This is a genomic window from Oceanobacillus sp. CAU 1775 (genome assembly GCF_054482815.1).
The window spans coordinates 57672-115342 of sequence record NZ_JBTLRO010000005.1 but is presented as its reverse complement, the minus strand read 5'-3'; the positions used below and the strand labels follow the sequence as shown (position 1 = coordinate 115342).

Annotated in this window: 66 protein-coding genes, 1 pseudogene and 1 riboswitch (2 of these 68 cut by a window edge); of the genes and pseudogenes, 57 read left to right on the top strand and 10 right to left on the bottom strand. The window is 36.6% G+C overall.

Annotation, left to right across the window (positions count from 1 at the left end):
* The 6 genes from menD to ytkD all read left to right on the top strand — a co-directional run.
* Positions 1–728, top strand: partial view of a 2-succinyl-5-enolpyruvyl-6-hydroxy-3-cyclohexene-1-carboxylic-acid synthase gene (gene menD, locus ACXYMZ_RS10170; RefSeq protein WP_458948292.1) — the end only. 1018 nt of this gene lie to the left of the window's left edge; 728 of the gene's 1746 nt are visible here — the last part of the coding sequence; its start codon lies off the left edge, out of view; the stop codon is at positions 726–728.
* Positions 729–732: 4 nt separating this feature from the next.
* The gene (menH, locus tag ACXYMZ_RS10165; RefSeq protein WP_458948291.1) at positions 733–1539 is read left to right on the top strand and encodes a 2-succinyl-6-hydroxy-2,4-cyclohexadiene-1-carboxylate synthase; all 807 of its coding nucleotides are present in this window, start codon (positions 733–735) and stop codon (positions 1537–1539) included.
* 63 nt (positions 1540–1602) lie between these two features.
* Positions 1603–2421: a 1,4-dihydroxy-2-naphthoyl-CoA synthase gene (menB, locus tag ACXYMZ_RS10160; protein WP_458948290.1), complete on the top strand. Its 819-nt coding sequence runs from the start codon at positions 1603–1605 to the stop codon at positions 2419–2421.
* Between the two features lie 65 nt (positions 2422–2486).
* A complete protein-coding gene (locus ACXYMZ_RS10155; RefSeq protein WP_458948289.1) occupies positions 2487–3923 on the top strand; it encodes an o-succinylbenzoate--CoA ligase in 1437 nt (478 codons plus the stop codon).
* A 72-nt stretch (positions 3924–3995) separates the two neighbouring features.
* Positions 3996–4301 (top strand): hydrolase, encoded by a 306-nt coding sequence (locus ACXYMZ_RS10150; protein ID WP_458948288.1) that lies wholly within the window; start codon positions 3996–3998, stop codon positions 4299–4301.
* Between the two features lie 170 nt (positions 4302–4471).
* Positions 4472–4948: an RNA deprotection pyrophosphohydrolase gene (gene ytkD, locus ACXYMZ_RS10145; protein ID WP_458948287.1), complete on the top strand. Its 477-nt coding sequence runs from the start codon at positions 4472–4474 to the stop codon at positions 4946–4948.
* 40 nt (positions 4949–4988) lie between these two features.
* Here the strand turns inward: ytkD and ACXYMZ_RS10140 are convergent, their stop codons facing one another.
* From ACXYMZ_RS10140 to ACXYMZ_RS10130, 3 genes are read right to left on the bottom strand one after another with little or no spacing between them, the layout of a single operon-like run.
* A complete protein-coding gene (locus ACXYMZ_RS10140; RefSeq protein WP_458948286.1) occupies positions 4989–5801 on the bottom strand; it encodes an ABC transporter permease in 813 nt (270 codons plus the stop codon).
* A complete protein-coding gene (locus ACXYMZ_RS10135) occupies positions 5798–6589 on the bottom strand; it encodes an ABC transporter ATP-binding protein (protein WP_458948285.1) in 792 nt (263 codons plus the stop codon). The genes ACXYMZ_RS10140 and ACXYMZ_RS10135 overlap by 4 nt, the downstream gene beginning before the upstream one ends.
* Positions 6590–6601: 12 nt before the next feature.
* A complete protein-coding gene (locus tag ACXYMZ_RS10130; RefSeq protein ID WP_458948284.1) occupies positions 6602–7585 on the bottom strand; it encodes an ABC transporter substrate-binding protein in 984 nt (327 codons plus the stop codon).
* A 578-nt stretch (positions 7586–8163) separates the two neighbouring features.
* On the opposite strand from ACXYMZ_RS10130, the gene ACXYMZ_RS10125 reads away from it, so the two are divergent.
* Complete coding sequence (locus ACXYMZ_RS10125; protein WP_458948283.1) at positions 8164–8325, top strand: hypothetical protein; 162 nt, start codon at positions 8164–8166, stop codon at positions 8323–8325.
* Between the two features lie 153 nt (positions 8326–8478).
* Here ACXYMZ_RS10125 and pckA read toward each other — a convergent pair whose 3' ends face one another.
* Entirely contained in the window at positions 8479–10068 is a 1590-nt protein-coding gene (pckA, locus tag ACXYMZ_RS10120; protein WP_458948282.1) for a phosphoenolpyruvate carboxykinase (ATP), read from the bottom strand.
* Positions 10069–10296: 228 nt separating this feature from the next.
* Positions 10297–10403, top strand: a riboswitch (SAM riboswitch).
* Positions 10404–10534: 131 nt separating this feature from the next.
* On the opposite strand from pckA, the gene metK reads away from it, so the two are divergent.
* From metK to ACXYMZ_RS10095, 5 genes are all read left to right on the top strand, one after another.
* The gene (gene metK / locus ACXYMZ_RS10115) at positions 10535–11737 is read left to right on the top strand and encodes a methionine adenosyltransferase (RefSeq protein WP_458948281.1); all 1203 of its coding nucleotides are present in this window, start codon (positions 10535–10537) and stop codon (positions 11735–11737) included.
* A gap of 274 nt (positions 11738–12011) precedes the next feature.
* Positions 12012–12299: a nucleotidyltransferase family protein gene (locus ACXYMZ_RS10110; RefSeq protein WP_458948280.1), complete on the top strand. Its 288-nt coding sequence runs from the start codon at positions 12012–12014 to the stop codon at positions 12297–12299.
* A gap of 245 nt (positions 12300–12544) precedes the next feature.
* Complete coding sequence (locus ACXYMZ_RS10105; protein WP_458948279.1) at positions 12545–13078, top strand: sigma-70 family RNA polymerase sigma factor; 534 nt, start codon at positions 12545–12547, stop codon at positions 13076–13078.
* A gap of 1 nt (position 13079) precedes the next feature.
* A complete protein-coding gene (locus tag ACXYMZ_RS10100; RefSeq protein WP_458948278.1) occupies positions 13080–13487 on the top strand; it encodes a PadR family transcriptional regulator in 408 nt (135 codons plus the stop codon).
* Positions 13488–13491: 4 nt separating this feature from the next.
* Positions 13492–14781 carry an FtsW/RodA/SpoVE family cell cycle protein gene (locus tag ACXYMZ_RS10095; protein ID WP_458948277.1) on the top strand — a complete coding sequence of 430 codons (1290 nt, stop codon included), beginning with the start codon at positions 13492–13494 and terminating at the stop codon, positions 14779–14781.
* A gap of 214 nt (positions 14782–14995) precedes the next feature.
* Here the strand turns inward: ACXYMZ_RS10095 and ACXYMZ_RS10090 are convergent, their stop codons facing one another.
* From ACXYMZ_RS10090 to ACXYMZ_RS10080, 3 genes are all read right to left on the bottom strand, one after another.
* The gene (locus ACXYMZ_RS10090) at positions 14996–15895 is read right to left on the bottom strand and encodes a DNA-3-methyladenine glycosylase family protein (RefSeq protein WP_458948276.1); all 900 of its coding nucleotides are present in this window, start codon (positions 15893–15895) and stop codon (positions 14996–14998) included.
* 79 nt (positions 15896–15974) lie between these two features.
* A complete protein-coding gene (locus tag ACXYMZ_RS10085; RefSeq protein WP_458948275.1) occupies positions 15975–16256 on the bottom strand; it encodes a DUF3219 family protein in 282 nt (93 codons plus the stop codon).
* Between the two features lie 174 nt (positions 16257–16430).
* Positions 16431–16952, bottom strand: coding sequence for a gamma carbonic anhydrase (locus tag ACXYMZ_RS10080; protein WP_458948274.1), 522 nt, complete (start codon positions 16950–16952; stop codon positions 16431–16433).
* A 96-nt stretch (positions 16953–17048) separates the two neighbouring features.
* Here ACXYMZ_RS10080 and ACXYMZ_RS10075 point away from each other — a divergent pair, with 96 nt between their 5' ends.
* Positions 17049–18116, top strand: coding sequence for a tetraprenyl-beta-curcumene synthase family protein (locus tag ACXYMZ_RS10075; RefSeq protein WP_458948273.1), 1068 nt, complete (start codon positions 17049–17051; stop codon positions 18114–18116).
* A gap of 4 nt (positions 18117–18120) precedes the next feature.
* Positions 18121–18549: a DUF1801 domain-containing protein gene (locus ACXYMZ_RS10070; protein ID WP_458948272.1), complete on the top strand. Its 429-nt coding sequence runs from the start codon at positions 18121–18123 to the stop codon at positions 18547–18549.
* 59 nt (positions 18550–18608) lie between these two features.
* On the opposite strand, the gene ACXYMZ_RS10065 is transcribed toward ACXYMZ_RS10070, so the two are convergent.
* Positions 18609–19169 (bottom strand): tRNA (mnm(5)s(2)U34)-methyltransferase, encoded by a 561-nt coding sequence (locus ACXYMZ_RS10065; RefSeq protein WP_458948271.1) that lies wholly within the window; start codon positions 19167–19169, stop codon positions 18609–18611.
* Between the two features lie 133 nt (positions 19170–19302).
* Between ACXYMZ_RS10065 and phnX the strand changes: the two genes are divergently transcribed.
* The 9 genes from phnX (at position 19303) to ACXYMZ_RS10020 (ending at position 26887) form a co-directional block, all read left to right on the top strand.
* Positions 19303–20091, top strand: coding sequence for a phosphonoacetaldehyde hydrolase (phnX, locus tag ACXYMZ_RS10060; protein ID WP_458948270.1), 789 nt, complete (start codon positions 19303–19305; stop codon positions 20089–20091).
* A gap of 175 nt (positions 20092–20266) precedes the next feature.
* On the top strand, positions 20267–21232 hold the full coding sequence (locus ACXYMZ_RS10055) for an alpha/beta fold hydrolase (RefSeq protein ID WP_458948269.1): 966 nt from the start codon (positions 20267–20269) through the stop codon (positions 21230–21232).
* Between the two features lie 157 nt (positions 21233–21389).
* Positions 21390–23369 (top strand): putative bifunctional diguanylate cyclase/phosphodiesterase, encoded by a 1980-nt coding sequence (locus tag ACXYMZ_RS10050; protein ID WP_458948268.1) that lies wholly within the window; start codon positions 21390–21392, stop codon positions 23367–23369.
* An 84-nt stretch (positions 23370–23453) separates the two neighbouring features.
* Positions 23454–23570 carry an RAxF-45 family protein gene (locus tag ACXYMZ_RS10045; RefSeq protein ID WP_458948267.1) on the top strand — a complete coding sequence of 39 codons (117 nt, stop codon included), beginning with the start codon at positions 23454–23456 and terminating at the stop codon, positions 23568–23570.
* A 162-nt stretch (positions 23571–23732) separates the two neighbouring features.
* Positions 23733–25613, top strand: coding sequence for a ribosomal protection-like ABC-F family protein (abc-f, locus tag ACXYMZ_RS10040; protein WP_458948266.1), 1881 nt, complete (start codon positions 23733–23735; stop codon positions 25611–25613).
* A gap of 210 nt (positions 25614–25823) precedes the next feature.
* The gene (locus ACXYMZ_RS10035; RefSeq protein ID WP_458948265.1) at positions 25824–26174 is read left to right on the top strand and encodes a hypothetical protein; all 351 of its coding nucleotides are present in this window, start codon (positions 25824–25826) and stop codon (positions 26172–26174) included.
* A gap of 112 nt (positions 26175–26286) precedes the next feature.
* Positions 26287–26454 carry a hypothetical protein gene (locus ACXYMZ_RS10030; protein ID WP_458948264.1) on the top strand — a complete coding sequence of 56 codons (168 nt, stop codon included), beginning with the start codon at positions 26287–26289 and terminating at the stop codon, positions 26452–26454.
* A 22-nt stretch (positions 26455–26476) separates the two neighbouring features.
* The gene (locus tag ACXYMZ_RS10025; RefSeq protein ID WP_458948263.1) at positions 26477–26611 is read left to right on the top strand and encodes a hypothetical protein; all 135 of its coding nucleotides are present in this window, start codon (positions 26477–26479) and stop codon (positions 26609–26611) included.
* A 186-nt stretch (positions 26612–26797) separates the two neighbouring features.
* Positions 26798–26887, top strand: coding sequence for a putative holin-like toxin (locus ACXYMZ_RS10020; protein WP_458948262.1), 90 nt, complete (start codon positions 26798–26800; stop codon positions 26885–26887).
* A 461-nt stretch (positions 26888–27348) separates the two neighbouring features.
* Here ACXYMZ_RS10020 and ACXYMZ_RS10015 read toward each other — a convergent pair whose 3' ends face one another.
* Complete coding sequence (locus ACXYMZ_RS10015) at positions 27349–28224, bottom strand: LysR family transcriptional regulator (RefSeq protein ID WP_458948261.1); 876 nt, start codon at positions 28222–28224, stop codon at positions 27349–27351.
* A gap of 173 nt (positions 28225–28397) precedes the next feature.
* Between ACXYMZ_RS10015 and hpaB the strand changes: the two genes are divergently transcribed.
* The 21 genes from hpaB to paaX all read left to right on the top strand — a co-directional run bounded on the left by hpaB (position 28398) and on the right by paaX (position 47140).
* Positions 28398–29861: a 4-hydroxyphenylacetate 3-monooxygenase, oxygenase component gene (gene hpaB / locus ACXYMZ_RS10010; RefSeq protein ID WP_458948260.1), complete on the top strand. Its 1464-nt coding sequence runs from the start codon at positions 28398–28400 to the stop codon at positions 29859–29861.
* Positions 29862–29905: 44 nt separating this feature from the next.
* The gene (gene hpaD / locus ACXYMZ_RS10005; protein WP_458948259.1) at positions 29906–30889 is read left to right on the top strand and encodes a 3,4-dihydroxyphenylacetate 2,3-dioxygenase; all 984 of its coding nucleotides are present in this window, start codon (positions 29906–29908) and stop codon (positions 30887–30889) included.
* 51 nt (positions 30890–30940) lie between these two features.
* Entirely contained in the window at positions 30941–31408 is a 468-nt protein-coding gene (locus ACXYMZ_RS10000; RefSeq protein WP_458948258.1) for a flavin reductase family protein, read from the top strand.
* Between the two features lie 124 nt (positions 31409–31532).
* Positions 31533–32318, top strand: coding sequence for a fumarylacetoacetate hydrolase family protein (locus ACXYMZ_RS09995; protein ID WP_458948257.1), 786 nt, complete (start codon positions 31533–31535; stop codon positions 32316–32318).
* On the top strand, positions 32315–33082 hold the full coding sequence (locus ACXYMZ_RS09990) for a fumarylacetoacetate hydrolase family protein (protein ID WP_458948256.1): 768 nt from the start codon (positions 32315–32317) through the stop codon (positions 33080–33082). The genes ACXYMZ_RS09995 and ACXYMZ_RS09990 overlap by 4 nt, the downstream gene beginning before the upstream one ends.
* A 12-nt stretch (positions 33083–33094) precedes the next feature.
* Positions 33095–33490, top strand: a complete 396-nt coding sequence (locus ACXYMZ_RS09985) for a 5-carboxymethyl-2-hydroxymuconate Delta-isomerase (protein ID WP_458948255.1) — start codon at positions 33095–33097, stop codon at positions 33488–33490.
* 32 nt (positions 33491–33522) lie between these two features.
* Positions 33523–34452 (top strand): 2,4-dihydroxyhept-2-ene-1,7-dioic acid aldolase, encoded by a 930-nt coding sequence (gene hpaI, locus ACXYMZ_RS09980; protein WP_458948490.1) that lies wholly within the window; start codon positions 33523–33525, stop codon positions 34450–34452.
* Positions 34442–35962: a 5-carboxymethyl-2-hydroxymuconate semialdehyde dehydrogenase gene (hpaE, locus tag ACXYMZ_RS09975; protein WP_458948254.1), complete on the top strand. Its 1521-nt coding sequence runs from the start codon at positions 34442–34444 to the stop codon at positions 35960–35962. Before hpaI ends, hpaE begins: the two co-directional genes overlap by 11 nt.
* A 197-nt stretch (positions 35963–36159) precedes the next feature.
* Complete coding sequence (gene paaA, locus ACXYMZ_RS09970; protein WP_458948253.1) at positions 36160–37137, top strand: 1,2-phenylacetyl-CoA epoxidase subunit PaaA; 978 nt, start codon at positions 36160–36162, stop codon at positions 37135–37137.
* A 12-nt stretch (positions 37138–37149) separates the two neighbouring features.
* Positions 37150–37512: a 1,2-phenylacetyl-CoA epoxidase subunit PaaB gene (paaB, locus tag ACXYMZ_RS09965; protein ID WP_458948252.1), complete on the top strand. Its 363-nt coding sequence runs from the start codon at positions 37150–37152 to the stop codon at positions 37510–37512.
* Positions 37513–37534: 22 nt separating this feature from the next.
* Positions 37535–38335 carry a 1,2-phenylacetyl-CoA epoxidase subunit PaaC gene (gene paaC / locus ACXYMZ_RS09960; protein ID WP_458948489.1) on the top strand — a complete coding sequence of 267 codons (801 nt, stop codon included), beginning with the start codon at positions 37535–37537 and terminating at the stop codon, positions 38333–38335.
* Positions 38336–38369: 34 nt separating this feature from the next.
* Complete coding sequence (gene paaD, locus ACXYMZ_RS09955) at positions 38370–38864, top strand: 1,2-phenylacetyl-CoA epoxidase subunit PaaD (protein ID WP_458948251.1); 495 nt, start codon at positions 38370–38372, stop codon at positions 38862–38864.
* 34 nt (positions 38865–38898) lie between these two features.
* On the top strand, positions 38899–39216 hold the full coding sequence (locus tag ACXYMZ_RS09950) for an EthD family reductase (protein ID WP_458948250.1): 318 nt from the start codon (positions 38899–38901) through the stop codon (positions 39214–39216).
* Entirely contained in the window at positions 39200–39970 is a 771-nt protein-coding gene (locus tag ACXYMZ_RS09945; RefSeq protein WP_458948249.1) for an enoyl-CoA hydratase/isomerase family protein, read from the top strand. The genes ACXYMZ_RS09950 and ACXYMZ_RS09945 overlap by 17 nt, the downstream gene beginning before the upstream one ends.
* 13 nt (positions 39971–39983) lie before the next feature.
* Positions 39984–40757: an enoyl-CoA hydratase-related protein gene (locus tag ACXYMZ_RS09940; RefSeq protein WP_458948248.1), complete on the top strand. Its 774-nt coding sequence runs from the start codon at positions 39984–39986 to the stop codon at positions 40755–40757.
* Between the two features lie 20 nt (positions 40758–40777).
* Complete coding sequence (locus ACXYMZ_RS09935) at positions 40778–42298, top strand: aldehyde dehydrogenase family protein (RefSeq protein WP_458948247.1); 1521 nt, start codon at positions 40778–40780, stop codon at positions 42296–42298.
* Between the two features lie 57 nt (positions 42299–42355).
* Positions 42356–42778 carry a PaaI family thioesterase gene (locus ACXYMZ_RS09930; protein ID WP_458948246.1) on the top strand — a complete coding sequence of 141 codons (423 nt, stop codon included), beginning with the start codon at positions 42356–42358 and terminating at the stop codon, positions 42776–42778.
* A 330-nt stretch (positions 42779–43108) separates the two neighbouring features.
* Entirely contained in the window at positions 43109–43987 is an 879-nt protein-coding gene (locus tag ACXYMZ_RS09925) for a 3-hydroxyacyl-CoA dehydrogenase (protein WP_458948245.1), read from the top strand.
* 33 nt (positions 43988–44020) lie between these two features.
* Positions 44021–45220 (top strand): acetyl-CoA C-acyltransferase, encoded by a 1200-nt coding sequence (locus tag ACXYMZ_RS09920; RefSeq protein WP_458948244.1) that lies wholly within the window; start codon positions 44021–44023, stop codon positions 45218–45220.
* A 54-nt stretch (positions 45221–45274) separates the two neighbouring features.
* Positions 45275–46051, top strand: coding sequence for an enoyl-CoA hydratase-related protein (locus tag ACXYMZ_RS09915; protein WP_458948243.1), 777 nt, complete (start codon positions 45275–45277; stop codon positions 46049–46051).
* A gap of 183 nt (positions 46052–46234) precedes the next feature.
* Positions 46235–47140, top strand: a complete 906-nt coding sequence (paaX, locus tag ACXYMZ_RS09910) for a phenylacetic acid degradation operon negative regulatory protein PaaX (protein ID WP_458948242.1) — start codon at positions 46235–46237, stop codon at positions 47138–47140.
* 118 nt (positions 47141–47258) lie between these two features.
* Here the strand turns inward: paaX and ACXYMZ_RS09905 are convergent, their stop codons facing one another.
* Positions 47259–47786, bottom strand: a complete 528-nt coding sequence (locus tag ACXYMZ_RS09905) for a gamma carbonic anhydrase family protein (RefSeq protein ID WP_458948241.1) — start codon at positions 47784–47786, stop codon at positions 47259–47261.
* A 71-nt stretch (positions 47787–47857) separates the two neighbouring features.
* Here ACXYMZ_RS09905 and ACXYMZ_RS09900 point away from each other — a divergent pair, with 71 nt between their 5' ends.
* The 13 genes and pseudogenes from ACXYMZ_RS09900 to ACXYMZ_RS09840 all read left to right on the top strand — a co-directional run.
* Positions 47858–48805 (top strand): NAD(P)H-dependent flavin oxidoreductase, encoded by a 948-nt coding sequence (locus ACXYMZ_RS09900; RefSeq protein ID WP_458948240.1) that lies wholly within the window; start codon positions 47858–47860, stop codon positions 48803–48805.
* A gap of 226 nt (positions 48806–49031) precedes the next feature.
* On the top strand, positions 49032–49490 hold the full coding sequence (locus tag ACXYMZ_RS09895; protein ID WP_458948239.1) for a hypothetical protein: 459 nt from the start codon (positions 49032–49034) through the stop codon (positions 49488–49490).
* 332 nt (positions 49491–49822) lie between these two features.
* The gene (locus ACXYMZ_RS09890; RefSeq protein ID WP_458948238.1) at positions 49823–50236 is read left to right on the top strand and encodes a hypothetical protein; all 414 of its coding nucleotides are present in this window, start codon (positions 49823–49825) and stop codon (positions 50234–50236) included.
* A gap of 129 nt (positions 50237–50365) precedes the next feature.
* A pseudogene (locus ACXYMZ_RS09885) lies at positions 50366–50578 on the top strand (cupin); the annotation flags it as partial.
* 169 nt (positions 50579–50747) lie between these two features.
* Entirely contained in the window at positions 50748–51254 is a 507-nt protein-coding gene (locus ACXYMZ_RS09880; RefSeq protein WP_458948237.1) for a DNA topology modulation protein, read from the top strand.
* A 226-nt stretch (positions 51255–51480) separates the two neighbouring features.
* A complete protein-coding gene (locus ACXYMZ_RS09875; RefSeq protein ID WP_458948236.1) occupies positions 51481–52104 on the top strand; it encodes an FMN-binding negative transcriptional regulator in 624 nt (207 codons plus the stop codon).
* Between the two features lie 134 nt (positions 52105–52238).
* Entirely contained in the window at positions 52239–52679 is a 441-nt protein-coding gene (locus tag ACXYMZ_RS09870) for a hypothetical protein (protein WP_458948235.1), read from the top strand.
* Between the two features lie 100 nt (positions 52680–52779).
* Positions 52780–53067, top strand: a complete 288-nt coding sequence (locus ACXYMZ_RS09865; protein WP_458948234.1) for a hypothetical protein — start codon at positions 52780–52782, stop codon at positions 53065–53067.
* Between the two features lie 333 nt (positions 53068–53400).
* The gene (locus tag ACXYMZ_RS09860; RefSeq protein WP_458948233.1) at positions 53401–54630 is read left to right on the top strand and encodes an MFS transporter; all 1230 of its coding nucleotides are present in this window, start codon (positions 53401–53403) and stop codon (positions 54628–54630) included.
* Positions 54631–54747: 117 nt separating this feature from the next.
* Positions 54748–55467, top strand: coding sequence for a GNAT family N-acetyltransferase (locus ACXYMZ_RS09855; RefSeq protein WP_458948232.1), 720 nt, complete (start codon positions 54748–54750; stop codon positions 55465–55467).
* Positions 55468–55622: 155 nt separating this feature from the next.
* Positions 55623–56150: a GNAT family N-acetyltransferase gene (locus tag ACXYMZ_RS09850; RefSeq protein WP_458948231.1), complete on the top strand. Its 528-nt coding sequence runs from the start codon at positions 55623–55625 to the stop codon at positions 56148–56150.
* A 144-nt stretch (positions 56151–56294) separates the two neighbouring features.
* Positions 56295–56750 carry a VOC family protein gene (locus ACXYMZ_RS09845; RefSeq protein WP_458948488.1) on the top strand — a complete coding sequence of 152 codons (456 nt, stop codon included), beginning with the start codon at positions 56295–56297 and terminating at the stop codon, positions 56748–56750.
* A gap of 366 nt (positions 56751–57116) precedes the next feature.
* On the top strand, positions 57117–57671 hold the 5' portion of the coding sequence (locus ACXYMZ_RS09840; RefSeq protein WP_458948230.1) for an NAD(P)/FAD-dependent oxidoreductase. 480 nt of this gene lie beyond the right edge of the window; only the first 555 of its 1035 coding nucleotides appear in the window; its start codon is at positions 57117–57119; its stop codon lies beyond the right edge, outside the window.

Genomic DNA, 57671 nt, shown 5'->3' with positions numbered 1-57671 from the left:
CAGACCCCGTACATTTCTGTGAAGCACTAGCAGAAAAACATACCACGGCTCTGCCAAGCGAATGGTTAAAGCAATGGCAAAACATGAATAAGATTGCGAGAAAACATTTGGAAGCGGATGTAGAGGAAAACATTACAGAGGGGGAGGCCATTCGTGGACTTTCCGCTGTAATTCCTAACGATAGTGTGATGTATGTCGGAAATAGTATGGCTATCCGTGATGTCGATACATTTTTCTTATCCAATGAAAAGAATATTGAAATCCTTGCAAATCGTGGGGCTAATGGAATCGATGGCATGGTATCAAGCGCAATTGGTGCGGCAACAGATAGAACACGTATTACCCTGGTTCTTGGTGACCTTTCGTTTTTCCATGATATGAATGGTCTCCATGCAGCAAAACATTATGAGTTGGATGTGACGATCTTACTTATTAATAATAATGGTGGGGGAATATTTTCATTTCTTTCGCAAGCAGGGGATAAAAAACATTTTGATGCTTTATTTGGCACACCGGTCAATTTGGATTTCGAGACGGTCGCAAAGCTCTATGAAGCTTCCTACTTTGAAGCAACAACAGAAGCTGAGTTAAAAGAAACCTTAAAACAAACCTATAATCAAAAAGGACTTTCTATCGTAGAAGTGAAAACAGATCGAGAAGAGAATGTTACTTGGCATCGTTCGAAATGGCAGGCAATTACGGAAGAATTACTAGAAGACGAGGGCTGATACTTTGTATTTTTCAACAAATGGAACCGATTATCGGTATCAAATCATTGGAGAAGGAACGCCAATAATTTTCTTGCACGGCTTTACTGGAACGAGTGCCACTTGGGAAAACTTTATAAATAACCCTACACCCGGCATGCAATTTATCGTAATCGATATGCCAGGTCATGGGAAAACTAGCGGGGACCGTCTGGTTACGATGGAGGATTTTTGCCATGATCTCCATCAATTTATAAAATATCTGAACCTGGAAAAAGTATATCTTGTTGGCTATTCCATGGGAGGAAGAGCGGCATTATCATACGCTACCAGTTATCCGGAATCACTGTATGGAGTAGTGTTAGAAAGTGCTTCGCCTGGTCTTTCGACGGAAGAAGAGCGAGCGCAAAGAGTAAAAGCAGACGAAAAGCTTATCGAAAAAATTAAGTCTCAAGGCATAGAAGCCTTTGTTGATTTTTGGGAGAACATTCCTTTATTCGATTCCCAGCTAAGTTTAGCCGAAACTGTTCAAGAAAAAATCCGCAAAGAGCGCCTTTCCCAAACCGAAGCAGGACTTATTCAGTCATTAAAAGGAATGGGCACAGGCGCACAAAACTCTAATTGGGATAAATTATTTTCTTTGCAGTTTCCAGTACTTCTAGTCGTAGGAAGTTTAGATGAAAAATTCGTTGCGATTAATGAACAAATGGCTGAGTGGATTCCGAATGTAACGACGGAGATATTTTTCGAAGCAGGCCATGCCGTTCATCTAGAGAAGCCGGAGCTTTTCAAGGAATGTATCCTTGGGTTTGCAAATTATCATACATCATGAGAAAATTAGCATATATCAAGAGATAAGCAAAAAAAATGTTGAATTTGATGAGGAGGAAATGATTTGGCAGTAAAATGGGTTGAAGCTAGAAAATATGAAGAAATCATTTATGAAAAATATAATGGAATAGCAAAAGTTACCATCAATCGTCCTGAAAAACGTAATGCGTTCACGCCACTTACGGTACAGGAAATGATTCATGCGTTCTCTGATGCACGTGATGATTCATCAATTGGTGTTATTATTTTAACTGGACAAGGTGAAAAAGCATTCTGTTCAGGTGGAGACCAATCAGTAAGAGGAAATGGTGGGTATGTAGGAGACGATAATATTCCACGTCTAAACGTACTTGATTTACAACGTTTAATCCGTACCATTCCGAAGCCAGTAATCGCAATGGTATCTGGTTACGCAATTGGTGGAGGCCATGTGCTACACGTCGTATGTGACTTAACAATTGCAGCTGATAACGCAAGATTCGGACAAACAGGTCCAAAAGTAGGAAGCTTTGATGCTGGTTATGGAGCAGGTTACTTAGCAAGAATGGTTGGACATAAACGTGCACGTGAAATTTGGTTCCTATGCCGTCAGTACACTGCAGCAGAAGCTTACGAAATGGGCATGGTAAACACAGTAGTACCATACGAAAGATTAGAAGAAGAAACGATTCAGTGGTGTAATGAAATTCTTGAAATGTCACCAACAGCACTTCGCTTTTTAAAAGCATCGTTCAACGCAGATACAGATGGGCTTGCAGGACTTCAGCAGTTAGGTGGAGACGCAACACTTCTTTATTACACAACACCTGAAGCACAAGAAGGTCGCGATGCATTTAAAGAGAAAAGAAAGCCTGATTTCAAGAAATTCCCACGCTTCCCGTAAAATAATTAAAAACCTTTGCTGAAAAGCAGAGGTTTTATTCAATTTTATAGAAAGGAGCATGATGTATGGCAGAGATTATTCCACACTGGCTAACAAAACAAGCAAATCTCTCCCCAAACCGATTAGCTTTTGAAAGTCACCATGAAAAAAATATAACTTTTAAAGAATTAGAAGAAAATAGTAAAAGTTATGCGAAGAAGCTTGCAACCTTAGGAGTAAAAAAAAGTACCCATATTGGAATATTATCTTCCAATCAACTAGAAATGATTTACGCGATTCATGCGTTAAGTTATCTCGGTGCAGTAGGTGTCCTTTTAAACACAAGGCTTACCGATGAAGAAATTAAATATCAACTGGAAGATGCGAATGTAACGCTTGTCATCACAGATGAACAAGAAGCAAGTCGTGAATTTCAGGATGTTGAGCAGTTTAGTTATGCTGATCTAAAACTAGTACCAGAAACTAGTGCTTCACTTTTAACAGAAATAAACTTAGATGATATTTTCACGATTATGTACACTTCAGGAACGACAGGATTTCCAAAAGGTGTTTTGCATACATATGGAAATCATTGGTGGAATGCTATCGGATCAGCGCTTAATTTAGGGATGCAACAAGAAGATAAATGGCTCATCACACTTCCTTTTTTTCATGTAAGTGGTCTAACTTCTTTAATAAAAAATGTAATCTATGGCATGCCGATTTATTTCATGAAAAAGTTTGACGTAACTGCGGTTCACGAAGCGATCATGACAAAGCAAATTACGATCGTTTCTGTTGTTACAGTAATGGTTCAGCGATTAATTGAGAAACTTGGTGAACAAAAATATCCGGAAACAATGCGCTGTTTTTTACTTGGCGGTGGACCAGCTCCAAAAACAATGCTTGAAACTGCAAAAGAAAAAAGTATTCCCGTTTTTCAAAGCTATGGCATGACGGAAACGACCTCCCAAATAGTTACATTAAGTCCAGAAGATGCTCTCAGGAAACTAGGTTCTGCTGGAAAACCATTACTGCCCGCACAGTTAAAAATTGAAAACCAAGCTGAAGATGGTGTTGGTGAAATTTTTGTAAAAGGTCCAACCGTTACAAAAGGCTATTACAACAACCAAGAAGCAAATCAAGCTACTTTTCATGAAGGTTGGTTAAAGACGGGAGATTTAGGTCGGGTAGATGCAGAAGGATTCTTATATGTGATGGATCGACGCACAGACCTTATTATTTCCGGAGGGGAAAATATTTATCCGTCAGAAATAGAAAACGTGCTAATGAAACTTCCAGAAGTTAAAGAAGCTGGAGTTGTCGGAGTTAAAGATGAAGCATGGGGACAAGTTCCTGTCGCTTATGTGGTTCTTGAAAAAGAAATTTCAGAAGAAGCTATCTTAACTTATGCAGAAACACAGCTTGCAAAATATAAATTACCAAAAAAAATTCATTTCATTGATGCTCTACCTCGCAATGCAGCGAATAAGGTAATGAGGAATCAATTATCCAGTAAGTAGAAATCAATCAGTTGTACTTTTTGTACATGCTTTCTCGTGAGATAGACAAAATATTTACGAGGAGGTTTTTGTATGAAAAAGAAATATTATATAGGGATTAACAATGGTGTGATTACGCAAGATAAAACAAATCAAAATGCCGGATATATTATTTATGCGGATGATCAAGAAATACAACAAGTAAGAAATGAACTGGAAAACATGCAAGACGCGAGTTTAAAGAGTTTTGTGCGTGCCCATATTCCAATCATGCCATATCACAATGATGCTTCAAACGATCAATATGATGCAGGCTTAAGTAACTTGTTTCAGTTGCTTTATGAATTGGGTGACACACAAACAAAAGAACACATCGAATCACTAAACATTTTTTCCTAATCAAGTTATAATTATTGGAAAGGGGACCCTATATGGAATTGATTTATATAGCGTCTTCTTTTCAATATAATTGATTTTTGGATGTTTAAATGAGAGAAGCAAAAGGAATAGAAGTGTTAGACAGTTTCCTTATAAATTGTTGAGAAAAATATAAAAGGTAGTGGATTTACTTGAAGATATTTAAAGATTTTTATAAAAATGAAGTCCAACTGTCTTTTGAAAATCATCCTTTTTCCAAAAGCCCTAAGCATGTTTGGGTGATTTGTCGGTATAAAGGCAGATGGCTCTTAACAAAACACAAGGAGCGGGGGTTAGAGTTCCCTGGAGGTAAAGTAGAGGAAGGGGAAACTGCAGAGCAAGCTGCGATTCGTGAAGTTCACGAGGAAACCGGTGGCATTGTTGAAGAAATTCATTATATTGGCCAATATTATGTAGATGGGAAAAGGGATTATGTTATCAAAAATATTTATTTTGCGAAGATCAATCGTCTGATTGAGCAAGAGACTTATTATGAAACAGATGGGCCTGAGCTTCTAGATAATATCCCGAAAGACGTCAAAGAGAATAAAGGTTATAGTTTTATTATGAAAGATGACATTTTAGGTCATGCTTTAGCATTTATAAAAGAAAATAATTTTCAAAACTAAGAAATCGCCTACTTATTGTATGGCGATTTCTTTTTAATAACTACCCCTTCGAACGATTCCCGATTAGCCAGCGTTCGATTCTTTCTACTGCTTTGTACATTATTGCTGCAAGGATAGCGATGATGACTAAACTTGCCATTACAAGTGTGAAATCGAAGACTTGGAAGCCATAGATGATTAAATAACCCAAACCTTGCTTTGACACTAGATATTCCCCAACGATAACCCCAACCCAAGATAAACCGACGTTCACTTTAAGTGTAGAAATCATCACAGGTAAGGAAGCAGGGAAAATGACTTCTTTATAGATTTGGAGTCTAGTCGCCCCGAAGCTCCTTAGCACATTTGTGTAATTCATATTTACTTCCTGAAAAGCACGATAGACAACCAATGTCGTTACAATGACAGAAATAATGAAACCCATTGTAATGATTGATAAATACCCTGGACCAAATGCAACAATCAAAATCGGCCCTAAAGCTACCTTAGGCATTGCGTTGAAGATTACAAGGTATGGATCCATAATGTTGGCAAACCTCGTTGAATACCATAGGGAAGTCGCAATAAGGACCCCTCCAACTGTACCTAGGATAAATCCTAATAATGTTTCAAATAACGTTACTGTAATATGTGGAAATAGTGTGCCATTCATTATTCGATTAAAAATTAATTCAACAATCCTTGATGGGGAGCTAAATAAGAGAGGGTCAATAAGATACAATCTACTAGCTATTTCCCAAGTTAAAAAGAAAACAACAGCGATAATAATTTGCCAAAAATACACAAGTTTCTTTTCGTTTTTTAATTTCTTTTGATGCGCCCGAAATAACTTATCGCCAGTTTGGTCATTCATTTCAAATCACCTAGTTCTACTGGTGATTTTACATTTTCTAAATCGCTCCATATTTCATCAAATAACCCTTGGAATTTCGGATGTTTTCTAGCGAGCATTGGCGAGTGATCTCTTAATTCGATTGGCACCTCGTAGATATGAGAAATTCTACCTGGATTTGCTTTCATCAAAATAATTCGATCACTCATTGCAATCGCTTCTCCGATATCATGGGTAACGAGAATCGTTGTTTTATGATAATTTTTAAGAATGTTTGCCACAAGCTCTTCAAGTTTCAATTTAGTTTGAAAATCAAGCGATGAAAAAGGTTCATCAAGCAAGAAGATTTCTGGGTCATTAATCAGCGTCCGCACAAGGGCAGCTCTTTGTCGCATCCCACCTGAAAGCGATTCAGGATATTGATCATGAACGTTTTCTAAATCTACTTCTTTCAGCATATCAATCGCTTTTTGGGTAATTTCCTTCGTCTCTCGATTTTGGATTTTCGGGCCTAAAAGTACATTTTCCAGGATTGTTTTCCAAGGATATAAATAATCTTGTTGGAGCATATAGCCGATTTCATCTTTTGTTTCTTTAAGGTTTTTTCCATTTAAATAAATATCGCCTGAAGTATTGGTGACAAGTTTTGCAATGATGGATAGAATGGTTGATTTCCCACAACCGCTTGGACCGAGTAAAGAAATAAATTCTCCAGGCTGTATAGAAAAAGAGATATTATCAAGTGCTTTCTTATAATTATCTGTTGAAAAGTAGTGATGGCTAACGTTCTCTAGTTTCAAAATACTCATCTGAAATCCTCCTTACTCGTTCATCACTTCTTTAGCGATTTCAGTATTTACCAAGTCTTCATATGGAGCATCAATTGGAAGTTCTCCAGCTTCATCCATAATACTTTTTAAATTATCCCAAGCACTTTCATGTAAAATTGGATCTAGTGAGAAAGAGCCTTGTTGTTTATAGCGGTCGACGGAAGCAGTGAGGACGTCAAGGTCCGTTTCTTCGAAGTAAGGAGAAATTAGTTCTGCGATTTCAGCTGCCGAACTTTCTTCCACCCATTGCTGTGCACGATAGATTGCTCGGGTAAACTTTTTCACATTGTCTTCGTTTTCCTCAAGATAACTTTGCTTCGTCATGAAAACGGTATAAGGTACTTCACCTGATTCTTCACCGTAGGAAGCAACAATATAGCCTTGACCTTCTTGTTCAAAAATACTTGCAGTTGGCTCAAAGAGTTGTACATACTTATAATCCCCAGATTGGAAAGCACCTGGAATGTTAGCAAAATCAATACTCTGGTTTAATTCTAGGTCTGTATGTGGGTCGATTCCGTGTTTTTTCAAAACGTATTCACCAACCATTTGTGGCATTCCTCCAACACGCTGACCAAGATATTTTTCACCTTTCATATTCTCAAAAGAAAAATCTGGATCGGGTTCTTTAGAAACAAGAAAAGTTCCATCTGTTCTAGTGAGCTGCGCAAAGTTTATTGCGTAATCTCTAGAGTCCTGTGCATAGACGTAGATCGATGTTTCAGATCCAACCAATGCAATATCTGCACCACCTGAGAGCAAGGCTGTCATTGTTGTGTCGCCACCCCAAGTTGTTTGCAGTTCAACTTCTAAACCTTCGTCTTCAAAGTAACCATTTTCAAGAGCAACATATTGAGGGGCATAAAACAGGGAGCGAGTAACTTCAGCGAGTTGTATTTTTACATTGCTTGTGTTACACGCTGAAAGGAATAAAACAATCATCCCAAGGAATAAAAAACACTTCATCATTTTCATATTGTCCGACCCTTTCGCATTAATCTTTATCGTCAAATACATTTTATGCCCAGACTTTATTTGTGTGCTATTTAATCTGGAGGATTGCAGCGCTGATACAAAAGGATGTGTCGCTTTCATCTGCCTCGATTTATTGCCCTCAAGGGTCTCGTCTAGAATCTAATCAAAGCTACTGAAGAACTATCTTTAAGAAAAAAGGGGTGACATTTTTCTGGAGAAATTAGTTAAATTTAACTGAAATGCTGAAGATGTCACACTTTCTGAAGTGGACACAGAAAATCCCGAAGTTCACAATTAACCTCAGTTATGATGTTGTTTAGATAGATAATTGTTAAAGCTAGCTTCCATTGTTGTGGGAGTTGGCTTTTTTTGATGGGTATTTGTGCGGTATTTTGCGGAATCCCGAAGTTGTCACAGAAAATCCCGAAGTGGACACAATTTTTCCCGAAGTGTTCACAAAATATCCCGAAGTGGACACAGAAAATCCTGAAGTTCACAATTACCCGCACGAAAATATATAGCTAGCTTCCATTTTGGTGTGAGTTGGCTTTTTTGATGGATTTTAGAGTGTATATTGGATGGATGCTGAAGTTGTCACAGAATATGTTGAAGTGGACACAATTTACGCTGAACTTGCAACACAATATGCTGAAGTCGTCACAGAATATGCTGAAGTTCACAATTCAGATTCGAGAACTTCCAAAAAGTCTTTTATTTTAGTCTTCAGCAGCCCGATTTAGCATTCGATGTACTGAGGCTAATCACAGCGAACATCACATTATCCTTTTGAGCACAAAAAAATCCCCATTCTCTAAAATCGAGAATGGGGTTCAGCAAGGTTCGCTGAGAATTTTCACTCATATATAAAATCCTTTTTGGGATGAGGAAACGAATTAATTTCCTTGGTAAACTGGTCCTGCTTGTTGAATAGACTCAGTTACATTATTGAATTTCTCAAAGTTCTTATGGAACTCACCAGCTAAAGCTTTTGCTGCTTCGTCATATGCTGTTTTGTCTTCCCAAGTATTCTTTGGAACTAAAACTTCATCGGGAACACCAGCAACATGTACTGGAATTTGTAAACCAAATACTTCATCAGTAATTGTTTCGATGTTGTTTAACTCACCTTCAAGTGCTGCATGAATCATTGCACGTGTGTAAGATAATTTCATACGGCTACCAACACCATATGAACCACCAGTCCAACCAGTATTTACTAAGAATACACTTGCATCATACTGATCAATTTTTTGACCAAGCATATCCGCATATTTCGCTGGTGCAAGTGGTAGGAATGGAGAACCGAAACATGCAGAGAATGTTGCTTGTGGTTCTGTAACACCACGCTCTGTACCTGCAAGTTTACTTGTGTAACCACTTAAGAAGTGATACATTGCTTGCTCTTTTGTTAACTTACTGATTGGCGGTAACGTACCAGATGCATCCGCCGTTAAGAAAATAATTGTGTTTGGATGACCAGCAACACTTGGTGAAACAATGTTATCAATGTTTTCTACTGGGTATGCTGCTCTTGTATTTTCAGTAAGTGATGTATCATCATAATCAGGTTCACTTGTTTTTTCATCAATAATTACGTTCTCTAATACAGATCCGAAACGAATCGCATTGAAAATTTGTGGTTCTTTTTCAGCAGATAAGTTTGAACATTTCGCATAGCAACCACCTTCAATGTTGAAGACGCCGTTTGGACTCCAACCATGCTCATCATCACCGATTAAACGACGGTAAGGATCTGCAGAAAGTGTTGTTTTACCTGTACCTGAAAGACCGAAGAATAATGCAACATCGCCTTCTTGGCCAACGTTTGCCGAACAGTGCATCGAAAGAACGTTTTGTTGTGGTAATAGATAGTTCATGATAGAGAAGATTGACTTTTTAATTTCTCCAGCATACTCCGTACCACCAATAAGTACAATTCGTTTTTTAAATGATATAATAATGAATGTTTCAGAGTTAGTTCCGTCAACTTCTGGATCTGCCTTGAAGTTTGGAGCAGAAACAACTGTAAATTCTGTCTGATGTGTTTCTAATTCTTCTTCAGTTGGTGCAATGAATAGCTGACGAGCAAAAAGATTATGCCAAGCAAATTCATTAAACACTTGGATTGGTAGCTGATAATTTTTATCTGCCCCAGCAAAACCTTTAAACTGATAAACTTCATCTTTATCCATTAAGTAGTCTGTGACTTTTTGATATAATTTATCGAATGTTGCTTCATCGATTGGTCGATTCACATTTCCCCAATCAACTGTATCTTCACTAATTTCATCTTTTACAATAAATTTATCTTCCGGGGAACGTCCAGTATATTTTCCTGTAGTTGCTGTAACTGCACCAGTTGAAGTTAATACGCCTTCTTTACGCTCTAATACGCGTTCTACTAGGTTTGCTACAGATAAATTCTCCTTCAGGTTTTTATGACTATTAAGTTTGTTTGCCAATGAATTGTCGACCATTTTCATTATCATTCTCCTGCCTTTAGAAGGTATTATTTAGTAAATATCACTTATTAATAAAAGTATTTTGTTAAATCTTTTATTAGTATAACACATTGGTGTGATTAATCCATACTAATACAAGCTTTTTTTTCAAAAAAACATACGAACCAATCACCATATAAAAGTGTAACAATAATAGTCTTTATTGACAATAAGCTTGCATTTGGTTACTCTTATCTAAGAGCGAACACTCTCTTATTCAGAGCAGGCGGAGGGACAGACCCGATGAAGCCCAGCAACCTCACGATTTCGTGAAAGGTGCTTACCTGGTGCAAGGAATAATCCTTGAACAATAAGAGCGAAAGGCCGGTTTTTCCTTTCCTCATGAATGTAGGAAGGGATTTTTTTGTTTTTTGCCTTGAATAGTCTTAAACTTTGAATATAAAAAAGGGTTTTCGTTACAAAATTTACAAAGGAGAGAACGAACCACATGACTGAAAATCGTCGTTTATTCACATCAGAGTCGGTAACCGAAGGACATCCAGATAAAATGTCCGATCAAATATCAGATGCCATCTTAGATGAAATTTTAAAGGAAGATCCTTATGCGCGAGTAGCTTGTGAAACAGTTGTAACGACAGGCATGGTTTTTGTTGCAGGAGAAATTTCAACAAAAACATATGTAGATATTCCTGCAATTGTCCGCAAAACAATTAAAGAAATTGGCTATGTACGAGCGAAATATGGCTTTGATTCAGAAACATGTGCAGTAATGACTGCAATTGATGAACAGTCCCCAGATATTGCTGGCGGGGTTGATCAAGCATTAGAAGCTAGACAAGGAAAAATGGAAGGTACAGACTTAGATGCAATTGGAGCAGGGGACCAAGGATTAATGTTTGGTTATGCTTGTGACGAAACGGAAGAATTAATGCCACTACCAATAAGTCTTGCACACAAACTTTCCAAACGTTTAGCGGATGTTCGAAAAGAAGAAATCATTGATTACTTACGACCAGATGGAAAAACACAAGTAACCATTGAATATGATGAGCAGGACCAGCCTGTCAGGATTGACACAATTGTTATATCTACACAGCATCATGAAGAAGTTTCCAACGAAACAATTGAAAAAGACATCATTGAGCATGTTATTAATAATGTCGTACCAACAGAACTTTTAGATGAGAGAACGAAATATTTTATTAATCCTTCTGGACGTTTTGTACTTGGAGGGCCTCAAGGTGATGTAGGACTTACAGGTCGAAAAATCATTGTCGACACTTATGGTGGTTATGCTCGCCATGGTGGGGGAGCTTTCAGTGGGAAAGACCCGACAAAAGTTGACCGATCAGCTTCTTATGCAGCACGCTACGTTGCAAAAAATATTGTCGCTGCAGGCTTAGCGAGAAAATGCGAAGTGCAATTAGCATATGCAATTGGTGTTGCTGAACCAGTTTCCATTGCAATCGATACATTTGGAACTGGAAAAGTTTCAGAGGATACACTTGTCCAAGCTGTCCGTGAACTTTTTGATTTACGTCCCGCAGGAATCATCCGCATGCTTGATTTAACAAAACCAATCTATAGAGACACAGCTGCTTATGGACATTTTGGCAGAACAGATGTTATCTTCCCTTGGGAGAAAGTAGATAAGGTTGAAGAGTTGAGAGCTTTGACGCAGGTAAATTAATATTTAATAAATAATACTCGAGTGATTAGTAGACGAATTCGTAAATGAGTTCGTCTATTTTTTATAGGAATGTTGAAGCTTTATTTGATGGTATTTGTGTATGCTGGAGTAGGTAACATCGGTCAAAGTTGGGTGTAAGAATCCAATAGATACTATTCAAAGGTAGGTAGCACTAACATATAAATAAAGTACAAAAAAACCTTACTAAGTACAGACAATATTTGTAGCATGTTATAATGTAATAAGAAATAATAATAAAGAGGGGGTATGTGCAATGATACATGATCTTCTTCAAGAAAAACGTGAGAATATTTTAAAAACAGCAGGTAATCACGGTATTAAAAATGTGCGGATTTTTGGCTCTGTTTCAAGACGTGAGGATGGACCTGAGAGTGATCTTGACTTACTAGTAGAATTTGAGGAGAATAGGAGTCTATTTGACTTAATTCGTTTCAAACAAGAAATGGAAGACTTACTTGAAATTAAAGTAGACGTTGTAACTGAAAACTCGATTCATTGGAGTATGAAAGAAGATGTTTTAAACGTGGCAATTCAGCTATGAAAAATGATAAACTCTATTTACTTATGTGAATAGTACAGTGATGTATACGATTGTGCACTAGCTTTATCTTGATCAACAGCCCTACGATGATGCTGATATGTAAGCTTCACTAATTTCAACTATTATTTATTATAATTCAACTTGATTACATAAAAACGGTTTGCAACTGCTAACCGTTTTTTGTTTAGATAAATTCAAAACTTTTTGTTAGGTTGTCTCGTCTAATATTTTGAGGGGGGAAGGCAGTGGGAGATTTTATATTAAATGCAGTCAATACAGAAGAAAAAGAAGAACTGTTTGATGAAATAATGAATGAGTATGGTCAACAGATATTACAGCTCGCCTATTCTTATGTAAATAATATTCAAATTGCAGAAGATCTTACGCAGGACATATTTGTTAAATGTTATAAGTCTCTTCATACATACAGGGGGAACTCTAAGTTAAAGACATGGTTATGGAGAATTGCAATCAATCATTGTAAAGATTACCTACGAAGCTGGTATAACAAAAATGTAATCATAACAGAGAATGAATTGAAACAGGCGGAGAATCAAAATGAAAGCGTGGAACAAACGGTCATTCAAATGGAAGAGGATCACAAACTTGTTGCTAGAATAATGAACTTACCAATAAAATATCGTGAAGTAATCTACTTGTTTTATTTTGAGGAGTTATCTATCAAAGAAGTTTCTGCCATGCTGGACGTGAAGGTAAATACGGTTAAGACACGACTAAAAAGGGCCAAAGAACTTCTTAAGAAAGGACTGGATGGTTAACATGGAGGAGCGTTTAAAAGGACTCAATAAATCAATCGGACAAAGTACATTTAAGCAATTAAAATTCACTGAAAAACATCGTGAAAAAATCTATGAAAAAATAAATAAATCGAATGAGAGTGAAGATCACATTGTGTTATCCATCCTACAACTTCTAAAAGATGCGAAAACCGGATACGAATTAATGAAGCTTTTACGTTCAAGAGGAATAAAAAAGTTTGAAGGAGAGGAAGGGCTGATCTATACCTTATTACATCGTTTAGAACAAAGTTATTTGATTCAAGCAGAGTGGGATGACCAACTAGGTGCGAAGTATTATCATTTAGATGCGAAAGGAAAGAAGCTCTTAAGTAAAGCAGAAAAATCTACAAATAAACATCTTCAAATTAAGGTATGGATTGAGGTGTAAAAAAATGGGAGAAAAGCAAGATTCATTCTTGGGAGAAGTCATTAAACACATTAAATCTAAGGAAGCTAAAAAGTATGTCAGAGCTGAGTTGGAATATCATTTAAAAGAAGCAAAAGAAATGTGGATAGCAAAAGGTCATAAAAATCTTGAATCGGAAAATAAAGCAGTAGAACAAATGGGGAGTCCAATTCATCTTGGTCAGAAACTAAATAAACTTCATCAACCAAGAGTTGATTGGTGGATGATGGTTTTAATTGTAATAACAATGGGTTTCAGTTTTATGCCGATTCTGTCTCTTTGGGGTATGGAGCATTACGACTTGTATTATAATCTTAGAAACAAAATAATGTTTGCTATTCTCGGTCTTGTAGTAGTTTTCGTAATGATGATGATTGATTATAAGAAAATGAAAAAGTTGGGATGGGTATTTTATGTCATTGGAATCCTTATACCTTTAATCTTGCTAGCAGGTATAGGTGGGCTGACTGTAAACGGAGAACCCATATTGCGAATTGGTCCATTATCATTAAGAAGCTTAATAGCCATTCCATTTCTTTTCTTGGCATGGGCTTCCTTTCTGAATGATAGTAAGTTGAAATTTTGGAAGCTTAATGTATTATTTTTAGTTCCTTTACTCCTATTCTTAGAAGTAGGTAATCTTCCTGTAGCTTTTATATATCTTTGTATGGGGTTCGCAATGCTTTGGTATAGTAATAAATTGAATATCAAGAAAGCATTGATAATGACAATTGTTCCAATCATCTTCGGAGGTTTATATTTTTGGTATACAGTAAAAGAATATCAGTTAAATGCATTTTCTGCGTTTTTAAAACCAGAAAATTTCGCTACTGATGGTGGTTATATGTACTTGAAACTGCGAGAGTTAATTTCTTCGGCTGGTTGGCTCGGTAGCTCTGGACAGGAAGAATTTATTCAATATGGATACGCTTCACAGACTGACTTTGTTCTTGTGAGTTTAATTCTTGAATATGGTTATTTATTTGCAATCTTACTAGTTCTCATACTATCTCTATTTGCTGCTAGAATGATAGTCATTGCGTATAGAATAAAGGATCAATTTGCTAAATTATTACTTGTTGGTGGAATAACGCTTTATGCCGTTCAGTTTGTATATAATGTCAGTATGATTTTAGGTTTTGTGCCAATTACATCAATGTCATTACCTTTCATCAGCTATGGCTTTATACCAACTTTATTCAACGCACTCATTATGGGAATAGTATTAAGTATATATCGTAGAAGAAGCTTTATAATGGATTATAGTAATATTTAAAGATAACTTTTTAATATACAGAGGCGATAAACTGAGAAGGTTTAACGCATCTGTATGTTAAAATAGTTAAGATTTTATTGAAGTTATTACAATTTGTAATAAGTCTAGATTTTCACTACTTTTTATCGCTTAAATCATCAAACCATAATATTACGATGATGATTGAACTCATTTAAACAATAATATAAACCCTACAATCGTTTCTCCTAATCATTCAATAAAGCGTCCTCCACAAATAAAAAGTCGCATAAGCTTCCCAACCACTCCAACGCTTAGCTAGCTCCATTAATTCTTCACTAGTCGGTTTTTCTTTAGTTCCTAAAATATTTCTAATCGCGTTAAGCAGTCCAACATCTGCAATTGGAAATGCGTCTGTGAATCGAACGGAGCGCATAAGTACATAGTTTGCTGTCCAAGGACCAATACCACGAATATTGGTTAGTATTTTTTCTGCAGTTTTTAAATCAGCAGCTTCGCTTAGCATTTCTTTTGTTAGCTTTTTTTCGGTAAGAAGTCTAGCAACTCCAATTATATATTCAGATTTTTTTATTGATAATTTTAGAGGTGTAAGATCTGTAACTTGAAGCTTGGCGATATCATTCGCACGAGGGAAAATCCAGTAATGACGCCCTTCAAAAATAATAGACTCTCCAAATGTTTCTACAAAGCGTTTTTTTAATGTATATGCAAAAGCTAGATTTATTTGTTGTCCGAGAATTGCCCAAACGATTGCTTCAAATAAATTCGGGACTCCAACTACACGTAGTCCGTAGTGTTCAATAATTGCATCTTGAAGTAATCTATCTTTTTCAGCCAGTTTATAAAAGGGTTTTAAATCACGGTCGAGATCAAATAGCTCTCTTATATAAAGGGAGACATCCTCGCCATTTAAAGAATGGTGAATATCTCCTAATAATTGAACGAATAGATTACCATCATAGTATTCGCTAATTTCTATTAAATAATGCTCATTAGAAATAGGAATGACCATTCGGACTCTGTCACTCTCAACCTCAAACATAGATTCATTAGTTGAACGTTTCATATAGTTTAAGTTTGCCTGAAAGCTAAATTCTTGTGGGACTGAGACTATCCATTCATTTTCTTGGTTCATAAAGAAACATACGACTCCTTCTACTTAAAGATAGTTTTTTATAATAATACCCCATCTATTAAAAAGCAGGCATCCAATCTCATTTTTTCTCGATTAACTCCAGATGATACTCACTTACCGAATTCGTCTCGTATAAATTCGTGAATGAGGTGTAATAGGTATGAATTGTTGCAGGAAACTCTAGCTGCCGCCCCAAAACCTGGACGATAAAATCATTTTCATAAAGCAATGTCGTGACATCGTGGTAAGTTTCATTTGTGACAGTGAAATCAAAGCTCAATTTCATTCGTTCTGCTGTCGTTTCTTCCTGGTAATTGTACACTTCGAAGCTTTGGCTGTTTATCAAGATTGTTTCTTTCATTATTATCATCCTCCTGCGTTCATGTTATCATAACCTGACATAAGCTTTGATGGGATTCGTGAATTTGTTAACTAGGTTCTTATAATCATACAAGAACGAGGCTAACTCCATAAAGAAACACCTTCGAACATTTTAAATCATTCCGAAAGTGTTTTTTACTAGTTTGAATTAAATTTAATCCCCTAAATTTGTCTCCGTTTTATAATAAAGTCCTTTTTCAATATAAGAGTTTCTCACACGTTCCATTTCAGCGTAATCTGCATCTGTTAAATCGCGAACATATTTTGCAGGATTACCCATATATAATGTATTTGGGGCAACTTTTTTCCCTGGTGGTACAAGGCTGCCTGCTGCAACAAAAGCATTTTCTCCGACTTCAGCTCCGTCCAAGATAATCGCACCCATTCCGATAAGGGCATTTTTACGAATCGTCGCAGAATGAAGCGTGACTTGGTGTCCAACTGTAACGCCATCCTCAATAATTAGCGGTGTATTTGGACTTTGGTGTAAAACAGATAAATCTTGAATGCTAACACCTTTACCAATGATGGTTGGCGCGACATCCCCACGAATTACTACATGAAACCAAATACTCGAATCCTTATCAATTTTCACATCTCCATTTATCACAGCATTTTTTGCAACAAAAACAGAATCATGTATTTCTGGATAAATCCCTTTATAATGGTCAATCATGTAAAATACCCCTTTTCGACTTATGTAGATAGTATATTAATTAATAGTATAGCAAAGCATTGTAAAATGAGAAAACGAAACAATGGAGGAAAAGCCGTGCCACAACTCCCAATTACAGCAAAAGCATTGGTTCACAATGTATTTCAAAATTTATTCCCTTTAATTGAAAAAGAATTAACAAACTGGCAAGAAAAAGCGGAACAAATACCGAATGACGAACTAAGAATCCAAGCCTTAGCAAGTATCCAAAATAAGAAATTCCATTGCCAAGGTGGAGGTGTGTTTGCGCTACTTGCTGGTGAAAATAAACAGTTAGCGATTCGCTTTATCGTCGCTTATCAAACGATTAGCGATTACCTAGACAACCTCTGTGACCGGAGCACATCCCTTGACCCAAAGGATTTTAGAATGCTTCATGTTTCAATGAAAGACGCCTTGCAACCTAAAAATGAAATCCAGAACTACTATGCTTTTCGTAAAGAACAAGACGATGGGGGATATTTAGAAGCGCTCGTTTTAACTTGTCAGGAATGTCTAAAACAAATGGAAGACTACGAAATAATTGCCGAGAAACTTCTTAAATTGAAGAAATTATATATAGATTTGCAGGTACATAAACATGTAGTGGAAACAGAGCGAGAAGCAAGGCTTAAAACATGGTATGAAGCGAATAAAGATATTGCTTTAGGGTTAACTTGGTATGAATTCGCAGCTGCCGCAGGATCAACTTTAGGGATATTTTGTCTTGTTTCCTATGGTTTTGCAGGAAAAATGAACGACAAGCTAGCAGATCAAATCATGGTGAGTTATTTTCCTTATGTACAAGGCTTGCATATTTTATTGGACTATTATATTGATCAAAAAGAAGATAAAGAAGAAGGAGATTTGAACTTTTGTAGTTATTATCGTGACGATGTTCAGATCTTTGAGCGATTCGAATACTTTTATATCCAAGCGGAAAAGCATGTGTCGCAAATGCCAGATAAAAGATTTCATCAATTTATCCCAAAAGGATTGGTGGGACTTTATTTAAGTGATGAAAAAACACGAGAGTTGGAGCAGAGCATAACGCTAAGAAAAAAACTAATCCAACATAGTGGTTTTACAGGAAGGTTTATTCATTATACTATTAAAATATATTATAAATATATCGAGGGGAAGTGATGGTTTGTACGAAGCAAAAATGAAAGAGAATGACAAAGATGTTCTAGCATTTATTGAGGACGTAGACCATCCGAAACGTCGGGAAGATGCCTATAAGTTCTTGGATATTTTCCAAAGAGTGACTGGAAAGCAGGCGAAAATGTGGGGACCGAGTATTATTGGATTTGGTTCCTATCATTATAAATATGCGTCAGGACATGAAGGGGACGCTCCTGTAGTTGGGTTTTCACCAAGAAAAGCGAGACATAGTTTATATTTGATGTATGACAGTGAAGCACGTGATGCTTTGCTAGAGAGGTTCGGGAAATATAAATCGGGTAAAAGTTGTATCTATGTAAATAAAATTGAAGACATAAACGAAGATGTTCTAGTAGAATTAATTGAGGGAACAATAGCGTACATTGATGATTTATATGGAGTAGATAAAGATTAAAAGCAGGAAGAAGGATCTCGAAAGACAATCATTTATTGGCTGTTGAGATCCTTCTTTTTTTATCTTTTTTCGATTGCTAGAATAAAAGGTGGGCTATTTTTTTGGTTAATAAAGCCGTAGTTTAAAACCTGGTAATCTTTTTGATCCAGTTTTGTTACATAATCGAGTAAAGCAGATTTTTCGTCTTCTCCTCCTGGATGACCATGATAAACGACTAAAATAACCAACCCATTTTTCCTCAAATGATTTAGTATTTGACTAATAGCAACGAGCGTTGTGTCTGCTTTTGTAATTATTTTCTTATCGCTCTTTGGCAAGTAACCAAGATTAAAAATAGCTGCAGTAACTTCTTGATTTTCCTGAATATAATCAGAGACAAATTCGTGACCTTGGTGAATGAGGTTAACATTTGTTATTTTATATTCTTCAAGCTTGTCCTTAGTTGAGAGAATTGCTTGTTCTTGCACATCGAATGCTAAGACTTCTCCTTCATCTCCAACTAATTTTGTCAAAAATAATGTGTCGTTCCCATTTCCACACGTGGCATCAATTACTAAATCTCCAGGTTGTACGGTATCTTTAAGTAACTGATGAGCAAATGGGATGATGTTCTTTAACATGTGAATTCTCCTTTTTTTAGGGTAACTCTATCATATCTATAGATAAGTTCATTATAAACCAAGAAGCAATAAAACATGACTTTTAGATGTTGTGTGGCTTTCAGAGAAAATAGTAGATTATGGGAGGTAGAACATGGAAAAAAGAATCAAAGCAGTTATATTCGATTGGGCAGGAACCGTTGTTGATTATGGATGTTTTGCGCCTGTGCAAGCTTTTATAGACGCATTTCAAGCATTCGGGATTGAAATTACCACCGATGAAGCAAGGAAGCCAATGGGATTACTGAAAAAAGATCATATAAAATCAATAGTAGAGATGGAACGTGTGCAAAAATTGTTTCAGGAAAGATTTAACCGATCGCCGAATACTGCGGATGTTGAAGAGCTTTACACATTATTTGAAAAGAGCTTACTCTCAAGTTTACATCAATTTACCGATCCAATCCCAGGTGTACTGGATGTCATTCGTGCATTAAGAGAGAAGGATATTAAAATAGGTTCCACAACAGGCTACACAAGGAAAATGATGAATACTGTAGAGAAGCACGCGAAAGAAAAAGGGTATCAAACTGATTGTATTGTATGTGCAGATGAAGTGAAAAAAGGAAGACCTTCCCCATTTATGATTTTTGAAAATATGATTCAGTTAGATGTTTTTCCTCCAAGAAATATTATCAAAGTCGGGGATACGCCCTCAGATATCAAAGAAGGTAAAAATGCCGGAGTATGGAGTATTGGAATTATTAAGGGAAGCAGTGAACTTGGTTTAACGGAAGCTGAGGTAAACGAATTAAGTGATGATGCATATAAACTACGAGCAGACCAAGTGAAAGAGAAATTTACCGAAGCAGGAGTAGATTTCGTAATTGATTCGATTAGTGAATTGCCAAGGCTAATAGTAGATATAGAAGAAAAACTTTAATAATAAGTTCCTATCTTAAACGTATAGTAAAATATCACCGTCCTATGTTTAAAGCATCGTACGTTTTTTTATATGATTTGAACGCCAACTAACCCATCTCTCTGTGGAAAAGTAAAAGAAGGAGAAGCACAATTTTTGTTGAATATAGTAAAAGAGAAGCAGTTAAAAGTTAGAGGTGAGGGATATAAAAAAAGGACGCAAACGCTCCGTCTTTATTCTATTTACAAGCATAATTGCAATTATTATTTTGATTTTAGCTATCAGCTATATGAATCATAAAATACAATTATCAAAGGAAAGAGAGCTATTTGTCCCACTAGGAGAACTTGTGGAAGTTACCGGTCACAAACTGCATGTATACACGGAAGGGCAAGGGGAAGAAACTTTAGTTTTTATGTCAGGGGGCGGAACAAGTTCACCTGTATTAGATTTTAAGTCAATTTATTCTTTGCTAAGTGATACATATAAAATTGTTGTTATTGAGAAAGCTGGTTATGGATTTAGTGAAGTTACAAATGCCGAACGAGACATCGATACCATTCTAAGTGAAACAAGGGAGGCTCTTTCTCAAGCGGAAATTGAAGGTCCTTATTTTTTACTCCCCCATTCAATGTCTGGGATTGAAGCATTGAGGTGGGCACAGGTTTATCCTAATGAAGTGAAAGCAATTATCGGATTAGATATGGCAGTACCAGAAGCATATGAAAGTCAAGATATAAATATGTCGTTTGTGCGGTTAGGAGCTTTCGCAGCGAATGCTGGCCTCTTCCGGTGGATCCCGAATATATCTGAAAGTGATGCAATAAAATATGGCACACTAACAGAGGAAGAAAAAGAATTATATCGAGCTGTTTTTTATAGAAGAACATCAACTAAAAATATGATCAATGAAATTAAAATGATAAAAGAAAACGCACAAGCAGTTAAAGAAGCTGGAAAAGTGAATGCACCAATGCTTTTGTTTTCATCAAATGGTGAAAAGACCGGATTTGATGAGGAAAAATGGATTGAAATTCAAAGAAATTTCACTACTACTAATAATGCATCATTTATTGAATTAAATGCTTCCCACTATATTCATAATATTGACCAAGAGAAAATAGCAGAAGAATCAAAAGGGTTCATTGAAAATTTAGATTGATTTTTAATATGAAAAGTCAAAAACCGTCTAATTTTTCATCACAATAATCTTATTATTACATCTTTTTTAAAACACTTCATTTCACGTTTTTTATGCCGATAAAGACCTAGTGCAAAAGAACTGGTTTTTTATCGATTGAATGGAGTGAATATGAAAATTGGATGGAACTTATAATTTTTATGTAGTTGGACTTTCTGTATTAATCGCTATTTTGGCATCCTATTCAGCGATTAACATAGCAGCGAAAATTTCATATACCAATAATAAATACAGGTTATTCTGGTTACTTGCTGGAGCAATTGTAATGGGCAGTGGAGTTTGGTCCATGCACTTTATTGGTATGCTTGCTTTTCATGTTGATATGGAAATGAGCTATGATATTGGACTTACCGCGCTCTCCATGCTTGCGAGTGTCGGAGGAGCATTTATTGCTTTTTATGTAACGATGCCTGCGGAAATTAAATGGTACAGAATCGCGATTGGCGGAATGATACTTGCTAGTGGAATTATTACGATGCATTATGTTGGTATGGAAGCGATGATTATGGACGGGAGTATTCATTATGACCTCTTTTGGCTTGTGCTCTCGATTGTTATCGCTTATGTTGCATCTTATGCAGCCTTATTTCTATTTATTAGGTTTCGTAATGACCAAACAGCCAGCTGGTTAAAAGGTGTGTCTGCCATTATGATGGGAATTGCGATTTGTGGGATGCATTATACTGGAATGGAAGCAGCTGTCTTTACTCATACAGGCCTGGTGCACGTTGAATCATCTCCAGATAATTTTCTATTATATGGCGTGACGATCACAATTGCTGTGATTCTGTTTGTCTCCTGGTTGATTATGTTTTTAGAACGACATGTACTTGAAAATATGGCCTATGAAGATATGATTACAAAATTGCCGAATCGTAATGCAATGGTTCGTTTTTTTGATAAGTTTAATGGCTCAAATGAGATTGGTCTACTATTTATTGATTTGGATCAATTCAAATACGTCAATGATTCGCTCGGACATGATAGTGGTGATCTTTTAATTAAAGCAGTTGGTGAGCGACTTGCTACATTCGAGTCTAAGAAGCAACAAGCTTACCGAATTGGTGGGGATGAGTTTCTGATTATCACAGAATATAGTGACGAACAGCAGACAAGGGATTTAGCCACAGCAGTTTTGAATAAAATTAAAGAAGTTTATTTTATTGAAGGTAATGAACTCTATACGACTGCGAGCATTGGGATTAGCATTGGACCGCTTGTGGATAAAGGCAAAGAATTACTAAAATCAGCTGATGCAGCAATGTATCATGCGAAGCATCTGGGGAAAAATCGTTACGCTATTTATAATGAAACGATGGGAATTAAAGAAGGGCGAAGAATGGAGCTTGAAAAAGGTCTGCAATTTGCTGTGGAAAATGGAGAAATGTATCTCGAATATCAGACAAAATGGAATACGAAGCAAAACGATGTGCATGGTTTTGAAGCATTACTACGCTGGCAACATCCACGTTTAGGTTTAATTTCTCCAGGCGAATTCATTTCGATAGCAGAAGAGACAGGCGCGATTGTTCCAATTACGAGATGGGTGATCGAAGAAGCGAGTAGCCAGTGTGCGCGTTGGCAGGAAAAAGGAATTAATCAACCGATTTCTGTTAACTTGTCGATTCGCTTATTCAAAACGGATAACCTTGTAGAAGAAGTTGAGGCAATTTTAAAGAAAGTAAATCTCGACCCGAGTTTACTTGAACTTGAGATTACTGAGTCACTTGTTTTATCAGACGTAAATAATGTTTTTCATCAGCTGGAAAGTTTACGAGAGCTCGGTGTTAGAATTTCTCTAGATGACTTTGGTACAGGTTATTCATCGATTGGTTTATTAGATAGGATTCCCCTTGATACAATTAAGCTTGATCGATTGTTTACGAATGATTTGGAAACAGAAAGTAAACGCGCGATTATTAATGCAATTATTTTAATGGCGAAACAATTGAATCTTGATGTAATTGCAGAAGGAATCGAAAATAAAGATCAAGTTGACTATCTGACAGGCTTAGGCTGCCAGGTAATTCAAGGATTTTATTACGGGAAACCAATGAAAGTTGCCGATGCAGAAATGTGGATGACAAGTAGAGCGTAATGAGGCTCGCCCCTCACAATATTGCAAATTATTCATACAAATGATAATATCAAATTAATCAAGTTGAATCGGAGGTGGGATAAGATGATGAATCAAACTGTTTTAGCACACGGATACTGGATGGACTTCCTGTATTTTTGTCGTGCAAAATTTGCTCTTTTAGTTGTTAACGGGAGAAGTATGTCCTTTTTTAACAACTAAATAGCAAGTAAAACAGTGAAAACATCGCTTAACCCACATTAAATATGTTTGTTAAAAGGAGTGCATTTTCATGTACTCTTTTTTTATACAAAATTAACGAAATAGCCATGGGAAGTGTGTCTTCTTATGGCTTTTTTCTGATGAATTTTAGGAGGAATTACAATGATTATTTGTAGTGTAAATAATATAGCAAAAATGTATGGTGGCAATGCCATTTTTGAAAATATAACATTTGAAATAAAAGAAAAAGAGCGAGTTGGTTTAGTCGGTCGAAACGGGAGCGGAAAGACGACGCTAATTCGTTTACTAGCTGGTGAAGAAACTCCAGATACAGGGAAAATCCATTGGAAAAAAGATGCTGTAATTGGTTATTTGTCGCAAATACCTGATTACAATGACACAACAACAGTGAAGGAAGTCTTGAAAACAGCGTTCGTAAATCTACTTACAATTGAGATAAGAATGACAGAAATAGAAAAGGAAATGACGGACGAAAAAAGCCCTGATGCCTTGCAAAAGCTCATCATAGAATACGGGTCTCTCCAAGATGAATTTGCAAGAACTGGCGGTTACGAAATCGAATCGAATATCGAAAAGATTGTTCATGGATTAAGAATCAAACACCTAGTCGAGCAACCTTTTTCTAATTTAAGTGGGGGAGAGAAGACAAAGATTGGCTTAGGGTTAATGCTTTTAAAGGAACCAGATCTTTTATTACTTGATGAGCCGACAAACCATCTGGATCTTATGGCTGTAGAATGGCTAGGAAACTTTTTGAAAAGTTATAGCGGTACAGTGCTCCTCATCTCACATGATCGCTATTTTCTAGATGAAGTCGTAAATAAAGTTATTGACATGGAAGACGGAGAAGTTACGACATACCACACGAATTTTACAGGGTTTGTGAAAGAAAAAGAAGAACGATTGCTCAAGGCATTTCATGACTATGAGGAGCAGCAAAAGAAAATTAAGAAGATGAGAGAAGCGATTAAACGTCTTCGCGAATGGGCAAACCGTGCTAATCCACCAAACGCAGATCTACACAGAAGAGCGAGAAATATGGAAAGAGCGCTCGAAAGAATCGAAAAATTAGATAGACCTATTTTGAATAGGAAAAAAATGAACTTAGAAATCGAGACAACAGATCGCAGTGGAAAGGACGTTATTCAGTTAGAAGATGTGTCAAAAGCCTTTTCAGGTAAAGTGCTGCTTCAACATGTAAATATGCATATTGCTTTTCAAGACCGAGTAGCAATCATCGGTGAAAATGGAACAGGTAAATCAACGTTATTAAAAATGATTTTAGAAGAAATACCTGCAGATGAAGGAAAAATTCGTGTTGGGAGCAATGTGAAAATCGGATATTTATCACAACATGTTTTTTCTGAAATTGAAAACGAAACAGTAATTGAAGCATTGCGAGATAAAGTAAGTGTAACAGAAGGTACAGCAAGGGGAATCTTAGCGAAGTTTATGTTTTATGGCTTTGCCGTTTTCGGGAAGGTTAAAGATCTTAGTGGTGGCGAGAGAATGCGCTTGAGATTAGCACAACTCATGTATCAGGATGTGAATTTGCTCATTCTAGATGAACCAACAAATCATTTAGATATCGATTCGAGAGAAGTATTAGAAGAGGCATTAGAAGATTTTGAAGGAACAATTGTCGCTGTTTCGCATGACAGATATTTTCTCAATAAACTGTTCAGAAAAATTTACTGGATAGAAAATAGACAGATCCACGCTTTTGACGGAAATTATAATTGGGCAAAGGAAAAGATGCTGGAACTGAGAGAACGAGAAGTTCAAGTTAGTGAAGAAAAGAAGAAAAAAACACCTCAAAGGAAGGTTGAATCAAAAACACAGAATAGCGAGACCCACTTGGAGAAAGATATACTTGCTTTAGAGGAAAGAATTATAGCATTGGATCAAGAATTATTAGAAGTGGAAGATTTAGAAGTAATGCAGCAATTATATAATGAAAAAGAAAATCTAGAAGAGAAGTGGGAAGCTTTGTGTGAACAGTTGGAACGAGTGGAAAAGTAGAATAAAATTGATACAAGAATTACGCGTTCCATTTAAATAACTTCGTTTTAGAATTGTAGCCGTACCATTTAATCATGGTACGGCTTTTAATAATTTTAACGCGTGGATGATTACCTTAAGATTAATAATGTGTATTTTAGGGAAAAAAAAATAAACATTGCTGAGTATTTTTTTCAGCTAAAAGGAAAAAGTAAAACCAGGAGGGATTTCATGGGCTATCAAACATTAACAATTGAAGAATTTAATGAGAAATTGCAACAGTGGAGTGGTAAAAAGATAAAAATAGTTAAGCATGAGGCAGGGGATTTAGATGAAATTATAATTGATCTACAAGCTGTTAATTACTCCAAAGAAGAGCCAACCATCGATGACTATGAACCAACACATTCCCTACATTTAAACGGAGCAGGCTTAATCGAAACAACAACAAATAACTATGAATCCCTGCCATCAGACCTATACGAAATACCCCTAGAAACAGACACACTATACGAACAAGACAAAAACCGCCTCATGATCAGCACATCACGAGCAGCCTACACCATAGAACCCCAAGAATAACACAACATGAGTGCAACATGGGGACGGTTCTCTTGTTTCATTAAAAGTTAAATAAAGGTAGATCTTCAATATGTATTTTACAGCACGAGGATTTTTCAGAGGAGGTTGAATGATGTCAGAAGAAAATAAGAATAGAAACAAGGATAAAGGAAAACAAAGAAATGTAATAAAATATGATACAACTCCGAAACGATATAAAAGGGAGACAGAAATAGCAAAAGACACGGAGTTTCTAAATTTGGATCAAAAGAAAAATAAGCGATATCGAGATGATTCTTAATAGATGGTCTAGGAGGTAGCACATGACGGAAAAGAAAAGACAATTTAAAGAAAACACGCAAAGCGGAGAACACCGAAACGGTCGAAAAAGCCAGTATAAAAATTACAATGCTCAAAAAGGTGAAGAGCCAAATGAGTTTTTGAGTAAAAAGAATTAAGTTCTTAATATAATAAAAGTGGGCCAATCAAGATAGTATTGATTGGCCGATTTTTATATTATATATCTTATAAAATGGTTAAAAACAAACGTTCTGTTATGATATAATCTAAAATACAATAGACCGGCTTCACATGAGGGGTTAGGCACAGTTTCCTTTTTGAGATTTTTCTCAAGAAGGGAGGTGATGTCTATGGATACGAATCAAGTGTTAACATTACTGATTTCGTTTGGCATGCTAATAGCTTTAATCATGTCAAATTCCAATAAAAAATAATCCCTCATGTGCTTGCACAGGCGCTTTGAGGGATTATTCCTGAAAAGGTGCCTTCCCCTCTTGTCGGGGTTGGTCTATTGGAACCGTTCCATGTTACTAGCATGGAACGGTTTTTAATATTGTATGAACTTCTACTGGTATTATACCACGAATTGCATTTAGATACACATATACAATTATAATAACAATTATAAAAATCTGATACGATAAAAAATAATCCCTCCTGTGCTTTTCTTGTGCTTTCGCCGGCGCTTTGAGGGATTATTCCTGAACTGTGCCAGCCCATCTTGCTGGGGTTGGTCTATTAAAACCGTTCCATGTTATGAGCATCGAACGATTTTTAATAGTGTATGAACTTCTACCCACATAATACCACTATTTACCGAAAAATAAACATTTACATCCCAACATTAATACCTCTTAGTACATTACAAGACTTTCTTGCCATCCACCACCCACACTCACTGAAATAACCCAATAAACCGTTTTGCACTTCTCGAAATATACCGATCTTTTAACCAAATAATTGCAGACTCGGAAACGATAGGGCTATCTTCCAGATGAAGAATTTTTACATCATTATTATAAGGTTTTAATAAAGTTGATTTAGGAATAATTGTTGCTCCCAACCCAGCTTCAACAAGACCTAATAAAATATCTACATTCGGTGACTCACAAACAATCCTAGGGATTAACTGCTTGGCTCTAAATTTATCCAAAATGATTTCATATTGTCCGATCCCTTTGAGACGATGCAATAATAACAAAGGAATGTCGGCTAACTCTGCAATAGAAATAATGTCCTTAGCTTCATCTTTCATCCATTTCGTTGGACAAACGACGACATAGTCTTCCGATGGCAATGGATGATATGAGAATCCAGTCATATCAATTGGAAGACGAATGATAGCCAATTCAATTTCTCTTTCTGTTAATTGTTTTGTTAAATAATAAGAATCTCCCTCAAGTATTCTAAATTTTGTTTGAGGGTATTCTGCTTGAAAATGAGAAATTTTATCTGGAAGTTGGGCGTAGCATGATTTATTACAACCAATGGAAAGTGTTCCACGAAGACCCTGACCTGTTTCTTGGACTTCTACAATTGTTTCATCAATTTTATAAAAAATCTCCTGTGCTTTCTCATATAAAACGGCTCCTGCTTCAGTCAATTCCATTTTCCGTCCATTTCTTTCAAAAAGAATAACCCCAAGGCTATCTTCTAATGCCTTAAGCGATTGGCTCAATGGCGGTTGGGAAATGTGCAGCTTTTTTGCTGCAAGCGTTATTTGACCTTCATTTGCAATTTCAAAAAAGTAACGAAGCTGCTTCATATTCATATGTACCCATCCTTTATAAGTATATATTTTTTATATGCAAAGCCAATGAAAATGATATTTTACATATATCATATTGTATATGATAATAATATTCAACTAAGTCTATAGATTCTGATAATGAGTACATTTCCAAATACTTATTAAAAAAATATTGTTAGAGGGGATATGTAATTATGGGAGCGAAAACAGGCGCAGAATATAAGGAAAGACTAAAAAAGGCAAAAAATAATGTGTATGCGAATGGGGAGAAAGTAGAGGATGTAACAGAACATCCAGCGTTTAAAAATGTAGTGGACTCACAAGCAAAGCTTTACGATGTCCAACACGAAAAAGCAGATAAGATGTTATATACATCCCCAACTACTGGTGACAAAGTGGGCATGACTTTCAAACATCCTACAACAATCGAGGATATCATCGCAAGAAGAGAAGCAATCCAAGAGTGGGCCAGAACAACGCAAGGGATGATGGGACGTTCGCCAGATTATTTAAACGCAGAAGTTATGGCAATGGGGATGAATAACGATATTTTTGCGGAAGCTGACCCAGCATTTGCTAAAAATGCACGTGATTATTATGAATATGCAAGAGAAAACGATGTTAGCCTTACACACACACTGATTCATCCACAAGTAAACCGGGCAAAAGCTGCGCATGAGCAGAAAGATGCGAATGTTGCACTTCACCTGGTTAAAGAACAATCGGATGGAATTATAGTCGATGGAATTCGTTTATTAGCAACACAAGGGGCAATCACAGATGAGACCTTGGTATTCCCGTCAACCGTAAAAAAAGCAGGAGAATTAGACGATCCATATTCATTAGCATTTGTCGTTCCTAATAATGCTCCAGGGATAAAACATATTAGCCGTGAGCCATGGGATTATAAAGATAATAAATGGGATTATCCTTTATCCTCTCGCTATGAGGAAGGCGATACCATTATTTCTTTTGAAAACGTTTTCGTTCCTTGGGAGAAGGTATTTGTTTGTGGTAACTCTTCTATTTGTAACCGAACATTTGCTGAAACAAATGCAGTTGCGCATATGTCACACCAAGTTGTTTCAAAAGCAATTGTAAAAACAGAATTTATTTTAGGTGTAGCACTTAGCATTATGGATGCTATTGGAATCGATCAATTCCAGCATGTAAAGGATAAAGGCAGAGATATTATGATTACGCTCGAAACGATGCGTTCTCATCTTTATCGTGCAGAGCATAACGCGAAACTTGATAAGTACGGTACGATGACGCCTGACTTCGTTGCGCTTGATGCTGCTCGAAACTGGTACCCACGTATTTACCCGTCCCTGACAGAGATTATTCGTGTTCTAGCTGCATCTGGCTTAACAGGTATTCCAACAGAGGCTGACTTTGCCCACGAGGAAATCGGCCCAATTCTTGAACGTGGATTACAAGGAAAAAACTTAAATGGGTATGATCGCGTGCAATTATTCCGCTTAGCTTGGGATTTAACAGCGAGTGCATTTGGTTCTAGACAATCGCATTACGAATACTACTTCTTCGGAGATCCAGTTCGTATGGGGATGGCATACTTCGATAATTTTGAAAAAGATACGTATAAGAATCGCGTTTCTGAGTTTTTAAAAGAAGCAACGAAACAACCAATGAAGTAATATAACTGCCTTTTATAAATGTAGGAAAGCTAAGGGGGAATTCTATGGGATTTAATATAACTAGAACTGGAAGAGTTGTCTTGCATGTTACCGATTTAGAAGCATCCAGAAAATTTTATGTCGATGCACTTGGTTTATTTGAAACAGCGTCCGATGAAAATCATATTTATCTGAGAGGATACGAGGAGCAGCATCACCATAGTTTGTTGTTGAAGAAATCAGACAAACCAGCAGTCGAGGTGATGAGCTATCGAGTATATGAAGATGCAGATTTAGATGGCATTGCAGAAGTAGCAAAACGTAATAATCTTCCTTTCAAATGGGTTGAAAAAGGGGAGCAAGAAGCAATCGGCCGTGCTTTACGCATGCAGGATGTATCAGGTTTATCTCTGGAGTTCTATGCGGATATGGAACATGTTGATAGCTTAATGCAACGTTATGATTTGCATAAAGGTGCTCGAATCCAACGAATTGACCATACAAATTGCCTTGTACCAGACGTACAAAAAGCGTATGACTTTTATAATTCTGAACTTGGATTTAGACCTTCTGAGTATACAGAGGATGACGATGAAAATTTATGGGCAATTTGGACGCATCGCAAGGGCAATGTGCATGATCAAGCATTCATGAATGGAGACGGGCCAAGGTTCCACCATGTTGGTTTTTGGTTACCTGACCCACTTGCATTGATTCATACATGTGATGTGTTGGCATCGATCGGAATGGCTGACAGCATTGAACGTGGGCCTGGGCGTCACGGGTTATCGAATGCATTTTTCCTTTACTTGCGTGATCCTGATGGGCATCGCATTGAGTTGTATTTTGGAGATTACTTCACTGGAGACGGAGATTTTAAGCCAAAACGTTGGAGTGTTCATGATAAAACGCGTCAAACATTTTGGGGACATGAAGCGCCAGACAGATGGTTTGCTGAAGCCTCATCATTTTTACATGTAATTACTGGCGAGGAAATAGAACAGGAAAAAGCGAAGCTTCATTTATATAAACCAGAGTTCACCATTTAAATTTGAACAGCGGTGGGGAGTTGGAAAAACTTTTAAGGGAGGTGAATGGTGATGGATGATAAGGCTTTTCGACATGCAATGGGTAAATTTGCTACAGGTGTAACCGTGATCACTTCAAAAGTTGGATCGGATAGCTATGGAATGACTGCAAATGCATTTATGTCAGTATCTTTAAATCCCAGACTGATTACGGTCTCCATCGACAATCGAGCGACAATGCTAAAACGGATACAAGAATCTCAGCAGTTTGCTGTGAATATACTAAAATGTGATCAGCAGGATATTTCCAGGCATTTTGCCGGACAGACAAGTGATAAGAGAGAAATCCACTTTGGTTCCGTTCAAGGTATTCCTGTCATAGAAGAGTCGTTGGCCTCTGTTGTTTGCGATGTAGATAACTCATACGTTGTCGGAGATCACACACTTTTTATCGGTAGAGTAAAAGACATTGTAATCAGAGACGGCAATCCACTCACTTTTTACAGTGGTAAATATGGAGTGAACTCAGAAGTTAGTTAAAGCTTGATATAAGAGACCAGTAAGTTGCTGGTCTTTTTTCCTACCTAAGAACGATGAAAAAATGAACACATACCCAGCTCCAATAATATTTACTAGTTTTCAAGGAAAAAGGAGTTGATCACTAATGCAAAATATAAACCTAAAACTAAAGGGAGTCAGACAATATCTAACTGGAGTTGCGAATCAGGGAATCGTTGAAATCAATGGAATGGAATACAACAGTGATGATTTACCAGTTGATATACCGATAGACGGGACAATATATGGAACACTCCTAAACTATCAAGGAGAATACAAAACACTAGAACCTGTGATGGAAAAAAAACCATATAACAAGCCACCAAATGCACCAGTTCTTTATATAAAACCAAAAAATACATTTACAAGCCATAGAAATCCAATCCTATTACCAGAAAAAACGGACGCGTTACAAATAGGTGCAGCCTTAGGAATTGTCATCGGAAAAAACGCGACAAAAGTAATGGAAAAAGATGCGAGAGAATTTATTGCGGGATATACAATTATAAATGATGTCAGCATCCCACATAAAAGTGTTCACAGGCCGGCAGTCAAGGAAAAATCACGGGATAGTTTTTGCCCGATAGGCCCATGGATTGTATCTAGTGAGTCTGTTAAAAATCCAAATGATTTATCTATTAAAGTCTCTATAAATGGCGAAGTGAAACAAGAAAATTCCACGAAAAACTTGATTCGTCCGATTGAAAAATTAATTGCTGATGTAACGGAATTTATGACGCTTTATAAAGGGGATGTTCTATTAGTTGGAGTCCCAGAAAATGCTCCGCTCGCAAAAGAAAATGACCTTGTAAAAATTGAAATTGAGGATATTGGAATTCTAGAGAATCGAGTCATTAACGAGAGGGATGTCATAGGAGGATATATGCAATGAAACATGCCCGCGTAAGTTTTGGAGGCACCATTCAAGATGCAATTGAAGAAGAAGGAAAAGTGAAGTTGAGTGATGGAAGAAGGCTAGAGGAAACAGATGTTGTCTGGTTGCCACCAATACAAGCCCAGACCGTGTTTACATTAGGTTTAAACTATGCTGACCATGCCGCAGAATTATCTTTTAACGCACCAACTGAACCATTAGTTTTTCTAAAGGGACCGAATACATTTATTGGACATAGAGCTCACACTGTTCGCCCGGATGATGTGACATTTATGCATTATGAATGTGAATTAGCAGTTGTTATAGGAAAAAAAGGAAAAAATATAAAAAAAGAAGATGCCTATGATTATGTTTCTGGCTATACGATTGCAAATGACTATGCCATCCGAGATTACTTGGAAAACTATTACAGACCAAACTTACGCGTGAAAAATCGTGATACGACCACACCGATTGGTCCCTGGTTTGTAAAAAAAGAAGCAATTAAGGATCCAATGAATCTAAAGCTACGAACCTATATTAATGGAGAAATAAAACAGGAAGGTACTACAGCTGATATGATTTTTGGGATTCCTGCTTTAATAGAATATTTAAGTTCATTTATGACTTTAAATGAAAATGACCTCATTTTAACAGGGACACCCAAAGGTTCGGTTGATACAAAAGTTGGTGATGAAGTAATAACCGAGATTGAAGGTATTGGGCGCCTTATAAATACAGTTGTGAATGAGAATTATGAATCAACGAGACATCTCTCATAAAGGAGAATGATCATGCCACATGTAACAATCGAATATACGGATAACATAGAAGAGGCTTCCAACATTCCACTTTTACTTCAAAAAGTGAATCAATCACTTATCAAGCATCATGATGTTATTCCGATTGGAGGATTGCGTACAAGAGCTATTGGGCTAAAACATTATCTGGTTGCAGATGGTACAGAAGATGATGCATTTGTTCACCTCACACTTAAGTTAGGAAGCGGGCGTTCTGATGAGGAGATTGAAAAGGTAAGTACTGCTCTTTTTCAGGCTGTAAAGAAACATTACGCAGCTCTTTTTAATGAACGATACTTAGCCTTATCAATGGAAGTTTATGAATTTACGCGTCCAACATATAAATTAAATAATATCCATCAGAGATATAAAGCCGAAGAAAAGACGTGACATCAAAATAAAAGAGGGTGGGGTAGATAATGATGAATTATGAAGAAGCAAAAAGGAAGTTAAGGGGATCAATTTGTCCCGTTATTACACCATTTCTTGAAGATGGTGCAATTGATGAAAAGACATTTAGAGATCTAATAAACTGGCAAATAGAAAGTGGGACACATGGCATTTCTGTAACAGGTACAAGTGGGGAGCCAAGCTCACTAACAATCGCTGAGCGAAAAAGAGTCATGGAACTCGCAAAAGAAGCGATTAATAATCGTGTGTTTTTTGCACCAGGAACAGGGTCAACAAATCATGATGAAACAATGGAATTAACAAAGTATGCGGAAGAACTCGGAGCAGACGCTGCAATGGTAATTGTTCCTTATTACAATAAACCAAACCAAGAAGCGCTATACCAGCATTTTAAAACAGTTGCAGATTCTGTAAGTATACCGATTATTATTTATAATATTCCAGGAAGAACTGCAATAAATATGGAAGTAAGCACAATGAAGCTTCTAGTGGAAGATTGCCCGAATATTATCGGTGTAAAAGAATCAAATAAAGACTTTGAGCATGTGAATCGTGTGCTGCTACATTGTGGTAGAGACTTTTTATTATACTCGGGAATCGAATTACTCTGCTACCCAATGCTTGCTATTGGAGGCGCAGGATTTATCAGTGCAACAGCGAACGTTGAACCTAAAAAAGTAGCTGAACTTTATAATGCATGGGAAATGAGAGATGTAGCAAAAGCACAAGATCTTCACTTTGAATTAATGCCTTTAAATGACGTGTTATTTAGAGATACAAATCCAACCGTTGCTAAAGCAGCACTAGGAATGATGGGTAAAATAATACCAAAAGTTCGGATGCCACTAGGTTTACCATCAGAAGAAATACAAAAAGAAGTTCGTGCTACCCTTGTTGATATGGAAATCCTTACAGAGAAGGGTGAGCATATTGCATACTAATACCCAAGAAACAACCGCAAGGCTAGAACATAGCAAACAAGAAGATATACTTCTTTATATTAATGGTGAGTTTGTTGCAAGTGAAGCAGAAGAAACATTTGAAAATTTTAATCCATATACGAATGAGTTGGTAAATCAAGTAGCAGAAGGCCAGAAAGCTGATATTGATAAAGCAGTTGCTGCGGCAAGAGAGGCATTCGATAACGGAACCTGGCGAACTATGAAATTATCTAAAAGAATGTCCTATATTTACCGGATTGCCGATTTAATCGACGAAGAAGTTGAGAATATCGCGTATCTAGAATCACTAGATACTGGTTTACCTATCAAACAAACGAGAGCAATGGTAAGCCGAGCATCAGAGAATTTTAGATTCTATGCAAGAATGGTAGAAAGCAGATTAATTGGTGAAGCATATCAAGTGGATGAAGACTTTATCAACTACACAATGAGTGTACCTGCCGGGGTTGCTGGCTTAATCACCCCATGGAATGCTCCCTTTATGTTGGAAACGTGGAAGGTAGCCCCAGCGCTTGCCACAGGAAATACCGTGGTTCTAAAGCCAGCCGAATTATCACCACTATCTGCAGATTTATTAGCAAAAATAATCGATAAAGCAGGCCTTCCAAATGGTGTTTTTAATGTGGTTCATGGCTTTGGTGAAACAGCAGGAGAGAGTTTAGTAAGACACCCCGACGTACAGCTCATATCTTTTACAGGCGAAACGGTAACTGGGAAAACAATCATTAAAAATAGTGCGGATACATTAAAAGCATGTTCCATGGAACTGGGTGGAAAATCGCCAATTATCGTATTTGATGATGCAGATTTTGATCGTGCGCTCGATGCATGTGTGTGGGGAATATTTTCATTCAATGGAGAAAGATGTACAGCTAATTCGAGATTATTTATACAAGAAGGAATTAAAGATAAATTTATTGACGCATTGAAACAACGTGTTGCAAATATAAAAATTGGCGATCCTCTAGATGACACGACAGAGGTTGGTCCACTCATTCATAAAGAACATTTTAATAAAGTTAAGAATTACTTGGAGATTGCAGAGTCTGAAGGTGCGGAAGTACTAACCCGTGAAATTCCAGAGGCATTCAAAAAAGGTAATTTTGTAGCGCCAACACTAATTTTAAACGCAACTAATCAAATGCGAGTCGCACAGGAAGAGATTTTTGGACCTGTCTTAGCTGTAATGACTTTTACAGATGAACAAGAAGCTATCAAACTAGCAAATGATATTGATTATGGCCTCGCTGGTTATGTATGGACGAACGATATCAAACGTGGTCACCGAGTAGCGCATCAAATAGATGCTGGCATGCTATGGGTGAATGCACAAAACGTTCGTGATTTACGCACACCATTTGGAGGATCAAAGGCATCTGGTATAGGACGTGAAGGTGGACATTATGGCTTCGACTTCTACACAGAAAAGAAAATCATCCATGTTGCAATAAACGATCATCCAATTCAGCAGTTTGGTGTTATAAAGTAAGCACACATCAAATAAAAGTTAACCTCAATTGAACTTAAAAAGAACCTCTCATTCGTGTAAGTGAGAGGTTTTTATTTAGAACGTATCTAACTTTCCACTAATAAAAAATTATTTAGAAAAGTCTTGCATTTGATATATCGCTAATATATAATAACGTTTAAATAGCGTTATATAAAAATGTCCTAGGAGGCAAAAAAATGAGTATATTATCATTTCAGGAACTAACTGAGGATGAGAAATATGAAAATTTCATGCAAAGAATTAACGCAGGAGAAAAAATAGAGGCGGACGACTGGATGCCAGATGATTATCGGCAGCAGCTCATTCGATTGATCTCCATGCATGGTATTAGCGAAATAATGGGAGCGCTTCCAGAAAAAGAATGGGTTCCAAAAGCACCTACTCTAAGAAGAAAATTAGCGATCATGTCCAAAGTACAAGACGAAATGGGTCACGGACAATTACTACTGCGGGTTACAGAAGATTTAATAAGACCTACAGGTAAAAAGCGTGAAGATATCATGGAAGACTTACTAACTGGACGTTTAAAATTCCACAATGTCTTTCATATGGAAGCCCCAACTTGGGCGGATGCCGGAGTGGTAGCTTGGCTAGTTGACGGAGCTGCTATTATTTCCCAGACCATGATGTTAAATACTTCATATGCACCATATGGCAGAGCGTTAAAACGAATTTGTGCCGAAGAGGTTTTTCACGCACAACATGGTGAAGCGATAATTATGGAACTTGCTGAAGGGACACCAGAACAAAGAGATATGCTCCAACAAGCAATTAACCGCTGGTGGGAAGCAATGTTAATGTTCTTCGGCCCAGATACGGCAGAGCGTACAGGTAATACAAATCAAAATAAAAATATTAATTATAAATTGCGAACGAAATCAAATGAAGAGTTGCGTCAAGACTTCTTAACAAAATATATCCCACGAATTTTTTCTTTAGGTTTAACGGTTCCAGATGAAACACTTCGCTTTGATGAAGAACAGCAAAAATGGGTTTACAAGCAACCAGATTGGAACTATTTCAAACAAATTATTTCGAATAATGGTCCGAAATCCAAAGATAGATTACGTTTACGAAAAATAGCACATGAAAATAATGCATGGGTCCGTGAAGCGCTTGGACAAAGTCAAGTTTCACAAGCAAGTACAGTGTGAAGGGAGATCATTATGGAGGATAAAAAGAATATAGAAGCCTTTTATCAAGAATTTGAAGTGTTCAGCAGAAAAAATAGCGCGAGCCCCATGCAGCATCAATTCAGTCTAGTTGCTCCAAACCATGAAATGGCACTTATGATAGCAAAAGAAAACTTTTTACGCCGGCAACCAGTTGTGGACTTATGGGTTGTAAAACGTGAAGATATTACAAAGATTTCCGAAGAAGATAAAATGATGCTAAATAGAATGGACAATAAGCATTATCGTGAAACAAAGGGCTATGGCTATTTAAAGAAAAAGTGGCGTAAATACGAGCAGGAAATTTTGGATGAAAAAGAAATTATGTCGTGGTCAGGAGAGATAAAACGTGGTTGAATTTCAAACGGCAGAAGAAACAATGAAGAGTGCGTTGTATAAGCAAACATTGGTTGAATTATTGTATCAACTTGCAGATGATGATTTTATTGTTGCTTACAGGGGATCAGAATGGCTTGGTGTCGCTCCACATATTGAAGAAGACGTAGCATTCTCTTCCATTAGTCAAGATAAAATGGGTCATGCAGTGATTTACTATGAAATGCTTGAAGAACTCGGAGAAGGAAAAGCAGACGATCTTGCTCATTTACGTGAAGCAAAGGACCGCCGAAATGCAATCATCTTAGAAGAAGTGAATGGAACTGGGAGTTATTTAAAAGAACCGCGCTATGACTGGGCATTTGCAGTTGTACGTAATTATTTTTATGATCTTGCAAAAGCAATCCGACTACAATCTTTAAAGAACTCTTCCTATAAACCACTAGCCCATACAGCACAAAAAATGATGGCAGAACAGTATTATCATTTGGTGCATTGGCGAACATGGTTCACGCAACTTGTTAGCGCGACTGATGACTCCAAGCGACGAATGAAGGAAGCAATCGAAAAAGTATGGCAAGATTTTGGTGGAGTATTAACACTTGGACCAAAAGCCGACGAAATGGAGCAATTAGGTTTAATAGAAGGGGAAGAAGCTTTAAAAGAAAAATGGATGGATGAAATCAGTGAAGTTTTTACCAAGCACGCAGTTGAAATTCCGAATAAAGCCGCACCGACAATGTTAAAAGGGGACGGTCGAAACAAGGAGTTTACAGCTGATTTAACCGAGGCAATCAAAATACTTTCCGAAGTGTATAGTCTAGATCCTACAGCAAGTTGGTAAATGTAGGAAACACATGGGGGAAGAGGTGATACACATGATTAAGACCAATTTACGGGCAGATATTATGAAAGTGCTTACAACTGTAAAAGATCCAGAGATTGACTCTGTAAGTATCATTGACCTCGGGATGGTAGAGCGCGTCATTTGTGAATCGGAAAATGATGTAACTGTCCAAATGATACCTACCTTTTTAGGCTGTCCAGCACTTGATATTATACGTAATAACGTTCAGAAGGCATTAGAAGAATCCCTTCAGTTAGAAGGAGTTACAGTAGAATTCATAAAAGATCCATATTGGACCTCCGAGCGGATTACAGAACAGGGTCGTGAGCGACTAAAAGAATTCGGTATTGCACCACCACCGAGAAAACTAAGCATGATTGGACCTTGGGAAGTAGATTGCCCTTATTGTGAATCACCATATACAACAATGGAGAATATTTTCGGGCCAACTGCATGCCGCAGCATTTTATATTGTAACACTTGTAAAAATCCATTCGAAGCGATGAAACCAATATCAACTTTATAATTTAGCTAACCTAAAATAGAAGGGAAGATTGTTAATGATTAAAATGATAGCGCTTTATAAACAACCGGAGGATAAGGAAAAATTTGATGAACACTATTTCAATGTGCATAGCCCACTAACAGAAAAAATCCCTGGACTTAAAAAAATGGAAGTCACAAAAATCACTGGAACTCCTATGGGGAAAGAAAGCGAATATTATTTACTATGTGAAATGTATTATGAAAGTCACGAAGCTTTTAAAGAAGCAATGAAAACAGATGAAGCTAGAGCATCTGGGAAAGACGTAATGAAATTCGCCGGTGATTTAGTAACGATGATGATTGGTGAAGAAGTAAATGAAAAAGTACATTAAAACAGAGATTAAAGAGAGTATAGGAATTCTCATACTAAATCGCCCTGAGGTCTTAAATGCGTTGAATCGTGAAATGGTACAAGAAATTGTAGCAAGCTTAGAAGCTTTCGACCAGGATGAGAATGTTCGTGTAATAGTCATTACAGGTAGCGGTAAAACCTTCGCAGCTGGAGCAGACATTGAAGAAATGGTTCAAGATGATGCCATTCGGATGGAATTATTGAATCAATTTGCTCTTTGGGATCGGATAAATCTCATTAAGAAGCCACTCCTCGCAGCTGTTCATGGCATGGCCCTTGGTGGTGGTTTTGAACTGGCTCTTAGTTGTGACATCATTTTTGTTTCTGAAAAAGTACAGCTCGGTTTTCCGGAAATAAAACTAGGTGTCATGCCAGGAGCTGGCGGTACTCAACGATTAACAAAGGCGATGGGCAAGGCAAAAGCACTTGAATGGCTATGGAGCGGGGATTCCATGGGTGCAAAAGAAGCCTTGCATTATGGTGTAGTTAATCGAATTATTCCTGAAGAAGTGCTGTTGGAAGAAACGCTCATCTATGCAAAGAAGTTAGCGAATCAAGCGCCATTGTCCGTACGCTTAATCAAGGAAGCTGTAAATAAGGCAGTCTATGCCTCTATTTATGAGGGGATGCAGTTTGAAAGGAAGAATTTCTATTTATTATTTTCTTCCCTAGATCAAAAAGAAGGAATGCAGGCATTTTTGGAGAAGCGTCTTCCGAAATTTGAAGGCAAATAGGGGGAATGCATTCATGTTTGAAACGATTCTTTACGAAGTGAAAAACAACACTGCTTACATTACACTTAATCGTCCAGAAAAACTAAATGCTTTTACAGAGCAAATGAATAAAGAAATTACAAAAGCGATCAAGGATGTAAAGCGCGACGATGCAGTCCGTTGCCTCGTAATTACTGGAAGTGGCCGAGCATTTTCAGCCGGTGAAGATTTAGGTGGATTAGAAGAAGATATAAACTATGCCAATATTTTACGAGATCGCTACCATCCAATGCTAAAGGAACTAATTAATCTAGAAAAGCCTGTCGTCGCAGCTGTGAATGGAACTGCAGCAGGAGCAGGAATGAGTTTAGCACTAGCATGTGATTTTCGTCTTATGTCTGAAAAAGCTAGTTTCATAGAAGCTTTTATTCATATTGGACTTATTCCAGACTGTGGAAATCTGTATTTTCTCCCAAGACTTGTCGGTCATGCAAAGGCATTGGAACTTGCCGTGCTAGGTGAGAAAGTATCAGCACATGAAGCGAAAGAACTTGGACTGGCTACAAAGGTTTTTGCAGAAGATGAGTTTCTTGATGGGGTAAATGAATTTACGAACAAACTGGCTGTCATGCCAACAAAAGCGATTGGCCTTATCAAACGGTATATGCAAGAAAGCTGGGAGCTAAATCTAGACGAGCTACTGGAAAAAGAAGCATATGCACAACAGGCAGCAGGTAATACAGAAGACCATAAAGAAGGTATAAATGCGTTCTTGAATAAACGGAAAGCGGTATATAACGGAAGATAATTTTAAAGGAGTGTTAACGTATGGCAACACCAACAAAAGATACAGTAATGGAAAAACTAGAAATGAAGCGTGAGAGCTATCAAATGATTATTAATGGTGAACGGGTATCTAGTCGTTCAGGAAAAACAGTGCCTGTATATAATCCTGCAACAGGAGAAGTGCTTGCGGAAGTTGCTGATGCAGATGTTAGTGATGCGGACCTTGCAGTTGCTGCCGCTCGAGAATCTTTTGATAAAGGGAAATGGAAACGAACACCAGTTGGAAAGCGCTCGCGTGTTTTAAATAAAATTGCTGCCATCATGAGAGAGCGTTTTAATGAATTAGTTGAACTAGAAGTATTGAATAGTGGGAAGTCATTAGGTGCTGCGCAAGTTCAGGTCATGCAGTCAATTGAGGATTTTGAATTCTATGCAGGTGCAATTGTCAGCCACCGCGGAAGCGTGAACAGTATGCCAGGTCAATTTATGAATTATACCCAACACGAGCCTGTTGGTGTATGCGCGCAAATTATTCCATGGAACTATCCAATGATGATGGCAGCTTGGAAAATCGCTCCAGCAATAGCTACTGGTTGTTCAGTCGTTCTAAAACCCGCAAGTCTCACACCAATTACTGCAATTGTATTAGCAGAAATTTGTCATGAAGCTGGCGTACCTGCTGGTGTCGTTAACGTTGTCACTGGTTCCGGAAAGCTTGTTGGTGATCACTTGGTAGAACATGAAAATGTAGATAAAGTTGCATTTACAGGATCGACCCCAGTTGGTAAAGATATTATGAGTAAAGCTTCAAAAACATTAAAACGTGTAACATTAGAGCTGGGAGGAAAATCTCCTAATATCGTATTTGATGATGCTGATATTGAAGCTGCAGTAGATGGATCATTATTCGGTATTTTCTTCAATACTGGACAAAGTTGTGAAGCACGAAGCCGCATGTATGTTCATGAAGAAATTTACGATAAGTTTATGGATCGTTTTGTTGAGAAAACGAAGATGCTGAAATCTGGTGACCCTTTAAGTAAAGAAACGCATATGGGCTCTATTATTTCGCAGAATCAACTTGATGTCATTGATTCATATGTTCAGTCTGCGATAGAGGATGGCGCCACAATTTTAACAGGTGGTAAAGTCGCAACAATTGAAGGATTTGAAGGCGGGTACTGGTATGAACCAACCGTGATTGCGGATGTAACCTCAGATATGAAGGTAGTAAAGGAAGAAATTTTTGGTCCAGTTGTTGTTGTTCAGAAATTTAGTGATGAAAAAGAAGTAATCAAAGAGGCAAATGATTCCATTTATGGCCTTGGTTCTGCAATCTGGACAAAAGATCATGCAAAAGCCACGAGAGTCGCGAACCAAATTCAAGCAGGTATTGTCATGATCAACTCTCCTTTCTCAGCATTTCCAGGAACACCATTCGGAGGGTATAAACAATCTGGTTTCGGCCGTGAATTAAGCATTGAGACACTTGATTTATATACAGAGCAAAAAAGCGTCCTGTCCTATTTTGGCGCACGTCCGCTCAATCCGTTCGGTATTTAATAAGCGCGGGTACCCCTTCAAAGGTGTGCCCGCATTCTTCAATTAAGGAGGAAGTAAATGGCTAAAGCACTTAAACCATCGGACTTTTTAAACATTGTAAACAATGGAGCCAAGCCTCCAAATTGTGATTTAACAATGCAAGTTAAACCGACCTTTGCTGAAAATGGGCTTGCGAAAGGAATATGGACGGTAGATGAAAAATATTTAAATGGAAATGGCGTCTCAATGGGAGGCTTCCTTGCTTCGGCCACAGATATCATGATGGCCTATGCAATAACCTCACAATTAAAAGAAGAGCAAACCTTTGCATCTATTAATCTACAAACAACATTCCACCGCCCCGTTTCCATAGGCACGGTTGAAATTACTGCCAAAGTCGAGCGACTCGGAAAAAAAGTCGCCTACCTAGAAGCCGAACTAACCCAAAACAAAAAACTAGTCGGAAACGCAGTATCATCGATTATGATTCTAGATAATTAGAATTAAGTTATATTTTGTTTCGTTAAATTTTGTGTATTAATAGTAAAAGTGCTTTAGCAAAATATGATTTTAAGATGGAAGATAAACCAAAATAGTATTCCAAATACTATTTTTCCTCAAAGCATTTCGCAGGCTGCGAGACTCCTGCAGGATGAAAGGCATAGGTGAGATCCCGAAGTACACGAAGCGTGCGAGGCAGCTCACCAGCCGCCTGCGGAAAGCGAGTAGCCTGCGAAATGCGGGCTTCCAGATAATAGATTTTTTTTATAAAAAACGACTTTGAGGTAATTCTTTAATAACCAAGCAAAAGTACAAGGGAGGGAAAATCACATGGAAAACATTACAGTTGTTGGTGCAGGTGTCATGGGACGTGAAATCGCATACGTCTGTGCAACGGCAGGATACAAAGTGCAACTAGTCGACGTAAATGCTACCCAATTAGAAAATGCAAAAGACGAAATCAATATACTCTTTGAAAAAAGTCTCGCCTACGGAAAATTAACGAAAGATACAATGGAAAATGCAAAAAGTTCATTAAAATTTGGAACAGACTTCCAGACAGCAATGGAGCCCGCAGATTTAATCATTGAAGCAGTACCTGAACAAATCGATATAAAAAGAACAGTCTTTGAAGCAGCAGACCGCTATACAAAAGAACATGCAATACTTGCAACAAATACATCCACGATGAGCCCCACGGAGATAGGTTCATTTACCTCACGTCCCGAAAAGGTAATTGCCATGCACTTTTTCAATCCCGTACATAAAATGAAGCTAATAGAGATTATCCGTGGATTAGAAACAAGCGATGAAACAGTAGAAAAAATAAAAGAAATAGGGATGAGAATCGGCAAGGAAACTGTTGTCGTTAATGAATTCCCTGGTTTTGTTACGAGCAGGATTAGTGCACTCGTTGGGAATGAAGCTTTCTTTATGTTACAAGAAGGTGTTGGTACACCTGAAGAAATTGATAAGGCTATTAAACTCGGATTGAATTATCCAATGGGGCCATTTGAATTGGTAGATCTTGTTGGCTTAGATGCTAGATTGAATAACTTAAAGTATTTACATGAAAAACTAGGCGAAAAATACCGTCCTGCACCACTATTAGAAAAATACGTAAAGGCAGGTAGATTAGGAAGAAAAACTGGTAAAGGTGTCTATGATTATACGAAAAAGAATACCGAGCCAGTGACGGAAAAAATATAACAATACATCCGCGAGACATAGGGGGAATCTAAAATGAGAGATGCGGTAATCGTCGATGCAGTTCGTACGCCAATAGGAAGGTTCGGTGGTGCTTTAAAAAATATCCGACCAGATGATTTAGGGGCAATCGTTATCAAAGCATTATTGGAACGTAATCCATCTGTTAAGCCAAGTGAGATAGAAGAAGTTGTTCTTGGAAATGCGAATCAGGCTGGAGAAGATAATCGTAACGTTGCGAGAATGGCGGGACTATTAGCAGGTCTGCCAGTGGAGACTGGGGGCATAACCGTTAACAGGCTTTGTGCATCGGGGTTAGATGCGGTTAATTATGCTGCCCGTGCAATTAAGCTTGGCGAGGGAGATATATTTATTGCTGGTGGCACAGAAAGTATGACAAGAGCTCCATTTGTCATGGCAAAATCTGAAAAAGCTTTTCAACGGACACAGGAAATTTATGATACCACAATTGGTTGGCGATTTATTAATGAAAAACTAGATAAGATGTATGGAACAGATTCTATGCCAAAAACGGCAGAAAATGTTGCCGAGAGATTTCAGATAAGCCGAGAAGAACAGGATGAATTTGCCTATAATAGCCAAATAAAGGCAAAAAAAGCCATGGATGCAGGTCGTTTTCAAGAAGAAATTGTTCCAGTAGTTTACCAAGATCATAAAGGCAATGAATTTGTTGTGGATGCGGATGAACATCCGCGTGCTGATACTTCACTCGAAAAGCTTGGTAAACTTCGGTCTATTTTTCCAGAAGGAACAATAACAGCGGGAAATGCCTCAGGTGTAAATGATGGTGCAGCTGCATTACTATTAATGAGCGCCGAAAAAGCCGATCAGTTAGGATTAAAACCAATGGCAAGATATGTAGCATCAGGAACGGCTGGTCTAGAACCTGCGATTATGGGGCTGGGTCCAATAGAAGCGACACGTAAAGCTTTAAAACGTAGTTCTCTTCATACTAGTGATCTCGGATTAGTAGAATTAAACGAAGCGTTCGCATCTCAAGCAATTGAATGTATCAAACAATTGGAACTTGATCCTGCCATCGTGAATGTAAACGGTGGTGCCATCGCATTTGGGCATCCCCTTGGAGCAAGTGGTGCTCGGATATTGACAACTCTAGTACATGAAATGAAAAAGGAAAATGTGAAATACGGACTAGCAAGCCTCTGTGTTGGTGTCGGTCAAGGAGTGGCCACCATAGTAGAAAATCTATCTTAATTGATGAGATTATTTCAAGAAAAAAGTGTACGTGAAGCCAAGGGGGGTGAAAATGTGGGAAACATTTTATATGAAGAAAAGAATCAAATCGCCTATGTCACACTTAATAGACCAAGTGCGTTAAATACATTTGATTATCAAACATTACTTGAACTGGATAAGGTTATTGAAAGTATTCGTCTTAACAAAAATGTTAGAGGAGTTATTTTTACTGGAGTGGGTGAAAAGGCTTTTAGTGCCGGTGCAGATTTAAAAGAAAGAAAAACACTTGGTGAACAAGAAGTAAGAAGAAATGTAAAATTAATCCGCGATTGTTTCCACGCAATTTATCAATTGAACCAACCGACGATTGCAGCAATAAATGGTTATGCTTTTGGTGGTGGATTCGAGTTGTCACTTGCATGTGATTTTCGAATTGCTGTAAGCTCTGCTGAAATGGGGCTAACTGAATTAAATTGGGCGATTATTCCAGGTGCGGGAGGGACGCAACGTTTGCCAAGACTAATTGGAGAAGCAAAAGCTAAAGAGTTAATTCTGACAGGAAGAAAAATAACTGCCATAGAGGCAGAAAACTACGGTATTTTAAATAAAGTTTCAAAACCAGGACAATTAATAGAAGACAGCGAGCAACTCTTAGCTGCAATTTTAGCAAATGGACAGATTGCTATTGAACAGGCGAAACATGCAATTAATGAAGGAATGAATGTTGATTTAGAGACAGGCTTGGAAATTGAAGCAAAAGCATATGAACGAACGATACCAACTAAAGATAGACTAGAAGCACTGCAAGCATTCAATGAAAAGCGTAAACCGGTATTTACAGGTGAATAATTGCAATACTCAATAAAAAGTGGTAATGTATATTTATAAAAAGCCATCCGTTATTTTTACGTTATTCTTTATAGAGACAATAAAGTGAAATAACAGGGGATCAGTTGGAATTTATTCATCTGAATGTCTTTTGTTATGGTGCCTTTTTAAATTGATTAAACTAGCGTAGAGGATGTGGCCGATATGGCAATCGACAACGATGTTATCAACACGAGATCCATGATATTTACCTTATATGGTGATTATATTTCTCATTATGGGAATGAAATATGGATAGGAAGCCTTATTCGTTTATTTGAAGAATTTGGTCACAATGGGCAATCTGTTAGAGCAGCTATATCAAGAATGAGCAAGCAAGGTTGGATCCAGTCCCGCAAAGAAGGGAATAAAAGTTATTACTCCCTAACAGAGCGCGGAGAAGCGAGAATTGAAGAGGCAGCCAATCGAATTTTCAAACTGCAGCCTTTAATCTGGGATGGTAGATGGCGCATGCTTATGTACAGTATTCCAGAAGTTAAAAGGAATGTACGTGACGAACTTAGAAAAGAGCTTGTCTGGAGTGGATTCGGTTCGATGGCGAATAGCTGTTGGATTTCCCCAAATAATTTAGAAAAAGAGTTAGATGCAATTATTGAAAAATATGATATTAAAGAGCATGTTCATTTATTCCTTGCTGACTATACTGGTCCAGATGAAGATAAGAAGCTCATTGAGGAATGTTGGGACATTGACGAAATTAATTCGAAATATGAAGCCTTTATCATGACAAACGAAGCAAATTTTGAGCAAGCAAAGAAGAAAATTGCTACGGAGGAAATGACGGAAGCGGAATGCTTTGTCGAACGGGCAAAGCTTGTACATGAGTACCGAAAGTTTCTGTTCATTGATCCAGGTCTCCCTGATGAATTGCTTCCAGAAAAATGGCTTGGTAATAAAGCATCGAATTTATTCAGCGAATATTATAAGGTGCTCGCGGAACCAGCTAGCCGATTTTTTGAGTCGGTATTTAAAGAAGGCAACAGCTTAAAGAGAAAAAATAAGTCATACAATGCATTAGAACATGAATTGATTCCTCAGACGGAGTCTTAAAAATAGTGTGGAGCTTTCAATCCGACTTATAGATAATTCATTTATAATAAATATAATCCAAATAGGCTGTTTACATGGTAAACAGCCTATTATTCGTGTCTAAGCTTTATATGTACATTCAATCGTTCTTTAGAACTTTTAGTTGAGCTTTATAATCCTTTGCTTTCTGTACATAGGTATCAATTGTAAGTTGGATTAACTCAAAGTCTTGATCTGTTAGTTCTCTGATAACTTTTCCTGGCGACCCAAGTACTAAAGTTCTCGGAGGTATTTCTTTTCCAGATGGAATGAGAGTATTCGCTCCAATAAACGCATTTTCACCAATCACTGCACCATCTAAAATAGTTGCACCCATGCCAATTAATGCACCTTTTTTAATTGTACAACCGTGCAGAATAACATTATGTCCAATTGATACTTCGTCTTCTAATACAAGTGGGAAACCCGAATACAAATGCATAGTTGAATTGTCTTGGACATTACTTCTTTTTCCAATGGTAATGGGTGCTTCGTCCCCACGCAGAACGGAATTAAACCAAACGCTAGAATCCTCGCCGATTGTTACATCACCAATAATATGTGCGCCGGGAGCAACATACACAGATTCATGAAGCTTAGGTTCTTTATTTTGAAAAGAGAAAATCATCTGGCAACATCCTTTCTAGTATAGTAATATGCATATAAATATAACATGATTTAAACAGAGGGGGCAATAAGTTGAATGAATTATGTGAAATATTAAAAATAAGATACCCAATCATTCAAGGAGGTATGGGGAATATCAGTAATGCACCACTGACGATTGCAGTATCCGAAGCAGGTGGGTTAGGAACAATCGGCGTTGGTACAATGGAACCGTTAGAAGTGGAAAAAATAATTCAAGAAACAAAAGAAGGGACAAACAATCCTTTCGCAGTGAACATTCCAATTAATGTAACACCATACCTTAAAGAAATGTTGTCACTTGTTTTAAAGTATAAAGTGCCAGTTGTATCGCTTTCGGCAGGAAATCCAGTCCCTTTTATAAAGAAACTTCAGGACCATGACGTTAAAGTAATTACAGTTTGTGCTTCTGTAAAACAAGCAAAAAAGGTAGCGGATGCAGGAGCAGATATTATTGTTGCAGAAGGATACGAAGCTGCTGGAATTAATTCAGCATTTGAAACGACAACATTAACGCTGATTCCACAAATAACGGATCAAGTAGATGTCCCAGTTGTTGCTGCGGGAGGAATTGCTGATGGTCGAGGACTTGCAGCAATGCTCATGCTTGGTGCAAGTGGAGTGCAAATGGGAACGCGTTTTATCGCAACAGAGGAATCGCCATTTCATATGACATACAAGAATCAGATTATCCAAGCGAATGATCACGGAACAACAATAGTCGGTAGATCAGTGGGCAAAATCAGAAGAATACTTAGAACGCCTTATTCAGAAAAACTACTTACGTCTGAAGAGAAAGGAATGCAACCAGAAGCATTTGATGAAATGACGACAGAAGAACGCCATAAAATAGGTGCTCTAGAAGGAAGTATCGATGAAGGGTTTATGAATAGTGGGCAAGTAGCAGGGCTAATTTCAGATATAATTCCTGTGAAGGATTTATTAGAAAAAACGATGCGTGAAGCAAATGAAGTCATTCATTGTTATCAGAAGTTATTGTAAATATGATTTAGTTATTGAGAGAGGTCGATAGAATTTTTTAAGAAATGAGCTTGTTTTACAAAGGTAACTGGTTTGTATGTAAAATAGATTAAAGATTGAGAAATATTGTTCTTAAACTCCCTCAGATAGATTCAATTTACTCGTGAATGCTTGCTAACGGGGCATTAATCTTTAACAAGGATATTGGTCTTTGTGGTAAAATTTCTTAGTTAGGAGGCGTGAAGATTTGAAACGGAATTTTATTATAATGAATTTATTGATTATAAATATTTTTCTGTTAGGTGCATGCGGTAATGTGGAGAAAATTCAACATATCGAGGTATTTGTTACTGAAACATTAGAGGAAAACGAAGAAGGTATTTTCGAAAAAACTGGTTACAAAAAAGTGAATGTAATTACCAGTACAGAAGCAAGTGAAAATTATACAAAAACAGATGTTAAAGCAGTTGAGGACTTTTATGATATGGAAGGAAATTATATACGAACGGGAATCATACATTCAAGATTTGAGAAATCTCACATTACGAAAGCTGAAGATGGAGAAGAACGTAAGCAAGAAATTCAGGAACCATCAACAATCCTAATTCCAAATGAAAATATAGAACATTTTAAATTAGATGATATGACAAAGGAAGAGAAGGAAAAAGTGAAAGAACACGTACTATCTTTTATGGATAAGTTATAAGTAATACTTCGCTAACGGGTGCGTTAATCAAAGAAGGGTTAGCGCTCTTTTTATCGAATATATTTAAGTGACGGGGCGAATCTGCTAAATAAAGAGTAAGGAGTGTTATAAATGGGTTGGCTAATCATTGTTGCAATTGCATATCTTCCAATTATTTATCGAATACATAGACGATTAGATTATTTAGAGAAGGAAGTAAAAAGGCTAAAGGGTGAAAATGACACAATTTAACTAAAGGGTGCGTTAATTTAAGGAGGATTAACCACTTTTTTTGTAACAGGCAGATTTACTTGAAGAAGGAATGGATAAAACGATTGGGGAATGGGGAAACAATGAAAAAGAGATTAAAGAAAAAGTTAGGCAGCCGATACAATGTGTTAAAAAGGGCGAGAAGACAAAAGCATAAAAGAAGGGGCGACAAGATTATTGATTATGCAATAGTACCAATGGGAATCAAGGATAAACGAGGTTTTGATCGAGAAGGATATACACTGGATTATCCTTATGCAACCCATTGGTTTACGGAAGTTCGTTATTGTAAAAGTATTGTATATCAGACTCAAAGAGTCAAATACATTACAGGAGCTTACAGGATAAGAGTCTTTCCTTGTACTGAAAAAGGAGGAACCGATCAGGAAGGTGCCGTACAATTAATATTTTACGAAAGTGAAGTAAAAATCATTGATGTCTTCAATCGAGTAATTGACGATATGAAAAATGATAGTTTTTGGGACAATGAATATTAAGTTGAACTTTTTACAAAGGGGCGCGATAGCACAATAAGAGCTGTCGTCTTTTATTGTGCTATTTGGCAGGTTAATTCAATAATCATAGAGAACTTTAGAATATAAGATATTTATAATTAGGAGGGTATAATGGAGTTTTATAAATTCAGTAAAGACAGCGGTAAGAAGATTTCGAAGTTCAATTCAGATTTTATTATGTCTCGTATTATTCAAACCAATAAGCCAACTAACATTGGATGTATGCACTTAGATGAAAACGGGATTGTTGGCTATCACCAAGCAGTCGTTCCTCAACTTCTTCTGATTTTGAATGGAGAGGGCTATGTTCGTAATGAAAAAGAATTCCGAAATGTTTTTATTAGTAACTGCCATCATCACAATCATTCAATTTGACTTACTAAGTAACTTGTCATAAAAAATATTCTTCTTATTACGTTAATGGTTGCGTTAGTGAAAGATAATTAATCCGTTATTCAACAATTGAGCAGGATTGTTTAATAAGGAGGGACTTATGAAAAAGATTGTACTTATTGGTTCAGGTGGATCAGGGAAATCTACATTAGCAAGGCAGTTAGGCGAAAAGTTAAAAATAAATGTTTATCATCTTGATGCTTTATTTTGGAGACCTAATTGGGTTGGTGTTCCAAAGGATGAACAAAGAAGAGTACAAAGTGATTTAGTTAAAAAAGAAGAGTGGATTATTGATGGAAATTATGGCGGTACAATGGAGATAAGAGTTAATGCGGCAGATACAATAATTTTCCTTGATATTCATAGGGCAATCTGTGTCTATCGTGTTTTCAAAAGAATACTGCAGTATCGAAATAAAACCAGACCAGATATGGGAGAAGGATGCGAAGAAAGATTTGACTTAAATTTTTTTGAATGGATATGGAATTATCCAAAAACTAAAAGACCTGAAATTTTAAGAAGGCTCAATGAATTATCAAAAGATAAACAAGTTATCATTTTAAAATCACCAAAAGAAGTACAACTGTTTTTGAGGAAGATACAATAATTCATGGTTTTTCTTCTTCAATTGGGTGCATTACTTCAAAAAGGAAATTACACGCTTTTTACTGAAGTATAGGAGTAGGATTAGTTTAAAATTGGCGTTTAACTTGAGTACAACAATCGGCCATTCATATTGAAAGAAGTGGTAATATTATTGATAGAAAGATTTAGTTTTAGATCCAACTTTTTTAAAGAGTAAAGATATCTGTTTAGTAGAAAGGAGTAAAATGATGTTTATCCCAAAGAATTTTAAAGTAACAGATTTTGATGAAATTAAAGATTTTATTCAAAGCAACTCATTTGGAACAATTGTAACCACAACAGATAAAGGTAAGCCTATTGCTACTCATATACCTATGGAGTTATATAAACAAGGTAATGATTATTACCTAGAAGGGCATATGGCTTATGCGAATCCTCAATGGAAAACATTCAATATCGATAATGATACGACCCTTGTTATATTTCAAGGTCCACATGCTTACATTTCATCCTCTTGGTATAACCATGAAAATGTATCCACCTGGAATTATCAATCTGTTCATGTATATGGGATAGCAAGTGTAATGAGTGAACAAGAGTTAGAAGAACACCTTATATCATTACAAAAAAAATACGAACAACATCGTGAGAATCCAGTATTATGGGAAATTCTTTCTCCACAAACTAAAAAACAAATCAAAGGAATTGTTGGATTTAAAATTAAAATACAAGAAATTCAAGCGTCTTATAAATTAAGTCAAAATCGAAATGAAGAGGACTATCAAACTATCATTGATAAGCTGAATGAGGAAGAAGATTTAAATTCTCAACTAATTTCAGAAGTAATGAAAAATAGGAAGCCATTTAGTTAATTGTTTCTCATAGTGAGTATGTGAAATAATCTTCTTAAACGATCGGATGCGTTAATCTAAGAAGGATTAACGCTCTTTTTAACGAATATATTGTAATGAAGGGGTAGATTAGTTTAAATAGTTGGAGGAAATATATGAAGAAAAAATTAATTATTTATTTAATAGTTGGGGTAGTTAGTATAGGGTTTTTAATTTCATTACAAACATGGAATGATTATAGTGTGAAAGACTTAGATGAGGTGATTGGTTACATACCAAACGATTTTACCTCACTTACTTTACGTGAAAAAAATGATCGATTCGAATTGAAAACAGATGATAATGAAGCTATTGAAGAGTTATCATCATTTATGAAAAGTTACCGTATAAAAAAAGTAAGTGATAGAGCATACGATGATAATTTAACAAATGATGAAGGATTCGAGATAGCAATCAATCATACTCAGGCTGATAGAATAAAGGCTCTAATACATAAAGATGAAGTTCATATTTATAGAAAAGGTTACTATCAAGTTATTAACGGTCCAATAGATATGAGTTGGGTTAGAAAATTTAACGAAAAGTATCAGCATTAAAATAGTGTAATGTTGTTCCTCAAGTAACGGATGCGTTAATTCAAGGGGGATTTAACACTATTTTTGTAAAACTAATTATACTAAAGAGGCGGGAAGGTTAATGAATGCCAAAAGGAAGTGTGAAATTACAAATAGATTAATAGGTGTATGCTTATTTACTTTTCTTGGGTTTCTATTATGGCTCTATCTGGCTTCAAATCATTCTACTGTTGATGACTGGTGGACTGTGAAAAAAACTACAAAAATCACTTCAATAAATCAAGATATTACGATGGTAATTACTCCAGAACATCATGTTGTTTCACCAATGAGAGTGTTAATTGGATTGTCAGTTTTTATTTTATTAGGATTCCTACTTTCTTTTATTGTTAAGGAAAGAACTGAATGAGAAGATGGTTATTTGAATGATAGGTGCAATTATGAACCAATGCAGTCATATTTTTGCTAAAGTGTAGTTTAGCATAAGAAGGAAATTTTTAATGAAGCAGCCTGTTTAATTAATTCAGGGAAGGCCAGTGGTTTAAAATGTTGATTTTATTTAGTTGAAATAAAATGGATGGTGATTAAAAATTTTAAAAAGACATACCACATTGGCTAAGGTAATTGGTTGGTCAGGATTTCTACTTTTTATAATTGGTTTTATGTTTAACGAAGAGATAGGTGTGTGGCAGAATTTAAGAAAACTATGTTGAATATATAAATATATAGTTAGGAGCTTTGTATGGAAAAAAACTTTACAACATGGAGGAATCCTATCTTATTGTTGTTATCAATTGGAATATCAAGTATTGGGAACTTTATTTATTTAGTTGCAATTAATATTATTGTATATCAGCAAACTGGATCTGCAGCAGCTGTTGCGGGACTTTGGATTATTGGTCCATTGACTAACATTTTTACGAAGTTTTGGACAGGTAGTTTTATAGATTATCGAAGCAAAAGAAAAATAATGATTGTAACATACATAATTAGAGCGATATTTATCTGCTTCATTCCATTTGCACCAAATATGGTAATAATTTATTTAATTTTGATTATGTTGAGCGTGGCCAATGCATTCTTTAATCCATCCTCAACAACGTATGTTGCCATGATGGTTCCAAAAGAAAATAGGAAGCGCTTTAACTCTCTTCGTTCTTTTGCAAGTTCAGGAGCATTTATTATTGGACCTGCAATCGGGGGTTCACTTATATTATTAACCTCTGTCGAAACAACTTTATGGTTGAATGCATTATTCTTTGTGATTTCAGCGATTTTCTTGTTTTACCTACCAGAGATAGAGAATAAAAAAGGGGAAATAATTCCAAAATTGACCTTATCCCAAGTTTATCAGGACTTTACAGTCGTTCGGAAATTTATGTCTAATAACAAATATATATCTTTTATTTATCTTGCTTTTATTATGCTTATGATTTTCTCCTTTGCCATGGACGCACAGGAGGTAGTTTTTACGCAACAAGTTATCGGGCTTTCCGAAATGGAATATAGTTTATTAATAAGTATAACTGGAATTGGTTCTGTAGTAGGAGCAGTTTTACTTTCACTTTTTTCAAATTACTTATCTCTTAGATTAATGATTGTTGTGGGAGCAATCATGTGGACGATAGGTTATGTCCTTTACGCGTTCTCTTGGTCATTTGCATCAATCGTTGTTGGGTTCGTCATCTTAGGTTTCTTCAACGTATTTTTAAATGCTGGGATTATGACTTTCTATCAAAACAATGTTCCAGTAGAAATAATGGGTAGAGTGACGAGTATCTATCAATTAATACAAAGTTCTATCCAAGTAGTATTTATATTAATGATTGGGCTAGCAGGAGATCTTATTTCTTTAAGGCTTACGATAGTTACACTGGCACTTATCATGCTTATTTCATCTATCATCTTTTCATTTTCAGTATTGAAGCCTGAGAAAACATCTTATTATCTCGAAGGTCAGAATGGAAATTAATTGAGATTTTATAAATAACTATATAATGCTTATCTTCAACAAGGATTAACGTTCTCTCTTGATGAATTATTAAAGGAGAATAATAGTGCAATTAGTAGTATAAAGGGGATGTGAATTATGATTGGAATACTGAACCAACTAAAGGAAGTTGGAGTGCATAGTATAATAAGTGACGAACAAATTCTCTTGGAAATATTGGAAGATAATCTAAATCAGGCGGAACAAATCGATGTTCTCCTAAATGAGCTTTTAACTAAAATGGAAAGCAGCAATTTTAAAAAAGTGTTGCTAGAATGTACTAGAACTCATTTGAAGCGATTTAATTACACAGCAGAAAAAATGAAGATTAAAGGTGAAAGAGTTATATATCTAAGATCTCTAATAAATCCAATTAATATTGGGAATCTAGATTACGAGTTATGGTCAATTACCGAGAAGAAATCAGTTTTATTTTTATCTGAAGTGATGGGTAGGAATATGGATGAAACAGAGAAATTTTTAATGAGTATGAAAACTGAACTGCCTTCACAAGTAGAAAAAATGTTCACTATCTATATAGTTGAAAATGAACCTGTTGGAGTGGTCTTTCCCCATCTTGAACCTGACAAGGACAGAGAAGGACGTATTTTTTGGATAGGTATCCATCCAAAATTTCGAGGAAAAGGTCTGGGCAAGAATCTTCACTTTATAGGGTTACATAGGCTGCGAAATGATTTCAAAGCAAAATCGTATCTGGGTGCGACTGAAATTAACAATAATCCTATGAAAAAAATAATGGTACATAATGGATGTGTTGAAAATAAACATACTGTTATTTCATTAGAGAAAGCTTTTTAGTTAGCCATATTGTGAATTTTTTAACTTAAATTAACGAGTGCTTAACTTGAAGCACATTGAGCTACTAATACATCTCAATGTTCTTATTGAACGAACGGGGCAGTTTAGTAGAAGAAGAAATTTAAAAGAAAGCAACATAAAAGGGAGAGAATAGAATGTTTCCTATATTAGAGACAGAAAGACTGATATTAAGAGAAATAACACAAGAAGATGCAGAAGGGATTTTTGCTTGTTTTTCAAACGATAATGTAACCCGTTATTATGGGCAAGACACATTGAAGAATATTGATCAAGCAGAAAAATTTGTGGATTTCTTTTCAAAAAACTATACAGAAAAAAAGGGTATACGTTGGGGAATTGAGATAAAGGGTACTAAAGGAATAATTGGAACAATTGGTTTTAATGCTTGGTCAATCAAACATAAACGAGCAGAAATAGGTTATGAAATTCATCCAGAACAATGGAGGAAGGGTTATACTTTGGAAGCTGTATCGAAGGCTATTCAATACGGATTTGGAGAGTTGGGTTTAACTCGTATAGGGGCTGTTGTTTTTATTGATAATGAAGCATCCAATAATTTACTATTTAAAGTCGGATTTCAAAAAGAAGGGGTTCTTAGAGATTATATGTATCAAAACGGTAAAGCACACGATACATATGTCTACTCGCTCCTTAAAAAATAGATGGAATTATTAAACTATCGGGTGCGGTAGTCTAAGAAGGATTATCGCCCCTATGTTCGAATATATTGTAGCGATGGGGAAGTTTAGTTGAATAAGAATTTCATTAAAATTAATATTAGATATAAAATTGTGGGGGAGAAATCATTGATAAAAGGATTATATGAAGCACATTTACCAGTAAGTGATTTAGATCTTTCAATCAAGTTTTATACTGACCTAGGGCTTGAACTTGACCATATCGTAGAAGATAGATTAGCATTTTTATGGATTGAAAAAGATAAAAGTTGGTTAGGACTATGGAAAACCAATAAAGTAGAACTCGAGTACCATCCTTCTATAAGACATATAGCATTTCAAGTATCGTTAGAAGAATTAAAAAACTCAATTAGCTGGCTAAAAAATAAAGGATATGAACCTAGAGAGGCTTTTGGATTTGAGCCATACGAACCTTTCGTCATGCCTCACAAAGATTATGCACACGCTAAAATTCACTTTAATGACCCTGATGGCAATAGTTTAGAATTTATATGTAAGATAAGTAATCCCAAAAAACTTACAGAACGTATGTATTTGAGTAAGTGGGAAGAAATTAATAAATAGAATATCTCCACTAAAGGGAGCCATCGTTTAATTAGTCTGCAAAATATTACAAAAAAACGCTCAAATTTCTGAGCGTTTTTTACTTGTATTTTATATTGCTATTTCTTTGTTGAAACAAACTCCGATTAACCTGTTATTTACATTCTTAATTGCACTGTTCTCCCCGTCAACCAAACCCCTTAGATTCACAAACCCTTCTCTATTTTAAATACTTACAATTCTTTTTACAAAAATTATTGACAAATTCCAAAACTACGATTAATCTAAACAGTATATATAATTTAGCGTATCGCGTATCAAAAACGTCATATAATATTTATGTAATTTGTTAAGGGTCATAAGCATACTTTCTTGGAGGGATTGAATGTGAGAACAGAGGATATATTTGATGTAACAATTATCGGTGGAGGACCTACGGGTTTATTTGCTGCCTTTTATGGTGGATTACGCCAAATGAAAGTAAAAGTAATCGAAAGTATGCCACAGCTTGGCGGACAACTCGCAGCATTGTATCCAGAAAAATATATTTATGATGTTGCAGGATTTCCGAAAGTGACAGCAAGAGAGTTAGTGGAGAAATTGGAGGAACAAGCACTACAATTTCAACCAAAGATTGTCTTAGAGCAGTCCATCTTAACTATTGAAAAAAATGATGATGTTTTTACGATGATCTCCAATACTGGAGATAGGCACTACTCAAAAACAATTATTATTACTGCGGGAGCAGGGGCGTTTGAACCGAGAAAGCTGAAGCTAGAAAATGAAAAAAGGTTTGAAATGAATGGAAGTTTACATTATTTCGTTGATGATTTACAAAAGTTTGCAGGGAAAAAAGTGACTGTATGTGGTGGTGGAGATTCAGCAGTAGATTGGGCGTTAATGTTAGAACCAATCGCGGAAAAAGTATCATTGGTTCACCGC

What these genes read in the sequence shown, in the direction of transcription:
- ACXYMZ_RS10155 (WP_458948289.1), top strand. Translation starts at nt 2,487, where the DNA reads ATGGCAGAGATTATTCCACACTGGCTAACAAAACAAGCAAATCTCTCC.
- ACXYMZ_RS10150 (WP_458948288.1), top strand. Translation starts at nt 3,996, where the DNA reads ATGAAAAAGAAATATTATATAGGGATTAACAATGGTGTGATTACGCAA.
- ACXYMZ_RS10140 (WP_458948286.1), bottom strand. Translation starts at nt 5,801, where the DNA reads ATGAATGACCAAACTGGCGATAAGTTATTTCGGGCGCATCAAAAGAAA.
- ACXYMZ_RS10135 (WP_458948285.1), bottom strand. Translation starts at nt 6,589, where the DNA reads ATGAGTATTTTGAAACTAGAGAACGTTAGCCATCACTACTTTTCAACA.
- ACXYMZ_RS10130 (WP_458948284.1), bottom strand. Translation starts at nt 7,585, where the DNA reads ATGAAAATGATGAAGTGTTTTTTATTCCTTGGGATGATTGTTTTATTC.
- ACXYMZ_RS10125 (WP_458948283.1), top strand. Translation starts at nt 8,164, where the DNA reads ATGGATGCTGAAGTTGTCACAGAATATGTTGAAGTGGACACAATTTAC.
- pckA (WP_458948282.1), bottom strand. Translation starts at nt 10,068, where the DNA reads ATGAAAATGGTCGACAATTCATTGGCAAACAAACTTAATAGTCATAAA.
- metK (WP_458948281.1), top strand. Translation starts at nt 10,535, where the DNA reads ATGACTGAAAATCGTCGTTTATTCACATCAGAGTCGGTAACCGAAGGA.
- ACXYMZ_RS10110 (WP_458948280.1), top strand. Translation starts at nt 12,012, where the DNA reads ATGATACATGATCTTCTTCAAGAAAAACGTGAGAATATTTTAAAAACA.
- ACXYMZ_RS10100 (WP_458948278.1), top strand. Translation starts at nt 13,080, where the DNA reads ATGGAGGAGCGTTTAAAAGGACTCAATAAATCAATCGGACAAAGTACA.
- ACXYMZ_RS10095 (WP_458948277.1), top strand. Translation starts at nt 13,492, where the DNA reads ATGGGAGAAAAGCAAGATTCATTCTTGGGAGAAGTCATTAAACACATT.
- ACXYMZ_RS10090 (WP_458948276.1), bottom strand. Translation starts at nt 15,895, where the DNA reads ATGAACCAAGAAAATGAATGGATAGTCTCAGTCCCACAAGAATTTAGC.
- ACXYMZ_RS10085 (WP_458948275.1), bottom strand. Translation starts at nt 16,256, where the DNA reads ATGAAAGAAACAATCTTGATAAACAGCCAAAGCTTCGAAGTGTACAAT.
- ACXYMZ_RS10080 (WP_458948274.1), bottom strand. Translation starts at nt 16,952, where the DNA reads ATGATTGACCATTATAAAGGGATTTATCCAGAAATACATGATTCTGTT.
- ACXYMZ_RS10065 (WP_458948271.1), bottom strand. Translation starts at nt 19,169, where the DNA reads ATGTTAAAGAACATCATCCCATTTGCTCATCAGTTACTTAAAGATACC.
- phnX (WP_458948270.1), top strand. Translation starts at nt 19,303, where the DNA reads ATGGAAAAAAGAATCAAAGCAGTTATATTCGATTGGGCAGGAACCGTT.
- ACXYMZ_RS10045 (WP_458948267.1), top strand. Translation starts at nt 23,454, where the DNA reads ATGATGAATCAAACTGTTTTAGCACACGGATACTGGATGGACTTCCTG.
- abc-f (WP_458948266.1), top strand. Translation starts at nt 23,733, where the DNA reads ATGATTATTTGTAGTGTAAATAATATAGCAAAAATGTATGGTGGCAAT.
- ACXYMZ_RS10035 (WP_458948265.1), top strand. Translation starts at nt 25,824, where the DNA reads ATGGGCTATCAAACATTAACAATTGAAGAATTTAATGAGAAATTGCAA.
- ACXYMZ_RS10030 (WP_458948264.1), top strand. Translation starts at nt 26,287, where the DNA reads ATGTCAGAAGAAAATAAGAATAGAAACAAGGATAAAGGAAAACAAAGA.
- ACXYMZ_RS10025 (WP_458948263.1), top strand. Translation starts at nt 26,477, where the DNA reads ATGACGGAAAAGAAAAGACAATTTAAAGAAAACACGCAAAGCGGAGAA.
- ACXYMZ_RS10020 (WP_458948262.1), top strand. Translation starts at nt 26,798, where the DNA reads ATGTCTATGGATACGAATCAAGTGTTAACATTACTGATTTCGTTTGGC.
- ACXYMZ_RS10015 (WP_458948261.1), bottom strand. Translation starts at nt 28,224, where the DNA reads ATGAATATGAAGCAGCTTCGTTACTTTTTTGAAATTGCAAATGAAGGT.
- hpaB (WP_458948260.1), top strand. Translation starts at nt 28,398, where the DNA reads ATGGGAGCGAAAACAGGCGCAGAATATAAGGAAAGACTAAAAAAGGCA.
- hpaD (WP_458948259.1), top strand. Translation starts at nt 29,906, where the DNA reads ATGGGATTTAATATAACTAGAACTGGAAGAGTTGTCTTGCATGTTACC.
- ACXYMZ_RS10000 (WP_458948258.1), top strand. Translation starts at nt 30,941, where the DNA reads ATGGATGATAAGGCTTTTCGACATGCAATGGGTAAATTTGCTACAGGT.
- ACXYMZ_RS09995 (WP_458948257.1), top strand. Translation starts at nt 31,533, where the DNA reads ATGCAAAATATAAACCTAAAACTAAAGGGAGTCAGACAATATCTAACT.
- ACXYMZ_RS09990 (WP_458948256.1), top strand. Translation starts at nt 32,315, where the DNA reads ATGAAACATGCCCGCGTAAGTTTTGGAGGCACCATTCAAGATGCAATT.
- ACXYMZ_RS09985 (WP_458948255.1), top strand. Translation starts at nt 33,095, where the DNA reads ATGCCACATGTAACAATCGAATATACGGATAACATAGAAGAGGCTTCC.
- hpaI (WP_458948490.1), top strand. Translation starts at nt 33,523, where the DNA reads ATGAATTATGAAGAAGCAAAAAGGAAGTTAAGGGGATCAATTTGTCCC.
- paaA (WP_458948253.1), top strand. Translation starts at nt 36,160, where the DNA reads ATGAGTATATTATCATTTCAGGAACTAACTGAGGATGAGAAATATGAA.
- paaB (WP_458948252.1), top strand. Translation starts at nt 37,150, where the DNA reads ATGGAGGATAAAAAGAATATAGAAGCCTTTTATCAAGAATTTGAAGTG.
- paaC (WP_458948489.1), top strand. Translation starts at nt 37,535, where the DNA reads ATGAAGAGTGCGTTGTATAAGCAAACATTGGTTGAATTATTGTATCAA.
- paaD (WP_458948251.1), top strand. Translation starts at nt 38,370, where the DNA reads ATGATTAAGACCAATTTACGGGCAGATATTATGAAAGTGCTTACAACT.
- ACXYMZ_RS09950 (WP_458948250.1), top strand. Translation starts at nt 38,899, where the DNA reads ATGATTAAAATGATAGCGCTTTATAAACAACCGGAGGATAAGGAAAAA.
- ACXYMZ_RS09945 (WP_458948249.1), top strand. Translation starts at nt 39,200, where the DNA reads ATGAAAAAGTACATTAAAACAGAGATTAAAGAGAGTATAGGAATTCTC.
- ACXYMZ_RS09940 (WP_458948248.1), top strand. Translation starts at nt 39,984, where the DNA reads ATGTTTGAAACGATTCTTTACGAAGTGAAAAACAACACTGCTTACATT.
- ACXYMZ_RS09935 (WP_458948247.1), top strand. Translation starts at nt 40,778, where the DNA reads ATGGCAACACCAACAAAAGATACAGTAATGGAAAAACTAGAAATGAAG.
- ACXYMZ_RS09930 (WP_458948246.1), top strand. Translation starts at nt 42,356, where the DNA reads ATGGCTAAAGCACTTAAACCATCGGACTTTTTAAACATTGTAAACAAT.
- ACXYMZ_RS09925 (WP_458948245.1), top strand. Translation starts at nt 43,109, where the DNA reads ATGGAAAACATTACAGTTGTTGGTGCAGGTGTCATGGGACGTGAAATC.
- ACXYMZ_RS09920 (WP_458948244.1), top strand. Translation starts at nt 44,021, where the DNA reads ATGAGAGATGCGGTAATCGTCGATGCAGTTCGTACGCCAATAGGAAGG.
- paaX (WP_458948242.1), top strand. Translation starts at nt 46,235, where the DNA reads ATGGCAATCGACAACGATGTTATCAACACGAGATCCATGATATTTACC.
- ACXYMZ_RS09905 (WP_458948241.1), bottom strand. Translation starts at nt 47,786, where the DNA reads ATGATTTTCTCTTTTCAAAATAAAGAACCTAAGCTTCATGAATCTGTG.
- ACXYMZ_RS09890 (WP_458948238.1), top strand. Translation starts at nt 49,823, where the DNA reads ATGAAAAAGAGATTAAAGAAAAAGTTAGGCAGCCGATACAATGTGTTA.
- ACXYMZ_RS09880 (WP_458948237.1), top strand. Translation starts at nt 50,748, where the DNA reads ATGAAAAAGATTGTACTTATTGGTTCAGGTGGATCAGGGAAATCTACA.
- ACXYMZ_RS09875 (WP_458948236.1), top strand. Translation starts at nt 51,481, where the DNA reads ATGTTTATCCCAAAGAATTTTAAAGTAACAGATTTTGATGAAATTAAA.
- ACXYMZ_RS09870 (WP_458948235.1), top strand. Translation starts at nt 52,239, where the DNA reads ATGAAGAAAAAATTAATTATTTATTTAATAGTTGGGGTAGTTAGTATA.
- ACXYMZ_RS09865 (WP_458948234.1), top strand. Translation starts at nt 52,780, where the DNA reads ATGAATGCCAAAAGGAAGTGTGAAATTACAAATAGATTAATAGGTGTA.
- ACXYMZ_RS09860 (WP_458948233.1), top strand. Translation starts at nt 53,401, where the DNA reads ATGGAAAAAAACTTTACAACATGGAGGAATCCTATCTTATTGTTGTTA.
- ACXYMZ_RS09855 (WP_458948232.1), top strand. Translation starts at nt 54,748, where the DNA reads ATGATTGGAATACTGAACCAACTAAAGGAAGTTGGAGTGCATAGTATA.
- ACXYMZ_RS09850 (WP_458948231.1), top strand. Translation starts at nt 55,623, where the DNA reads ATGTTTCCTATATTAGAGACAGAAAGACTGATATTAAGAGAAATAACA.